The 56,533-nt window shown below is 50.8% G+C and carries 59 protein-coding genes, 11 tRNA genes, 2 rRNA genes and 3 pseudogenes (2 of these 75 cut by a window edge); 60 read left to right on the forward strand and 15 right to left on the reverse strand.

The features are described 5' to 3' along the window. The 14 genes from NNL35_RS10440 to NNL35_RS10505 all read left to right on the forward strand — a co-directional run. Positions 1-1,108 (forward strand): 23S ribosomal RNA (locus NNL35_RS10440); it begins 1,820 nt to the left of the window's first position. 60 nt (positions 1,109-1,168) lie between these two features. Next, a 5S ribosomal RNA gene (gene rrf, locus NNL35_RS10445) occupies positions 1,169-1,285 on the forward strand. Between the two features lie 49 nt (positions 1,286-1,334). After that, positions 1,335-1,410 (forward strand) — tRNA-Asn (locus tag NNL35_RS10450). 3 nt (positions 1,411-1,413) lie between these two features. Further along, positions 1,414-1,505 (forward strand) — tRNA-Ser (locus NNL35_RS10455). 4 nt (positions 1,506-1,509) lie between these two features. Next, positions 1,510-1,584 (forward strand) — tRNA-Glu (locus NNL35_RS10460). A 12-nt stretch (positions 1,585-1,596) separates the two neighbouring features. Beyond that, positions 1,597-1,672 (forward strand) — tRNA-Val (locus NNL35_RS10465). Positions 1,673-1,678: 6 nt separating this feature from the next. Then, positions 1,679-1,752: transfer RNA gene (locus NNL35_RS10470), tRNA-Met, on the forward strand. Positions 1,753-1,808: 56 nt separating this feature from the next. Next, positions 1,809-1,885 (forward strand) — tRNA-Asp (locus tag NNL35_RS10475). Between the two features lie 17 nt (positions 1,886-1,902). Next, a tRNA-Glu gene (locus NNL35_RS10480) sits at positions 1,903-1,977 on the forward strand. Between the two features lie 3 nt (positions 1,978-1,980). Beyond that, positions 1,981-2,056, forward strand: a tRNA-Lys gene (locus NNL35_RS10485). 266 nt (positions 2,057-2,322) lie between these two features. Then, positions 2,323-3,441, forward strand: a complete 1,119-nt coding sequence (locus NNL35_RS10490) for an ROK family transcriptional regulator (protein ID WP_006679440.1) — start codon at positions 2,323-2,325, stop codon at positions 3,439-3,441. A 197-nt stretch (positions 3,442-3,638) separates the two neighbouring features. Beyond that, entirely contained in the window at positions 3,639-4,748 is a 1,110-nt protein-coding gene (locus NNL35_RS10495; protein WP_006679441.1) for an erythritol/L-threitol dehydrogenase, read from the forward strand. A gap of 16 nt (positions 4,749-4,764) precedes the next feature. Next, the gene (locus tag NNL35_RS10500) at positions 4,765-6,453 is read left to right on the forward strand and encodes a ribulokinase (RefSeq protein ID WP_006679442.1); all 1,689 of its coding nucleotides are present in this window, start codon (positions 4,765-4,767) and stop codon (positions 6,451-6,453) included. A 55-nt stretch (positions 6,454-6,508) separates the two neighbouring features. Further along, a complete protein-coding gene (locus NNL35_RS10505) occupies positions 6,509-7,792 on the forward strand; it encodes an MFS transporter (RefSeq protein WP_006679443.1) in 1,284 nt (427 codons plus the stop codon). 60 nt (positions 7,793-7,852) lie between these two features. Here the strand turns inward: NNL35_RS10505 and NNL35_RS10510 are convergent, their stop codons facing one another. Further along, the gene (locus NNL35_RS10510; RefSeq protein WP_006679444.1) at positions 7,853-8,725 is read right to left on the reverse strand and encodes a helix-turn-helix domain-containing protein; all 873 of its coding nucleotides are present in this window, start codon (positions 8,723-8,725) and stop codon (positions 7,853-7,855) included. Between the two features lie 116 nt (positions 8,726-8,841). Between NNL35_RS10510 and NNL35_RS10515 the strand changes: the two genes are divergently transcribed. The 5 genes from NNL35_RS10515 to NNL35_RS10535 all read left to right on the forward strand — a co-directional run bounded on the left by NNL35_RS10515 (position 8,842) and on the right by NNL35_RS10535 (position 12,372). Further along, positions 8,842-10,824, forward strand: a complete 1,983-nt coding sequence (locus tag NNL35_RS10515) for an alpha-amylase family protein (RefSeq protein WP_006679445.1) — start codon at positions 8,842-8,844, stop codon at positions 10,822-10,824. 40 nt (positions 10,825-10,864) lie between these two features. After that, a complete protein-coding gene (locus tag NNL35_RS10520) occupies positions 10,865-11,884 on the forward strand; it encodes an asparaginase (RefSeq protein WP_006679446.1) in 1,020 nt (339 codons plus the stop codon). A 234-nt stretch (positions 11,885-12,118) separates the two neighbouring features. After that, positions 12,119-12,193 (forward strand) — tRNA-Gly (locus NNL35_RS10525). Positions 12,194-12,200: 7 nt separating this feature from the next. Then, positions 12,201-12,277: transfer RNA gene (locus tag NNL35_RS10530), tRNA-Arg, on the forward strand. Positions 12,278-12,290: 13 nt separating this feature from the next. Continuing rightward, positions 12,291-12,372, forward strand: a tRNA-Leu gene (locus NNL35_RS10535). Here the strand turns inward: NNL35_RS10535 and NNL35_RS10540 are convergent. The 6 genes from NNL35_RS10540 to NNL35_RS10565 all read right to left on the reverse strand — a co-directional run bounded on the left by NNL35_RS10540 (position 12,323) and on the right by NNL35_RS10565 (position 16,739). Next, a complete protein-coding gene (locus NNL35_RS10540; protein WP_100226465.1) occupies positions 12,323-12,682 on the reverse strand; it encodes a tyrosine-type recombinase/integrase in 360 nt (119 codons plus the stop codon). The two genes, NNL35_RS10535 and NNL35_RS10540, sit on opposite strands and share 50 nt — an antisense overlap. A 125-nt stretch (positions 12,683-12,807) precedes the next feature. Then, entirely contained in the window at positions 12,808-13,155 is a 348-nt protein-coding gene (locus NNL35_RS10545) for a tyrosine-type recombinase/integrase (protein WP_167539918.1), read from the reverse strand. Next, a complete protein-coding gene (locus NNL35_RS10550; protein ID WP_006679424.1) occupies positions 13,089-13,277 on the reverse strand; it encodes a hypothetical protein in 189 nt (62 codons plus the stop codon). Before NNL35_RS10550 ends, NNL35_RS10545 begins: the two co-directional genes overlap by 67 nt. A 664-nt stretch (positions 13,278-13,941) precedes the next feature. Beyond that, positions 13,942-14,079 (reverse strand): hypothetical protein, encoded by a 138-nt coding sequence (locus NNL35_RS10555; RefSeq protein WP_158000478.1) that lies wholly within the window; start codon positions 14,077-14,079, stop codon positions 13,942-13,944. A 603-nt stretch (positions 14,080-14,682) separates the two neighbouring features. After that, the gene (locus NNL35_RS10560; protein WP_006679422.1) at positions 14,683-15,702 is read right to left on the reverse strand and encodes a YhgE/Pip domain-containing protein; all 1,020 of its coding nucleotides are present in this window, start codon (positions 15,700-15,702) and stop codon (positions 14,683-14,685) included. A 257-nt stretch (positions 15,703-15,959) separates the two neighbouring features. Beyond that, positions 15,960-16,739, reverse strand: a complete 780-nt coding sequence (locus NNL35_RS10565) for a nuclear transport factor 2 family protein (protein WP_006679421.1) — start codon at positions 16,737-16,739, stop codon at positions 15,960-15,962. Between the two features lie 194 nt (positions 16,740-16,933). On the opposite strand from NNL35_RS10565, the gene NNL35_RS10570 reads away from it, so the two are divergent. From NNL35_RS10570 to NNL35_RS10580, 3 genes are all read left to right on the forward strand, one after another. Further along, on the forward strand, positions 16,934-17,539 hold the full coding sequence (locus tag NNL35_RS10570; RefSeq protein WP_006679420.1) for a TetR/AcrR family transcriptional regulator: 606 nt from the start codon (positions 16,934-16,936) through the stop codon (positions 17,537-17,539). Positions 17,540-18,148: 609 nt separating this feature from the next. Beyond that, the gene (locus NNL35_RS10575; RefSeq protein WP_006679419.1) at positions 18,149-18,451 is read left to right on the forward strand and encodes an ArsR/SmtB family transcription factor; all 303 of its coding nucleotides are present in this window, start codon (positions 18,149-18,151) and stop codon (positions 18,449-18,451) included. A 133-nt stretch (positions 18,452-18,584) separates the two neighbouring features. After that, entirely contained in the window at positions 18,585-19,799 is a 1,215-nt protein-coding gene (locus NNL35_RS10580) for an MFS transporter (protein WP_006679418.1), read from the forward strand. A gap of 170 nt (positions 19,800-19,969) precedes the next feature. Here NNL35_RS10580 and NNL35_RS10585 read toward each other — a convergent pair. Further along, a pseudogene (locus NNL35_RS10585) lies at positions 19,970-20,065 on the reverse strand (SDR family NAD(P)-dependent oxidoreductase); the annotation flags it as partial. Positions 20,066-20,135: 70 nt separating this feature from the next. On the opposite strand from NNL35_RS10585, the gene NNL35_RS10590 reads away from it, so the two are divergent. From NNL35_RS10590 to NNL35_RS10610, 5 genes are all read left to right on the forward strand, one after another. Beyond that, positions 20,136-20,321 carry a hypothetical protein gene (locus NNL35_RS10590; RefSeq protein ID WP_254553328.1) on the forward strand — a complete coding sequence of 62 codons (186 nt, stop codon included), beginning with the start codon at positions 20,136-20,138 and terminating at the stop codon, positions 20,319-20,321. Further along, positions 20,296-20,514, forward strand: coding sequence for a hypothetical protein (locus NNL35_RS10595; protein ID WP_006679417.1), 219 nt, complete (start codon positions 20,296-20,298; stop codon positions 20,512-20,514). Before NNL35_RS10590 ends, NNL35_RS10595 begins: the two co-directional genes overlap by 26 nt. Then, positions 20,515-20,727: a hypothetical protein gene (locus tag NNL35_RS10600; RefSeq protein WP_050979493.1), complete on the forward strand. Its 213-nt coding sequence runs from the start codon at positions 20,515-20,517 to the stop codon at positions 20,725-20,727. Positions 20,728-21,074: 347 nt separating this feature from the next. Then, entirely contained in the window at positions 21,075-22,103 is a 1,029-nt protein-coding gene (locus NNL35_RS10605; RefSeq protein WP_006679415.1) for a helix-turn-helix transcriptional regulator, read from the forward strand. A gap of 50 nt (positions 22,104-22,153) precedes the next feature. After that, on the forward strand, positions 22,154-22,948 hold the full coding sequence (locus NNL35_RS10610; RefSeq protein WP_006679414.1) for an SDR family NAD(P)-dependent oxidoreductase: 795 nt from the start codon (positions 22,154-22,156) through the stop codon (positions 22,946-22,948). Positions 22,949-23,103: 155 nt separating this feature from the next. Here NNL35_RS10610 and NNL35_RS10615 read toward each other — a convergent pair. Further along, positions 23,104-24,132 (reverse strand): annotated as a pseudogene (locus NNL35_RS10615) (transposase); the annotation flags it as partial. Positions 24,133-24,922: 790 nt separating this feature from the next. On the opposite strand from NNL35_RS10615, the gene NNL35_RS10620 reads away from it, so the two are divergent. From NNL35_RS10620 to NNL35_RS30635, 4 genes are all read left to right on the forward strand, one after another. Beyond that, on the forward strand, positions 24,923-25,186 hold the full coding sequence (locus NNL35_RS10620; RefSeq protein ID WP_050979501.1) for an acetylxylan esterase: 264 nt from the start codon (positions 24,923-24,925) through the stop codon (positions 25,184-25,186). Between the two features lie 69 nt (positions 25,187-25,255). Further along, entirely contained in the window at positions 25,256-25,543 is a 288-nt protein-coding gene (locus NNL35_RS10625) for an alpha/beta fold hydrolase (protein WP_158000481.1), read from the forward strand. Next, positions 25,540-26,667 (forward strand): PEP-utilizing enzyme, encoded by a 1,128-nt coding sequence (locus tag NNL35_RS10630; protein ID WP_006679734.1) that lies wholly within the window; start codon positions 25,540-25,542, stop codon positions 26,665-26,667. The genes NNL35_RS10625 and NNL35_RS10630 overlap by 4 nt, the downstream gene beginning before the upstream one ends. A gap of 6 nt (positions 26,668-26,673) precedes the next feature. Continuing rightward, positions 26,674-26,877 carry a PEP-utilizing enzyme gene (locus NNL35_RS30635; RefSeq protein ID WP_083835640.1) on the forward strand — a complete coding sequence of 68 codons (204 nt, stop codon included), beginning with the start codon at positions 26,674-26,676 and terminating at the stop codon, positions 26,875-26,877. A 372-nt stretch (positions 26,878-27,249) separates the two neighbouring features. Here the strand turns inward: NNL35_RS30635 and NNL35_RS10635 are convergent, their stop codons facing one another. Next, a complete protein-coding gene (locus NNL35_RS10635; RefSeq protein ID WP_040734372.1) occupies positions 27,250-28,107 on the reverse strand; it encodes a polysaccharide deacetylase family protein in 858 nt (285 codons plus the stop codon). Between the two features lie 317 nt (positions 28,108-28,424). Further along, positions 28,425-28,709 carry a CBO0543 family protein gene (locus NNL35_RS30640; RefSeq protein WP_420798555.1) on the reverse strand — a complete coding sequence of 95 codons (285 nt, stop codon included), beginning with the start codon at positions 28,707-28,709 and terminating at the stop codon, positions 28,425-28,427. Between NNL35_RS30640 and NNL35_RS10640 the strand changes: the two are divergent. After that, positions 28,603-29,712: pseudogene (locus NNL35_RS10640) on the forward strand (NtaA/DmoA family FMN-dependent monooxygenase); the annotation flags it as partial. The gene NNL35_RS30640 and the pseudogene NNL35_RS10640 sit on opposite strands and share 107 nt — an antisense overlap. A gap of 98 nt (positions 29,713-29,810) precedes the next feature. Continuing rightward, positions 29,811-30,836 (forward strand): ABC transporter substrate-binding protein, encoded by a 1,026-nt coding sequence (locus NNL35_RS10645; protein ID WP_238535470.1) that lies wholly within the window; start codon positions 29,811-29,813, stop codon positions 30,834-30,836. Positions 30,837-30,887: 51 nt separating this feature from the next. Here the strand turns inward: NNL35_RS10645 and NNL35_RS10650 are convergent, their stop codons facing one another. From NNL35_RS10650 to NNL35_RS10660, 3 genes are all read right to left on the reverse strand, one after another. Beyond that, a complete protein-coding gene (locus NNL35_RS10650; RefSeq protein WP_006679739.1) occupies positions 30,888-31,103 on the reverse strand; it encodes a helix-turn-helix domain-containing protein in 216 nt (71 codons plus the stop codon). 9 nt (positions 31,104-31,112) lie between these two features. Further along, entirely contained in the window at positions 31,113-31,589 is a 477-nt protein-coding gene (locus NNL35_RS10655; RefSeq protein ID WP_006679740.1) for a DUF2975 domain-containing protein, read from the reverse strand. Between the two features lie 90 nt (positions 31,590-31,679). Continuing rightward, complete coding sequence (locus NNL35_RS10660; protein WP_006679741.1) at positions 31,680-32,477, reverse strand: DUF817 domain-containing protein; 798 nt, start codon at positions 32,475-32,477, stop codon at positions 31,680-31,682. 261 nt (positions 32,478-32,738) lie between these two features. Here NNL35_RS10660 and NNL35_RS10665 point away from each other — a divergent pair, with 261 nt between their 5' ends. Next, positions 32,739-33,467 (forward strand): class A sortase, encoded by a 729-nt coding sequence (locus NNL35_RS10665; RefSeq protein ID WP_006679742.1) that lies wholly within the window; start codon positions 32,739-32,741, stop codon positions 33,465-33,467. 221 nt (positions 33,468-33,688) lie between these two features. Continuing rightward, complete coding sequence (locus NNL35_RS10670; protein ID WP_006679743.1) at positions 33,689-34,432, forward strand: YggS family pyridoxal phosphate-dependent enzyme; 744 nt, start codon at positions 33,689-33,691, stop codon at positions 34,430-34,432. A gap of 173 nt (positions 34,433-34,605) precedes the next feature. Here the strand turns inward: NNL35_RS10670 and NNL35_RS10675 are convergent, their stop codons facing one another. Then, positions 34,606-35,181 (reverse strand): RNA polymerase sigma factor, encoded by a 576-nt coding sequence (locus tag NNL35_RS10675; protein WP_006679744.1) that lies wholly within the window; start codon positions 35,179-35,181, stop codon positions 34,606-34,608. Positions 35,182-35,494: 313 nt separating this feature from the next. On the opposite strand from NNL35_RS10675, the gene NNL35_RS10680 reads away from it, so the two are divergent. The 25 genes from NNL35_RS10680 to tgt form a co-directional block, all read left to right on the forward strand. After that, positions 35,495-35,878: a hypothetical protein gene (locus NNL35_RS10680; RefSeq protein WP_006679745.1), complete on the forward strand. Its 384-nt coding sequence runs from the start codon at positions 35,495-35,497 to the stop codon at positions 35,876-35,878. A gap of 220 nt (positions 35,879-36,098) precedes the next feature. Continuing rightward, positions 36,099-36,476, forward strand: coding sequence for a BlaI/MecI/CopY family transcriptional regulator (locus tag NNL35_RS10685; protein ID WP_006679746.1), 378 nt, complete (start codon positions 36,099-36,101; stop codon positions 36,474-36,476). Between the two features lie 15 nt (positions 36,477-36,491). Continuing rightward, on the forward strand, positions 36,492-37,685 hold the full coding sequence (locus NNL35_RS10690; RefSeq protein ID WP_006679747.1) for a M56 family metallopeptidase: 1,194 nt from the start codon (positions 36,492-36,494) through the stop codon (positions 37,683-37,685). A gap of 82 nt (positions 37,686-37,767) precedes the next feature. Beyond that, a complete protein-coding gene (locus NNL35_RS10695; protein WP_006679748.1) occupies positions 37,768-38,835 on the forward strand; it encodes a hypothetical protein in 1,068 nt (355 codons plus the stop codon). Between the two features lie 17 nt (positions 38,836-38,852). Then, a complete protein-coding gene (locus tag NNL35_RS10700) occupies positions 38,853-40,064 on the forward strand; it encodes a hypothetical protein (protein WP_006679749.1) in 1,212 nt (403 codons plus the stop codon). Between the two features lie 67 nt (positions 40,065-40,131). Beyond that, complete coding sequence (locus NNL35_RS10705) at positions 40,132-41,004, forward strand: ABC transporter ATP-binding protein (protein WP_006679750.1); 873 nt, start codon at positions 40,132-40,134, stop codon at positions 41,002-41,004. Positions 41,005-41,219: 215 nt separating this feature from the next. Then, positions 41,220-42,233, forward strand: a complete 1,014-nt coding sequence (locus tag NNL35_RS10710) for an ABC-2 transporter permease (RefSeq protein ID WP_254553330.1) — start codon at positions 41,220-41,222, stop codon at positions 42,231-42,233. After that, on the forward strand, positions 42,214-44,259 hold the full coding sequence (locus tag NNL35_RS10715) for a DUF5050 domain-containing protein (RefSeq protein ID WP_254553331.1): 2,046 nt from the start codon (positions 42,214-42,216) through the stop codon (positions 44,257-44,259). Before NNL35_RS10710 ends, NNL35_RS10715 begins: the two co-directional genes overlap by 20 nt. A 71-nt stretch (positions 44,260-44,330) precedes the next feature. Continuing rightward, positions 44,331-44,921, forward strand: a complete 591-nt coding sequence (locus NNL35_RS10720) for a TetR/AcrR family transcriptional regulator (RefSeq protein ID WP_254553332.1) — start codon at positions 44,331-44,333, stop codon at positions 44,919-44,921. After that, positions 44,921-45,106: a hypothetical protein gene (locus NNL35_RS10725; protein WP_006679754.1), complete on the forward strand. Its 186-nt coding sequence runs from the start codon at positions 44,921-44,923 to the stop codon at positions 45,104-45,106. The genes NNL35_RS10720 and NNL35_RS10725 overlap by 1 nt, the downstream gene beginning before the upstream one ends. 55 nt (positions 45,107-45,161) lie before the next feature. Beyond that, positions 45,162-45,518 (forward strand): alpha/beta hydrolase, encoded by a 357-nt coding sequence (locus NNL35_RS10730; RefSeq protein WP_254553333.1) that lies wholly within the window; start codon positions 45,162-45,164, stop codon positions 45,516-45,518. Positions 45,519-45,640: 122 nt separating this feature from the next. Further along, on the forward strand, positions 45,641-46,183 hold the full coding sequence (sigY, locus tag NNL35_RS10735) for an RNA polymerase sigma factor SigY (protein ID WP_006679757.1): 543 nt from the start codon (positions 45,641-45,643) through the stop codon (positions 46,181-46,183). Beyond that, positions 46,167-46,577, forward strand: coding sequence for a YxlC family protein (locus NNL35_RS10740; protein ID WP_254553334.1), 411 nt, complete (start codon positions 46,167-46,169; stop codon positions 46,575-46,577). The genes sigY and NNL35_RS10740 overlap by 17 nt, the downstream gene beginning before the upstream one ends. Continuing rightward, on the forward strand, positions 46,574-46,807 hold the full coding sequence (locus NNL35_RS10745) for a sigmaY antisigma factor component (protein ID WP_254553335.1): 234 nt from the start codon (positions 46,574-46,576) through the stop codon (positions 46,805-46,807). Before NNL35_RS10740 ends, NNL35_RS10745 begins: the two co-directional genes overlap by 4 nt. A 22-nt stretch (positions 46,808-46,829) precedes the next feature. After that, complete coding sequence (locus NNL35_RS10750) at positions 46,830-47,027, forward strand: PLD nuclease N-terminal domain-containing protein (RefSeq protein WP_254553336.1); 198 nt, start codon at positions 46,830-46,832, stop codon at positions 47,025-47,027. Further along, entirely contained in the window at positions 47,024-47,947 is a 924-nt protein-coding gene (locus tag NNL35_RS10755) for an ABC transporter ATP-binding protein (protein WP_254553337.1), read from the forward strand. The genes NNL35_RS10750 and NNL35_RS10755 overlap by 4 nt, the downstream gene beginning before the upstream one ends. Beyond that, positions 47,944-48,735, forward strand: coding sequence for an ABC transporter permease (locus NNL35_RS10760; protein ID WP_254553338.1), 792 nt, complete (start codon positions 47,944-47,946; stop codon positions 48,733-48,735). The genes NNL35_RS10755 and NNL35_RS10760 overlap by 4 nt, the downstream gene beginning before the upstream one ends. 78 nt (positions 48,736-48,813) lie before the next feature. Next, positions 48,814-49,545 (forward strand): BofC C-terminal domain-containing protein, encoded by a 732-nt coding sequence (locus NNL35_RS10765; protein WP_006679763.1) that lies wholly within the window; start codon positions 48,814-48,816, stop codon positions 49,543-49,545. Positions 49,546-49,689: 144 nt separating this feature from the next. Continuing rightward, positions 49,690-50,847, forward strand: a complete 1,158-nt coding sequence (locus tag NNL35_RS10770) for a cation:proton antiporter (RefSeq protein WP_420832853.1) — start codon at positions 49,690-49,692, stop codon at positions 50,845-50,847. Positions 50,848-51,022: 175 nt separating this feature from the next. Further along, on the forward strand, positions 51,023-51,526 hold the full coding sequence (gene ruvC / locus NNL35_RS10775; RefSeq protein ID WP_006679765.1) for a crossover junction endodeoxyribonuclease RuvC: 504 nt from the start codon (positions 51,023-51,025) through the stop codon (positions 51,524-51,526). Then, positions 51,523-52,143 (forward strand): Holliday junction branch migration protein RuvA, encoded by a 621-nt coding sequence (gene ruvA / locus NNL35_RS10780; RefSeq protein ID WP_254553340.1) that lies wholly within the window; start codon positions 51,523-51,525, stop codon positions 52,141-52,143. Before ruvC ends, ruvA begins: the two co-directional genes overlap by 4 nt. A gap of 15 nt (positions 52,144-52,158) precedes the next feature. After that, the gene (gene ruvB / locus NNL35_RS10785) at positions 52,159-53,160 is read left to right on the forward strand and encodes a Holliday junction branch migration DNA helicase RuvB (RefSeq protein WP_254553341.1); all 1,002 of its coding nucleotides are present in this window, start codon (positions 52,159-52,161) and stop codon (positions 53,158-53,160) included. A 100-nt stretch (positions 53,161-53,260) separates the two neighbouring features. Beyond that, entirely contained in the window at positions 53,261-55,402 is a 2,142-nt protein-coding gene (locus NNL35_RS10790) for a SpoIID/LytB domain-containing protein (RefSeq protein WP_254553342.1), read from the forward strand. 13 nt (positions 55,403-55,415) lie between these two features. Then, a complete protein-coding gene (gene queA / locus NNL35_RS10795) occupies positions 55,416-56,453 on the forward strand; it encodes a tRNA preQ1(34) S-adenosylmethionine ribosyltransferase-isomerase QueA (protein ID WP_006679769.1) in 1,038 nt (345 codons plus the stop codon). Between the two features lie 27 nt (positions 56,454-56,480). Further along, positions 56,481-56,533 carry the start of a tRNA guanosine(34) transglycosylase Tgt gene (gene tgt, locus NNL35_RS10800; RefSeq protein WP_006679770.1) on the forward strand. Its footprint extends 1,087 nt past the window's final position, so 53 of the gene's 1,140 nt are visible here — the first part of the coding sequence; the start codon lies at positions 56,481-56,483; its stop codon lies beyond the right edge, outside the window.

The raw sequence follows: 56,533 nt of genomic DNA on the forward strand, positions 1-56,533 counted from the left end.
CACAGGTCTGTGCGAAGCCGTAAGGCGAAGTATACGGGCTGACGCCTGCCCGGTGCTGGAAGGTTAAGGGGAGTGGTTAGCCGTAAGGCGAAGCTATGAACCGAAGCCCCAGTAAACGGCGGCCGTAACTATAACGGTCCTAAGGTAGCGAAATTCCTTGTCAGGTAAATTCTGACCCGCACGAATGGCGTAACGACTTGGGCGCTGTCTCAACGAGAGATCCGGTGAAATTTTAATACCTGTGAAGATGCAGGTTACCCGCGACAAGACGGAAAGACCCCATGGAGCTTTACTGCAGCTTGATATTGGACTTTGGTACGGTCTGTACAGGATAGGTGGGAGCCTGGGAAGCCGGAGCGCCAGCTTCGGTGGAGGCGCCGTTGGGATACCACCCTGATCGTATCGGAGTTCTAACCTGGGACCGTGGAACCGGTTCGGGGACAGTGTCAGGCGGGCAGTTTGACTGGGGCGGTCGCCTCCTAAAGAGTAACGGAGGCGCCCCAAGGTTCCCTCAGAATGGTTGGAAATCATTCGAAGAGTGCAAAGGCAGAAGGGAGCTTGACTGCGAGACCTACAAGTCGAGCAGGGACGAAAGTCGGGCTTAGTGATCCGGTGGTACCGCATGGAAGGGCCATCGCTCAACGGATAAAAGCTACCCTGGGGATAACAGGCTTATCTCCCCCAAGAGTCCACATCGACGGGGAGGTTTGGCACCTCGATGTCGGCTCATCGCATCCTGGGGCTGAAGTAGGTCCCAAGGGTTGGGCTGTTCGCCCATTAAAGCGGTACGCGAGCTGGGTTCAGAACGTCGTGAGACAGTTCGGTCCCTATCTGTCGCGGGCGTAGGAAATTTGAGAGGAGCTGTCCTTAGTACGAGAGGACCGGGATGGACGTACCGCTGGTGTACCAGTTGTCTCGCCAGAGGCATAGCTGGGTAGCCAAGTGCGGAAGGGATAAGCGCTGAAAGCATCTAAGCGTGAAGCCCCCCTCAAGATGAGATTTCCCACATTGGTAAGACCCCTTGAAGACGACGAGGTAGATAGGTTGGAGGTGGAAGTGCAGCAATGCATGGAGCTGACCAATACTAATCGGTCGAGGGCTTATCCTAAGTAAGATGATTTGATGATTTGCTTTCGCATTCAGTTTTTAAGGTACAACACCTTATCTGTTTGGTGGCGATAGCGGAGGGGTTCCACGCGTACCCATCCCGAACACGACCGTTAAGCCCTCCAGCGCCGATGGTACTTGGACCGCAGGGTCCTGGGAGAGTAGGACGCTGCCAAGCAGAGGCTTTACATATCGGTCTCCGGTGAAGTCCGGGAGATTCGTTACATTCCCTGATAGCTCAGTCGGTAGAGCACTCGGCTGTTAACCGAGTTGTCACAGGTTCGAGTCCTGTTCGGGGAGCCACACGGAGAGATGTCCGAGCTGGCCGAAGGAGCACGATTGGAAATCGTGTAGGCGTCACAAGCGTCTCGAGGGTTCAAATCCCTCTCTCTCCGCCAGCGTGGCCCGTTGGTCAAGCGGTTAAGACACCGCCCTTTCACGGCGGTAACACGGGTTCGAATCCCGTACGGGTCACCATTACATTTATATGGACACTTAGCTCAGTTGGGAGAGCACCATCTTGACAGGGTGGGGGTCAGCGGTTCGAACCCGTTAGTGTCCACCATATTATCGCGGGGTGGAGCAGTTCGGTAGCTCGTCGGGCTCATAACCCGAAGGTCGCAGGTTCAAATCCTGTCCCCGCAATACTTTTTCCATCGCGCGTTGATACATAATTTCGATGCGGAAGATGAATAGCACATGGAGCTGTGGTGTAGAGGCCTAACATGCCTGCCTGTCACGCAGGAGAACGCGGGTTCGAATCCCGTCAGCTCCGCCATTATTACAAAATGCTGGGGCCCGTTGGTCAAGCGGTTAAGACACCGCCCTTTCACGGCGGTAACACGGGTTCGAATCCCGTACGGGTCACCATGCGAGCCATTAGCTCAGTTGGTAGAGCACCTGACTTTTAATCAGGGTGTCGAAGGTTCGAGTCCTTCATGGCTCACCAGTATGCATTCAACGAGTCTGCGCTGTCGTGCAGGCTTTTTTGTTATTCTGGCGTGATATTATGTCATCGAGGAGCAGCCTCAGATAGAACCCCCTCGCCCGGAAGCTTCTGAAGCTATGTTCCCCCTCATTGCCGTTACTTATTCCGGTTCTGCATACGCTCGCCAGTCCACCCTATTGATGTTTTTGCATAAAGGCATTATGATTAATGCAAATCGCTAATTAACTGCTTTTATAAAAGGGTTTCAATAAGGTGGGATCGTCGCAATGGAGGAAAAAACCGTTAATATTAAAGAGTTCAATCGAAATCGAATTTATAAGCTGCTGCGGCAAAAACAGCATTTATCGAAGCAGGATATTGTGCAGCATTTACAAATCAGTCTTCCGACCGTTACGCAAAACTTGAATTATTTGCTGAAACAAAAGTTGATTGCGAATACCGGCACCATCGGAAATACCGGGGGACGGAACGCGCAACTCTTTTCCTATATAAGCGATGCCAAGGTCGCCATTGGCTTGGACATTACGAGAAATCATATTACCACCGTGGTCGTCGACTTAAATGGGGAGATTATCAATATTAACCGCAGAAGACAGAAATTTGAGGCTTCGGATCCGTATTTTCGTCTATTAGGGGATGTCATTCAAGAGAGTATCAAGGATTTGAATATAGACGAGTCCAAAATATTGGGCGTCGGCATCGGTGTGCCTGGCTTGATCACGGAAGACCACCAGACTGTTTTTTATGGGAAAATTCTTAATTTTACCGGGGAAACGCTGGAGCGGTTCGCCCAGTACATTCCCTATCCAGCTATACTGGTGAATGATGCGAACGCAGCGGGATTTTCGGAAATATGGGCAACTCCGGACACGAAAAATGCATTCTATATTTCGTTAAGCAACAATATCGGGGGAGCTGTCTATATCCGCGACAAAGTCTTTGCGGGAGAAAATCAGAAGAGCGGCGAAATCGGGCATATTACGATTATCCCGGACGGACTGCCTTGTTATTGCGGGCAAAAAGGCTGTCTGGAAGCTTATTGTTCCGCATCCTTATTGTCCGATGCGGCGGAGGGAAGTTTAGCTCAATTTTTTGAACAGGTCAAGCAAGGGGATCCGGAGAAGCTGAAGTTGTGGGAGAAATATTTGCGGCATCTGTCGATCGCGATTAACAATATTCGCATGCTATTTGACTGTGATATTATCCTGGGCGGTTATGTTGGTGCGTACATGGAGGAGCATATCGATACATTGAAAAAGCTGGTCGCCGCAAGAAATACGTTTGAAGATCATGCTGACTTTCTGCGCATATGCAACTATAAAACGGAAGCGATCGCGGCCGGGGCGGCTCTGCCGTTTATCGATCAGTTTATCAATCAAATCTAAAATAAACGAAGCTTGCATCATGACGCATGGGGTTAGGCAGGAGGAATCATCAGTTCCTTTTCCGTCAGCTCCATGCGTTTTTTTGTACTGTATCTTTTTACATATTGACAAGGCAGCCGAGAGGGGCTATTCTTACGTTAAGTAGTTTTATAAAACACTTTAATAAAACGTATTTATTATCGAAGGGTGGATGCATAATGAATCAACTGTCCTCTAGCTTGGAAGCCTCGAAGAGAAATGTGCCGGCAACGATGAAAGCGCTTGTAGCGTATGGGAAAAATGATTATCGCTTTGAAGCGAACTACCCTACGCCCGAATGCGGTCCGGACGATATCATCATTCAAACCGAGGCATGCGGCATTTGTGCAGGGGATTTGAAATGTCTGCATGGAGCAGCCATGTTCTGGGGCGACGAGACGCAACCGGAATGGGTCAAGCCTCCCTTTATTCCCGGCCATGAATTTCTGGGAACGATTGTGGAAGTTGGAGAAAATGTAACCGATTTCGCAGTAGGCGATCGGGTCACGGCGGATCAGATTGTGCCATGCCGGGAATGCAGATTTTGCAAGCAAGGCGACTATTGGATGTGCCAGCCCCATAATATTTTCGGGTTCCAAGGGGAGAACAACGGTGGAATGGCTGAATATGTCCGCTATCCGAAGACGGCTGTCGTTCACAAAGTGCCTGCCGATATGGACCTGGCGTCTGCGTTATTGATTGAGCCTTATGCTTGCTCGAAGCATGCGGTCGATCGGGCGCAAATCGGGTGCGAGGATATCGTTGTCATTTCCGGGGCAGGTCCGCTTGGCTTAGGAATGATTACGTATGCGCGCATGAAAAATCCGAAAACATTGATTGTGCTGGACTTGATTGAAAATCGGCTTGAAAAAGCGAAGGAGTTTGGCGCCGATATCGTTTTGAATCCGAAAGAAACGGATGTTGTCCAAACGATTATGGATATGACGGACGGATATGGTTGCGACATTTATATCGAGGCGACCGGGCATCCTTCCAGCGTGACGCAAGGATTAAGCATGATAAGAAAGCTTGGCCGCTTCGTGGAGTTCAGCGTGTTCGGCGAGCCTACGACCGTCGATTGGTCCATCATTGGCGACCGCAAAGAATTGGATGTATTGGGAGCTCATTTAAGTCCATATTGCTTCCCGTTCGTCATTGAAAATATGGCAAACGGCAATCTGAAAACGAACGGCATCGTTACCCGCAAGTTTCCGATCGAGCAATGGGAAGAAGCATTCGAATACGCGTCCGGCAAGCATGGCGATTTCAAGGTGGCAATCACGTTCTGACGAAGGGTGAATTAGGATGGAAAAATATGTGGTAGGAATCGATTTCGGCACATTGAGCGCCCGCACGATACTCGTGAATGCGGCCACAGGCGAGATTCGGGCCGTTGCCGAGATGGAGTATCCCCATGGCGTGATGGAACAAACCTTGCCTGATGGGGTAACGAGGCTGGGACCGGATTGGGCGCTGCAGCATCCGTTGGACTATATCGAGTGCGCTTCCAAAACGCTGGCGGAGATTTTGACAACGACTGGCGTCGACCCGCAGCAGATTATCGGGGTGGGAACCGATTTTACGGAATGTACGATGCTGCCTGTCAAATCGGATGGAACGCCTCTATGCGTGCTGGATGCCTATAAGAGGAATCCGCATGCTTATGTGAAGCTGTGGAAGCATCATGCGGCTGCGGAGGAGGCCAACAGGCTGAATGAGATCGCAGCATCGCGGGGCGAAGCCTTTCTAGACTATTACGGCGGTAAAATATCGTCGGAGTGGATGTTTCCAAAAATATGGCAAATCTTAAATGAAGCGCCTGAAATTTACGAAGCTGCCGATCGATTTATGGAGCTGGCCGATTGGATCACGCTTCAGCTTACGGGCGAAGAAAAACGAAACAGCTGCACCGCAGGATATAAGGCAATATGGCATAAGCAGCACGGCTATCCTTCGAAAGCCTTTTTCAAAGCGCTCGATCCAAGACTGGAACATGTCGTTGATGACAAAATGGCGCGAACCATCTATCCGGTTGGCACCAAGGCAGGGACCATCACCGAGGACAGCGCTACATGGACCGGCTTGGCGCCAGGCACTGCCGTAGCTGTAGGGATAGGCGACGCTCATTCCGCCGTCATCGGCTGCGGGATTACGACTCCAGATATTTTGCTGATGGTGATGGGGACATCCGGCTGCGATATGTTGGTCAGCGAGACGGCGGTGAAGGTGCCAGGCATCAGCGGTCTTTGCGAGGACGGCATTTTGCCGGGGTTCTATGGCTATGAAGCCGGACAGTCCTGTCTGGGCGATCATTTCTCCTGGTTCGCCAACCATTGCGTGCCGGAGCGAGTGGAGCTTGAGGCGAGAGCGGCGAACAAAAAAGTGCTTGGGCTCCTGAATGAGAAAGCGGCGCAAATCAAGCCGGGAGCCAGCGGCTTACTCGCTCTCGATTGGTGGAACGGGAACCGTTCCGTGCTGGTCGATGCCGATCTGACAGGCTCCATGTTCGGAATGACGACCGCAACCACGGCGGAAGAAATGTACAAGGCGCTTGTCGAAGCTGTCGCTTTTGGCAAACGCATGATTATTGAGAACTTCGTGCAGCATGGCGTTCCGATACGGCAAATCGTGGCGACGGGCGGCATTGCGGAAAAAAGCCCGTTCATTATGCAGACCTTCGCGGATATTATCGGTATGCCGATTGATGTCGCGGCGACCCAACAAGGGACGGCGATGGGAGCGGCGATGCTGGGAGCGGTGGCGGCCGGCAGCCAAAATGGTGGCTATGACTCCATCCAGCAGGCCGGACAAGCCATGGGCGGAGGCATCAAAAAGACGTATGTGCCGAACGGCGATCATCGGGACATTTATAATCAGCTCTATGCCCAGTATGTGGAGCTGCACGACTACTTTGGCCGCAATGAAAACAGTCCAATCAAACGATTGAAAGCGATTAAATTGGAAGTCGCGAGGGGAAATGCGGGCAAGCCTTGAATATCGGAAAAAGATGCAGCACGAGCAATAAGAAAATGATAATAGGAAAGAAGTGATGCACTTGAAGGGGTCGAATTTTCTGGACAAAGTAGGCATTCCTGCATCCCTTGCCTGGGGCTATCTTGGCGTTCTTATTTTTATGATGGGGGATGGACTGGAGCAAGGCTGGTTAAGTCCTTATCTGGTGGAGCAGGGGCTTAGCGTACAGCAATCAGGCATTTTATTTACGGTATACGGGGTTACGATTGCATTGTCTTCTTTCCTGTCCGGCTTGTTCGTTGATGCGATGGGGCCGAAAAAAGCGATGCTGACCGGCTTAATCCTGTATATACTCGGCTCCGTCGGTTTTATTGGATTAGGGATTACTCAACTTTCTTTTGCGACGATGCTGCCGACGTATGCGTTTAAAGGTCTCGGTTATCCTTTGTTTGCTTACTCTTTTCTCGTGTGGATTGCTTATCAGACGCCGCAAAAAAAGCTGGGAACGGCTGTCGGCTGGTTCTGGTTCGTTTTTACCGGAGGCATGAATGTGCTTGGCGCGTATTATTCCACCTGGGCGCTGAAGCATTTGGGGCATATCAATACGTTGTGGAGCGCGCTTGTATGGGTATTGCTCGGGGCGCTATTCGCGCTTGTCATCAACCGTGGCGGCAAGATCGATAAGGCCAAAGCGGAACAGCACGGAAGTAAATTGAAAGAGATCGTCACAGGCTTGGCGATTGTCAAAAAAGAACCCAAAATTGTGTTGGTCGGCCTCGTCCGAATGATTAATACGGCAGCGCAATTCGGCTTCCCTGTGTACATGCCCCTCTACATGGAAAGCCAAGGAATCAGCATTTCGTCCTGGCTCCATCTGTGGGCGATGATTTTCATTGGCAACATTGCGTTCAACCTCATATTCGGCATTGTTGGCGACAAGTTCGGCTGGAGAAATACGGTGATGTGGTTCGGTTGCGCAGGTTCGGCGTTCTTTACGATATTGCTGTTTTATGTTCCTCAGCTTGCAGCCGGCAACGTCATGCTGACGCAAGTTATCGGAATTTTATGGGGAGGATGCCTCGCCGGCTTCGTACCATTATCGGCCATAGCGCCATCTCTCGTAAAAGGGGAAAAAGGCGCGGCGATGTCCATCTTGAACTTGGGAGCAGGTTTAAGCGCTTTCGTAGGTCCGGCTCTTGTTGCCTTGTTCATTGGAAGTCTTGGTTACGCCGGAGTCACATGGCTCTTTGCAGGCCTGTTCATCGCGGCTGGCATTATGATGATCTTTGTGACGCTTCCGGATGAGAAAAAGACGAAGACGGATCCGAACCTAAACAGCGAAATGGCAAGCGCTACGTAGTCCGGGTTGGCAATCCAAAAAAGCAGCTCTTCTCCTTTTGGAGGAGGGCTGCTTTGACGACTATGACCAGCGATCCAGCTTCTGATAACCTTTGCCCATCCGGTAGGACGACGGGCTGATTCCGTAGACGGAGGAGAATTGGTTGGAGAAATAATGTATGGAATCGTATCCGAGCATAAGCGCGATTTCGGTAATCGATTGGCGGCTTTCCATCAACAGGACGGCCGCTTTTTTCATGCGAGCCTGCAGGGCGTACTCTTTGGGAGACATGCCGGTCTCCTGCTTGAACAGCCGATAGAATTGCGACTTCTCCAATCCGCACTCGCTGCACCAGTAATCTACGGAGAACCGCTGCTCCGGATACGCCTCCATCTGCTCCAAGATGCGGGTAATCCGGTAATCTGCCGTCTGGGTCAGGCTGCCTGCTTCATGCCATTGCAATATCCAGGAATAAAAACAGGCGGAGACCGCTTGAGCCGTATATTTGCCGGAACGGTTGAACGCAGCCAGCGTCTGCTTGATCAGCTCGATCAGATGCGGGTAAGGCCGCAGCGACATGCTTGTCGGCAGCGCATCCAATTCGGGACAGGGCATTTGTTCCGTAAGCCACCGGGGATCATAGTCATCCCATTGATAAGCGAAGGTCGGCTGCTTGGGCTGGGGCACGCACCACAGGTCGCAGTAAATATTGCAGGCATCCATCGTGTCTTCCGGGGCCGGGACGAAATAATGTCCTTCTCCCGGTCGTACGAAAATCAGGCTGCCGCTCGCCACGGGGTAGACCTGTTCATTGACAATCATATGTCCATGGCCTTCCGTGAAGAGATGGAAGGCATAGCTGTAACCTCTGCGCCGCTGCTCCTCGGGAGCCCCGCGATAGTTGTACATATGCGCCGCACGGATATGGGGCTTTACCTCACTGAGCGGTTTCATCGTTCTTCCTCCATATGATCGGAATTTTGTATAAATGACAGGAACCTGTCTTAAATACGTACGCCTACGTAGATGATACAATGATCTCAAGAAAATGTCATGTATAGGAGGATATTATGCGCTACAGACAGGTTCACCTCGATTTCCATACTTCGGAGCATATTTCTGATATCGGGAGAAAATTTTCTAAAAAGAATTTTCAAGAAATGCTGCAGCTGGGACATGTGGACTCGATAACCGTGTTCGCCAAATGCCATCACGGCTGGGCTTACTTCCCTTCGGAAACGAATGAAATTCATCCAGGGCTTGATTTTGACCTGCTCGGCGCTCAGATCGAAGCGGCGCACGAAATCGGCGTCAAGGTGCCAATTTATGTGTCTGTCGGCTTCGATGAGAAGCTCGCGTGGGAGAAGCCGCAATGGCTGATGCGGGACGAGGCGGACCGGATGAACTGGGTCGACTCTTTCATGAAGCCGGGATATCATCAATTTTGTCTGAATACGCCATATCTTGATCTGGTTATTGAGCAGGTGCAGGAAGTGGTGCGCAAGTATGACGGCGACGGCATTTTCCTCGACATTGTTGGCGAGCGGACGTGCTACTGCACGACCTGTCTGAAGCAAATGGAGGCGGACGGTCTGGATCCGCATAACAAGGAAGATGTGATCGCGAACGGTCGCCGCATTTACGCGAACTACACGGCGCGCATCCGGGAAGCGATCGACGCGATCAAGCCGGGCTTGCCGGTGTTCCATAACGCGGGCCATATTCATCAGGGGCGCCGCGATCTGATGGGCATGAACTCTCATCTTGAGCTGGAGTCGCTGCCGACCGGCGGGTGGGGGTATGATCATTTCCCGCTGTCTGCCCGCTACGCGCAGCCAACCGGCTTCAACTTCCTTGGCATGACCGGGAAGTTCCATACCTTCTGGGGCGAATTCGGCGGTTACAAGCATCCGAACGCCTTGCGCTATGAGACGGCGCTGAGCCTGGCGAACGGCGCCCGCTGCTCGATCGGAGACCAGCTCCATCCTGGCGGACAGATGGACCGGGCGACATATGAGCTGATCGGGAAGGCGTACGCGGAAGTGAAGGCCAAGGAAGCATGGTGCGTGAACGCCGTCAACCATGCCGATGTCGCCCTGCTTACGGTAGAGGCCGCCGGCGTGCAGCAGGAAAGCGGAGCCATGTATTCCGGCAAAGTCGATATGGGCGCGGTCCGCATGCTGCTGGAAGGCAAAATCTTGTTCGATATCGTAGACCTCGAAAGCGACTGGAGCGGCTATAAGGTGCTCATTCTCCCGGATTCGATCGTGATGAAGGATACGATTGAGCCGAAGGTGGAAGCGTTCCTGGCTGCAGGGGGCAAAGTGCTGGCGTCCGGGCGTTCTGGCCTGAATGTCGAACTAACCCGGCAGATGCTGCCTCTCGGCTTCACCGATATCGGGCCGAATCCGTTCCGTCCGGATTATTTCCGTCCGCTCTGCGATGGAATGGCCAATCTCGGAGAAGCGGCGTATATCATGTACGGAGAAGGCCGTCGCATCGAGCTGACGGACGGCACCGAGCTCGGAAGAAGAGAGGATCCGTACTTCAACCGCCAGGCGTTCCGCTTCTGCTCCCATCAGCATGCGCCGAGTTCCGGGGAGGATGGCGGACCGGGCATGGTCGAATCCACGAAAGGGATTTATATCGCCTGGAACGTGTTTGAAGATTATGCGACGAAGGGCAGTCTCATATTGAAGGAAACGGTTCTGTTCGCGCTTCGCCGGCTGCTCGGCGATCAGGTCACGTTGAAGACGACGCTGCCTGCCCAGGGCGTGACGACGCTCCAGCACCAAGCAGCGGAGCGCCGCTATATCAATCACTTGCTGTATGCTTCCCCCGTGAAGCGCGGCGAACGGGTCGAAATCATTGAAGATATGATTCCGCTCCAACAGGTCGAGGTGCAGCTTCGGCTGCCAGTGACGGAAGTGAAGCGGGTCTATCTGGCTCCGCAAATGACCGATATCGGGTTCAAGGCATCCGGGGGCGATGTGCAATTTACTGTACCTCAATTGGAATGCCACCAAATGGTCGTCGTAGAGTATAATGAGTAGCAGCAGGACAGACATCCGGGAGTTATGAGGAGGAACCAACTTGGTAGACTTGGGTAAAGTGTTAGTAGAAGAGTATCGCGGCAATTGGTTGGAATGCGCGTACACCGGCCATATGGCCGGCGTGAACGAGCATGGGGAGACGCTGTTCACGGTGGGGGACGAGAACTATGTGAGCTTCATGCGATCGTCTTCGAAGCCGGTTCAGGCGCTGCCTGCCCTCATGGCGGGAGTGCCGGAGCATTACGGGTTGAGCGACGAGGAGATCGTGCTTATGACGGCATCTCATCGGGCGCAAAAATTCCACGTCGAAGCGCTGGAATCGTTCATGCGCAAAACCGGCATCTCGGAGACTCAGTTCGTATGCAAGCCGACGTATCCGCTGAACGGAGCGGCCCGCGACGAGCTGATCGCCCATGGCGAGCCTGCGCGCTCCATCTACCACAATTGCTCGGGCAAGCATCTCGGGGTGCTGGGGCTCTGCAAAATGAAGGGCTGGCCGACGGACAACTATGCCGAGCCGGACCATCCGGTTCAGCAGCAGGTGCTGTCTCTGATGTCCGCGCTCTCGGATGTGCCTGTCGAGAAGATCCGGCTGGGGACGGACGGCTGCGGCTTCCCGGTCTATGCGCTGCCGATTCGCAATATTGCGACGCTGTACTTGCGGCTTGCTTGTCCGGATCTGATTCCGGATGAGACGGTCCGAGCGGCCGTCATCCGCCTGACGACGTTGATGAACCGCTACCCGTTCTACGTATCCGGTACGCAGCTCATTTGCCCGACGCTTCTGCAGGACGACAACATCGTCGCCAAAGGCGGCGCCAAAGGGATCTACTGCTTCGGCTTGCGGAAAGAGCGCATGGGGATCGCCTTCAAGGTGATGGACGGATCCGAAGATCAATGGCCGCTCATCGTGGCCCATATTTTGAAGGAGATTCAATATCCGAACGCGGAGACGATCGAGCGTCTGCGGCAGCTCAGTCCGCCAGAGACGAAGAATGACAATGGCCGGGTCGTCGGCATGCGGGAAGCGAAGTTCAAATTGCAGTGGGTTACAAAATAAGAAGAAAGTATAAGTCTATACCGTCTTGCCTGAAGGGATAACCTGAAGACAAGGCGGTTTTTTCCATTCTTGTTCGTATATTGAAGTACGGAAAGCTAAGAAAAAAACATCGTTTTTCATCAAAAAAGAATTGATTTTCAATATGTGGTCTGTTATATTAATAAATGTCCTTCTTGAAGCATGCTCTCAGGGCAAGCCATGGAATGACGATGGACAGGCTGGATTAGCCGATGCGCGGACATAGCTCAGTGGTAGAGTATCGCCTTGCCAAGGCGAGGGTCGCGGGTTCGAATCCCGTTGTCCGCTCCAGAAGAATGCGCCCTTAGCTCAGCCGGATAGAGCGTTTGACTACGAATCAAAAGGTCGGGAGTTCGAATCTCTCAGGGCGCGCCAGATAACTTCATAGGCCGGTGTGGCGGAATGGCAGACGCGCGCGACTCAAAATCGTGAGGGAAACCGTGGAGGTTCGAGTCCTCTCACCGGCACCACATTAACAACCAACAGTTCATTAGATATAATTCTAATACTATGACCTAACCACTCTTGCACTTCTTTCATGCTGACGCCATTGCTCAAAAGCAGAGTGGCGCAGCTATGGCGAAGATCATGAAAACGTATGTGTTGCATGCTGTTCTTCTTTAGTACAAGGGCAAAATGTTGAGTGATATAGTTAGGCTTAATTCGATCCCCCATAACATCCACATAAATATAACCAATGTAATCTTTATAGTACGAATCCTTAAAGAGATGCTTGTTTCCTGCTGCTCCTTCATTTGCAGTATAAGTCATAAAAGGCATCTACAAGAGGCATAGTACGGAGACTTGATTTGTTCTTTGTTCGATCCTTTTCAATCGTGATCAGCTTCCCATTCAGTGAACCAGAAGTGACGGTATGTTTGATCGTGATCGTTTTATTGACCAGATTAAATGACAGACCATTTTAGACCAACCACTTCACTACGCCTTAATCCATAAAATGCTCCCAGGATTACAGCCAGTTCAATCTTGGTGCCCTTCACAATTTCTAAAAGTTGATTAACTTCTGAGGCACTGTATGAACTGCCTACAAACGCTTCCTTCTTCGGACGAATGATCTTGTCAGCAGGATTGGAAGTGATGCGCTCTGTGATATAAGCTTGTTGAAGTGCCGAACGAATATTGGCATGATAATGAATAACCGTGTTGGCACTTACACCCCAATCATTTAAGGCATGACTGTAAAAATCCTGAATGTGATGAGCTCGATCCTCTGCTTCACCGTTTCCAGCCAATCCAGCATGTAATCCGAAAATAAGGTCTGGTCAACATCCAAGTTCTCTTCTTTACTTTGTTTTTCTTGTACTTTTTCGGTTTGTTCATTTGGTTTAAATTCAAAGTTTTTGCGGGTATCCATTAGTAAGGACTCCGCTCTTTTCTTGTTTCCTTTGACGGGCAAGGCCGTAGCAATCCATTTACTCTTCCGCTTTCCCTCCTCATCCTTATAATTTAGATCAATGTAAAAATGACCTTTTTTCCTAAAGCATTACAATAAGGGGGCGGTTGATGAGTCATTATATCGTGAAGATAAGCAATAACATGCATTTTGGGAATTTTATACGCTTTGCCAATTCTGAAGTGGTTGATCTTGTTGGCCTGTAAAAGCTCATATCCCGTCTTTGTACTAATTCCTCCAAGCATTTCACACATTTGTACGACATTGACTACGTCCGGATACTTTTGAAAGATGTGTGAATAAGCGTTTAATGTGTCGGGTGCAATACCAGAGTCATACATAAACGTACACCTCTCTTCAAATACAAGGATTAGGGATATGTATAACAAAAGAATGCGTTCCAAGCTGCGGATGGTTAGCCCACACATAGCTTCTTTATCAAAGCTCCCCCCCTCATCCGAGCGGGCTGCCCCCAATGCAGTGATGCTGGCCAGGCAGAAGTATCATCATACCTCTTGCGGGTCATGGCGATCAGCCCACCACAGGCTGATTAAAAGCGGAAAAGAATCGCTCGAATCATGTCATAGATTGTCTTGGCGCATCCGCTATCGTCGCTTCCTGCTACTTAACAGGCACAAAAAGAACGTACTTTGTTCGGCTCATAATCGAGATTTTCCATTGCTTGAATAACATAACCAAGGCAGGCTCCATTTTTCCAACGCTCAACTTTCATATTCTGTAAGGCTCCTTCATTTCCATCCATTAGTAGAACCTCCGCTTCGTAAAAGGGGAAGTAGCCGCGCGGTATGGTTGGCCTGTCCTTGGACAGTAATTTCAGCGCGGCGTCTTCCCGAGTTATATTAAAACGATGACCTGAACGAGCGGCGGTTCCGCCCCCATGGGAATTTCACCCCGCCCCATGCTGATGGCGCGACGGGTCAATGCTGTGAAGCGTTCAAACCGTAAGTATCATTATCCTATGTGTGGGATCGTCGCCTGGCAGACCTACCACTGTTCTGCTTGCCGTAGATGGTGTTTGTCGATCGTTCTCAAGCAATAAATCGCTGAAAAGTTATGGCGCACCCTATGGCTTGGCTCCTCCACACATGCAACAACGGCGATGGCCTCTAATTTCATTCCTGCTTGTTCTAGTCCATCAATAAACTGGATAAATGGGGTACCGTCAGCATTTCGGAAATTTTGTACGTTGAGCGAATTTCAACCTAAAAGAGTCGAATCCCTGCCACTCCCTCTTAAGGAAACGACCGGGCTAATCTCGTGCACATGATTTCGTCCAAAAAACCTATCGAACCACACTATTCAAACCAAATACCGACAACGCAACGTTGATTGTTCTTACTTTATTTTAATCGCCTGTAACAGAAGTAGGGGCGGCATCTGTCGCTCGATCGGCCTTAAATCCGGAAGTGAGCAGCAAGACCAAAAATCCACCGGCGACGCCCCATAAAATCAAGGCGTTTGAGCCAACTGCGTCCAGTCCGCCGAAGTACATTACTTCCCGTAGCCCTCCTGCCGCGAACCGCAGCGGCGTCCACGAATAAATCCAATCTCGCGTCGTCTGCGACAAGAACTCCGGAGCCATGTTCAGCAGCGGCATGGAGAAGAACATCAGCAGTACGAGCAGCGGTATTGCCCGGAATCCGATCCAATTCAGCAAGGAAGATTGCAACAAGAAGAACGCCCATCCGGCCAACCATAAGAACAACCAGGTCTCCCCCGCGTTCGCCAGTTCCATGCCGTACCACGACGAAGCCATCCATATGGTGAAGCACGAGGCTATGCCGACGATCGCAAGTCCCCCGATAGCTTGCAGCGCGCTGACTGTCCATCTCCTTGAACCCGCGGCGACCGCCTTCTGGCTAGCCAGGAACAAGACTACTCCGGTCACCATGCTGCCGATCCATATAATCTGGGTAAACAAACCCGGCGCATTCCCCGACGCATTATTCACTCCCGGTGGATGCACGACTTCCTCCTGAACGTTCACTGGTGTCATTAAAGCTTTAGCCGTTTCAACCGTAATTTGCTCCGTTTGCTGTCCGATCTGCCCAAGCAGCTGCTGCAACAGTTCCCCGTTGATTATTTTCATCGCTTGCCCCATTGCCTGTCTTACGACCGTCGAGGCTTGGGTGTTCATACCCTCGTTGGAGATGATTTTCACATCAGGGTGAATCGGCGAGTGAGTTGCTAACGAAAGTAAACCGCTGCTCAGATCCGCCGGCTGGTCAAGGATAACGAGGGCAACAGGGAGCTCCTTTGGCTTCGATCCAAGCACCGATCCCATCATCGCTACCCCGAATACGGTCAACACGATCAGGACGAGCACCATTCCCAGCCACATCATTTTTTGTGTCAGTATTTTCATGATCCTCTACTCCTCGTCTCTTTATAATGAACATATTGTTGATTATCAACCGCAATGTTCATTTGTGAAGGTTCACGATATAATATGGCCGTACCACACGGGCACTTCATTGCAATGAACAAAAATAGCGTTGCTGCAACAACGCTTCTGTATCCATTTGATTACAAAAAATGATCACTCAAGTTGATTCGTCAAGCGAAAGACATCACCGTAAATAAATTCGGCGATGTCTTTCTTGCGATTCAGCTACACAAACATCAAAATCTACTGTTCGAATTTTTTCGTTTTTCTGCCGGCAATATGGCCTCGATTACGTCCCAATGCTCAGCGATCTTTTCATCCTCTACGCGGAACAAATCATAGAAAGCAGTATGTTGACCATCAAATAGACCTTCACTCACTGTAAGAACAAAATTGCCTTGTCCGATTATTTGATGTACATGAGTATATTGAAACTCAATATTTCTCTCCTTCAGAGCCTGCAAAGCAGCGTGAAGACCGGAAAGGCCGTCTGCAATGTGTGGACTATGCTGAATGTAGTTATCTCCATCAAAGTAAGAGGCAAGCAGGTCAGGGTTCTTCCCAAGCAAGATGTTCTCAACATAGCTTTTGACAAATACTTTGTTGGCATCCGTCTTGTTGATATCCTCAATCGTGACCGGTCCGTCAATCATCGTATGATTGCTTGGTGTCTTATCCTCCATCTCCTGCAAGTTGTCCCAATGCTCGACGATTAGTCCATTCTCAAAACGGAAGATATCAAAAACGGCTTTAGGGCCGTGAAAATCATATACAGAATGAAGAGCTACATAATCTCCGTCGACTAAAGTTCGCTTAATGCTTACCTTTGTACCAATTTCCTTTAAATGATCAAGTGCACCAAGCATGGCTTCACGACCATCTGGTAAAGCCTGGTTGTGCTGAATATATTGATCTGGATGAACGTAAGCCGTAATCGCTTCGGGGTTGCCGCTCCCAAAACTTTCCAGCACAGCGACTGCCTTACGAACAAGCTCATTTTGATGGTTGAATGTCATTGGAAAATCCTCCTTAGAGTTTTTTAGTCATTAGATAAATAATGAACAATTTGTTGTTTATTTATCTGTTGCTCATTATAATAGAGGTTAATATAACGCTCAATATTCAATATTTTTAGTTTTGAAGGATAACAGACAACTCATAAAACTTTGTCGCTTAACGACTCTAAATAAATTTAGGGGGAACGAAAACAATGAACAAGAAAACGGACCTAAGAATACTGCGCACGAAACAATCGATTCGAAAGGCGTTTTATGAGCTTATTCAGGAAAAGGGATATGAAGCGATAACGATCCAGGATATTGCCGATAGGGCTATGATCAATCGAAACACTTTTTATCTCCACTACCAAAATAAGCCTGATTTATTAGATACGTGTATGAATGAATTGTTGAGCGAATTAAAGGATGCGGTCGTTCTTTGTCCCATCAGCATGAATCCTTTCAGTATTTCTCTACTCGAAACAGTCATGCAAACTATACTGGAACATATTTCCCTAAATATAACCTTTTACCATTCCATGTTGATTGAAGAGAATAGAATCTATCAGTTTCAAGCGAAAATGGAGAATATCATTAAAGATAAATTAATTGAGGGGTGGAAACCTGCTCAGGGAAACTCCCCATTAGCGATATCCAAGGAATTGCTGCTTGAGTACCTCGGATCGTCTTTCATGGGGATTGTAATTTGGTGGATTAAAAACGATAAACCCCTTCCTGCAGATGAAGTTTCATCTCAGTTTAGTAGAATCGTTGCCCACGGGCATTTAAGAGCTGCAGGCATCACCGTTGAGGAATAAAATTAGCGAGGGTAGAAGGAGCACAGGTACTAAGCAGGTATATTATTACTGCATAGAAACATTGAAATCTCTATCTTACTATCTATCCAATTTGAGTTTCATAAAAACATCCGAAAACGGTGAGTATTCGGAACTTGTGATTTTCGAGGCTATTCCCTGAATGAAATGATTATCTATTCAGGGTGCACAAAAAAAGCAATACCAGACATATTTGCCTGAAGCTGCATTGACAGATGTATTCATGTTACTCTAAAGAGGAATGCTTTCTATACATTCATTAACGCTCTTATTACTAAGCAGAATAAACGAATCCATTCCTCTGAAGTTAGTTGGTAATATCTCACGTTTTCCATATGCAAAGCATTTCTCCAAAAAATAACGCTGTTTTCGTAAAAATTGTTGCTATTTATTTAAATGAGGTAAAATAGAATTACTGTTACTTCACTGAACTATCTGGCAGTTATTTTTAATCAAGCGGTCTTGACTATTTTGAATCACACGGAGTTTTGGATTTCAATCATATGCTTACGAGATGTTTGGAGGAAGTCTAGTTAATATCAAGAACAACATGTTATTGACATATCGAAAAATATAGATATAATAAGGGGCATGGAGCCAATTGAAGTGTTCAAGGCGTTGTCTAACGAGTCGAGGTTACAGATTTTACAGTGGCTTAAGGAGCCCGAAAAACATTTTGTGCCCCATGAAGGAGTGGATATGAGGGAAATCGGGGTGTGTGTCAGTCAAGTGACGGATAAGTTGAACATGACACAGTCGACGGCTTCGCAGTATTTGTCCATTCTACAACGGGCCGGACTGATTCGAACCGAGCGGATCGGCAAATATACGTACTACAAGCGAAACGAAGAGAAAATAAGCGAATTAGCTGCTTTCTTAAATCAGAAACTCTAATCTGAACTGAATACCTCAAACGTATTCAGTTTTTTTTCGGCCTAACAAATTGACATATCGTGATATGTAAATTTATTAAAGAATCCTCATATCGGGAACTATTAAAACAACAAAAAAAGGAGAAGTGAACGTATTGTCTAACACGTGGAGAGTCTATTTTTTGGCTTTGGTTACTTTTTTGGTGGGTACATCCGAGTACGTTATTTCCGGCATCTTGGATAAGGTATCGGATACAATGGGTATTTCCGTTACTTTTGCGGGGCAGTTGGTCACGATTTTTTCCTTCGTGTACGCCATTAGCACCCCGATCCTCATGGCGTTGACTGCTAAGGTGGAAAGACAAAAACTGCTGGTTTGGGCGCTGGGTATCTTCGTAATTGGGAATATTCTGTCTTACGTTTTGCCTGGCTATTCATCGTTTCTCGCAGCTCGCGTCATCATGGCTCTAGGCGCGGGAATGGTCGTGGTAACCGCTTTGGACATCGCCGCGAAAATCGCCGCCCCAAACAAACAAGCCAGCGCGATTGCTACCGTGGTGATGGGCTTTACGGCTTCCTTGATTATCGGCGTGCCTCTTGGACGTATCGTTGCAGCCCAATTTGGATGGAAATCCGTTTTTGGTATATTGGCACTGGCCGGTCTGGTGGCTATGTTCGTTCTGTATGCCATCATCCCTCGAGTTCAAGGGGATAAACCGATTCCGTTGTCCAAGCAACTTGCCTTCTTGAAAAACGGAAACGTAGCGCTAGGGCTTGCGATTACCTTTTTCTGGCTCGGCGGATACTCGATCGCCTATACCTACATTTCACCGTATCTACTTGATGTTGCCGGATTGAAAGAAGGAATGCTGAGCGGAGTGCTGTTGGCGTTCGGCATCGCTAGCCTGGTCGGATCCAAATTCGGCGGATTCAGCACAGATAAATGGGGGGTATTCCCGACCTTGTCCGGGGGAATGCTCTTGCACGCTACAGCGCTGCTTCTCCTCTCTATAACCGTTACCTCTACGCACTCGTGGCAGCCGATTGTCATCCTCCTGATCTTGTGGTCGTTTGCGGCTTGGTCCTCCGGTCCAACGCAACAATTCAATCTGGTTCGGATTGAACCGAATTATTCTGGAATCATGCTGAGCCTGAACCAATCCATGATGCAATTGTCCATGGCTGCGGGTGCTGGAATCGGAGGCGTCATGGTCGACCGGGTGTCCCTGTCATCGATTACATGGGTCGGGATGGTTGGAGTCGCTATTGCGATCGTGGTGGTGTCGTTCTTGAAGATGCGAATGAGTGCCGGCAGTCAAGGTGCCGGAGAGCTTCCTGGGATGAAGTCTAAAAAGGCATCCATTAAATGAATTGGAGTTGAACCGGATTGCAAACGACTAAAATGCATCATCTTCTGGATTTCGGAAGATGATGCATTACCACTAAATGACACGAGGAGACCCGAATCATAGACAAAGGTCAGGTTGTTAAACTAACGGGCAGGATAATGTAGAATCCGACCCAAGTGGCCGGCTTACGACGAAATTGCCCTAACTGCAAATTTTGTTGCGCTATAAACCGCAGTACTCGGGATTACTTTATGTCCCATTAAAGAAGATATGTTAATAATGTGCCCCACCAAATTTTATGAAAAGGGATGAGATCGTGATGAAAAAAATACATGGAAAACTGTAATCGTAAGTGCTATGGCTGTTGCTATCTTGACAGGTACTTTCAAGACTCCCTCTTTTGCAAAAAATATGATAGAAACCATTCTGGCACGTTTTCAGGTGGGAAATATGCAAATCGTCCAATACGACAAGGAGCCGACTGTAGATAATAGCGCATCTGAACAAGCAGGGGGCGATGCTTCAGTTGCAGGAACGTCCTAATCTGACTGTGGAAGAGGCTCGTGCCGTATTAGGGCTAAACTTCCCAGCCCCATCTTGGCTGGCAGATTACAAGTACGTCAACACAGTCATTCATGGCAATAACATGGCAAAAGTTCAGTTCAATAAAGGTGAGCAAACCGTTAACTTCCTAATTTCCAAGGGGGGCGAAAACGGCATCGGTACCACAGGCTAAGTGAAAAAAGAAGTGATCAAGGGAACCACGGTTTACTTCGCAAACGGGATTGTGATTTGGGAGAACAATGGATTTACGGTAGAACTGTATGCACAAGACGATTTTGATAAGGTTGGCGCACCTCTGAAGAAGGAAGAAATCGAGAAAGAAAAGGAAAAAATGCAAAACACACCTCCAACAGAAGGTGCTGGCCCAGCCCCAGCTACTAACTAAAGAGGATGTAAGTCGAACGGAGGATTTCCATCTTCCAGAAGTAGTGAGCGAGTGCCGCAATGTAGCCTTTGGCCACTTCCGTTTCCTCATAGGAACTCATCTCTATTTTTCGTTCGATCTCCCGAATACCTGGCAGCGACTTCTTAATTTCGGTTTTCAATGTACCGTATCATTTAAAATAGCCAGATCATTGCGCTCTAACGGAGAACGATAGCGCAGATGAGGCCATCGCAAATTAATTAACCGGGTGGCTCACCCCGCCTGGTTAGGCTATAATCAGAAGAATCAATGGTCCGCGGGCTCCGTGGATTAATGCAATTGGACTTTGTCATTGGAGGTCGACAGCCATGAACACTCCTTCCGCAGACCGTATCAAAATCGCGCCAGGTTTCTGGACTAGCCTGAGGGGGATAGGGGTAGAACCCATTGATGTAGCACGCCAAGCACGTCTACCGCTAACCGTCATCACCGGACCGTTAGTCACGACCGCACAATATTATTCGATCTGGCAAGCCTATTCCGAACTAGTCGGGGACATCGCTACAGGAATTGTTAAGCTTGCGACCGCGTACGAGACAGCTCAGTATCCGCCGGCTGCTTTGGCGACCTTTCACGCTCGCGACTACCGGGACGCGCTGAACCGAATGGCGCGCTATAAGCAAATGTGCCCTCCGGAAAACTTGAGGATTCAGGAAGAAGGCGAGCAATGCTCTATTGAATTGGAGTGGCAGCATGCCGAGCTACCCGGACCGCAGGTGCTTGTCGGCATTACGCTCGCCTACCTGCTGGAGTTCGGGCGCCGGGGAACCGGCCGTCATCTGAAGGCACATTCCGTCGAATTCATAAACCCCATGGGAGACGTTCAAACCCTTGAAAGTTATTTCGGTTGCCGCATTCGGATGGGGACGGGACGCAATCGGCTAATGCTGAATCGCGACGATCTGGACCGCCCCTTCACGTCGTACAACGAAGAACTTCTCGAGATTCTGACTCCCGCCTTGGATCGTACGCTGGAAGAACGACAGAGCCAGCTCACCGTGAGCGCTAAGGTGCAGTCGATCTTGACCCGATGCCTAACTCGAGGGCGAATCAACATTCAAACCGTAGCCTCTGAGTTGGGGATGAGCGAGCGCACCTTGCAGCGCAGGCTGACGGAAGAAGGCGCAAGCTTTAAGCAGTTGCTGGCGAAAACTAGGCGGGAGATGGCCGTCGCTTACTTGGCAGACCCTGCGCTGGAGATCAAAGAGGTCGCTTTTCTCGTCGGCTACAAGGACCATAATTCGTTTTATCGCGCGTTCCGCTCATGGAAAGGGGAGACTCCCGCCAATTGGCGCGTCGCGCAAGAGAATTGGCGTTCCGTGCTAGTTACCGAGTAGGCGAAACGATGTATCATGATCCCTATCCTAGACATAAGGAGTGCAGGCAGATGGATATGGGTTTGAAGAATAAGACGGCTTTAGTAACGGGATCAACTAAAGGCATAGGAAAAGCGATTGCTCTTGAACTTGCCAGGGAAGGCGTTCATGTTCTCATAAATGGTCGGAACAACGATGACGTAGAGCGCACGGTAGCTGAGATCCAGGGGGCGTTCCCGGAAACGGAACCTCGAAATGCAACGGCCGATCTCGTCGATTCGCGACAAAGAGAAGCTTTATTCGCGAATTTCCCCCACATCGATATCCTCGTCAATAGCATGGGCATCTATGAGATCATGTCCTATGACGACGTAGACGATGCCGTATGGGAGAAGTACTTCCGCACGAACTTTCTCGCCGCCAACGACTTAACCAAGTTTTATTTGCCTTCCATGCTGAGTCGCGAATACGGCCGTATTATCTTCATCGCGAGTGAGGAAGCCGTCATGCCTTCCGGACAGATGCCTCAATACGGTGTGACCAAATCCATGCTGTTGTCATTGTCCAAAAGCTTGTCCAAGTTGACCCGCGGCGCCGAAGTTACAGTGAACACGATCCTGCCGGGACCGACCCTCTCCGAGAACGTGCAGCAGATCATCGAAAGCATTTATTCGAACGAAGAGATGACCTTCGAGGCTAAAGAGAAAGACTTTATGACGAAGAATCTGCCTCAATCCGAAATCCAACGGTTTATCAGACCTGTGGAGATCGGCCGATTGACTGCTTTCATTTGCAGCCCGATGGCCTCCGCCTTCAAAGGATCACCGATCCGCATAGATGGGGGAATGGTACCGACAATATTTTAATTTTTTGCTCTAACAGGAAACGTTAGTTTCATTAAAACATCACGTGGTTGCCGCGAAATAGATCGGCACCCTCGTTAAACAATTGGGCAGTATAGCTCAATACATGTGACATTAACGTGCTGATCAGAAAAAGACAGAGAGCTCCCTCAATGTCATTAAGTTAAGCTCAAAGACAAGAGCCGAAAACATAGGAATCTGAAACGGCATGGGAAAAAATCCTCTGCCGTTTCTTTTTTGTATACAAGCAAGGAAAAAGCGTACAGCAAACAAAGCGGACGGAAGATCCGCTTAAAAAAATGTTCATATGAAACGAATGATGCTACTCTATAGACGAAGCTAACAACTGATTTGTAGCGTATTTTGCGCGTATTCTGCTGCCCTGGGCGAACGGGTCGAATCGGCAAAATGTTTTTGCGGATCAGTGCTTCAACATCCGGCGGGGGTTCATCGTGCCGTGAGCGCAGGAAATGTCTACAAACGTGAACGGCAACCGTGAAGTTGACTTGGTATGGGTGCCGTTTATCCATTTGGGAAATGACGACGTGCGAGGCCATCATTTCAGCGAAATTGTACAGGATCATTCTTGCGAAAATCTCTTGGGTGATGGACTCTCGTCTCTTTGCGTGAAAATTCGTCAGACCGACGGTGTACTTTAATGCCCGGAACGAAGTTTCAATGCCCCATCGCCTGTTATACATAGACTTGATTTCATCGGGTGAGAAATCAGCGGCAGAAAGATTCGTAATGACGGTCTCAAAAGCGCCACTCGGCAGGACGAAACGAACAACCCGAAAGGAAATCGGGTAAAACAAGTTCTCATGCAAATCCAAAAAATCAAAGGTTGACGTGGAAGGAACGAACTTGTAAATCTCGGGATTAGCCTTGACCGCTTTGGTTTGTTTTTTGGTGAGTGTCAGATGAATGTCCCCATCAAACTCTCCGTCAACGGGTAAATGCAATCCCGAAAGAATACCATTGGAAGTCAAATCCTTTACCCGTATGACATAGTTCCACCCTTTGCGTTCAAGATGCGCAAAATTGTTGTAACTTTCATAACCTCTATCGGCAATCACAATGGTTTTTCCCTTGATCGGGGAACGGTCGGCCATGGTCGCCAGCGCCCTTCCCTCATTGGATAACCTTCGTGGGTGAACAAGGGCATCCACGTACAGTCTGTTGCAGAGGTCATAGGCTGCGTTTCAAATGCAGAAATTATAACCTTTCGTGTTCGGTTGACTTTGAAAATAGGTGTCCGTATCCGCAGCGTCTGTGGCGATATGTAAATCCGAACCGTCAATGGCAAGTAATCGATAACCTCGGTAGTCCTTGATATCCGTAACCGATTGCGTAAACTCGTGAAACAAGAATTCCAAAGCAGACGGCAGAATTTTATTCTGCTGTTGGACAATAGCAGAATGGTTGCGGTGTTTACGTCATAGCCTTGTGATTCTAAAAGTTCCTTATATAGGCTGTTCCCTCCCATGGAGATAAGGAGTTGCATCACCGTTTCAAAAGAAAGCTTTTTCTTTCGGGTAAAGTCTTTGTCAGGATTTTTGACATAAGGTGCTGGTTCGGCTGACATTTCTCGTATGAGGGATGTCAGCGTTTTTTTAGTGAATTCGCATACTCATTCATGGACGTGGCCTCCTCGTGTTTCAAGGGTCTTCGCCACACATATCCATCTACCTGTTAAGTCTTGATTTTCTTTTGAAACAAAAAAAAGAGCGGGCTATCTTTTCGATAACCTGCTCTTGTGCTTGATTATGGTTTCCGCGCCTTATCTTAATGACATTGCCCATGTATCATCTTCTTTCCAGGGACCGTAGCCCATCCGTTATTTTATGCGGAGTTTTTGAGTTCCTTGGCTCAACATCAATATAATTTTATCGGCGTTCATCCGGTCTGTCATGGGAAAAGTCCGCGCGTGAAGAAATTTTCAGCTTTGAGGAGCTTGTGCAAAATGGGAAGGACGCAGTGTCCTATGCCATCCAGAACTTTAACGAACGCGTCATTGTCATGGGCTCCAGCCAAGGGGGGATTGTAGCAATAGCTCTGGCAGGCAAGGATGAGCGGATACAAGCGGCGTTTCCCCATAATATTCTCATTCCGGACGTGCCTGAATCGATCATCGTTACCCGGTTCCCGCAATTTCTGAAGCACGGGTATTCATTTGTCATTTCGGCGGTGAAATGTCTTGCTAAAGTATGGCCCGCACTGCCCATTCCGGTCAGCTTGTAACTTGATTTACATAAAGTATCGAAGAACAAAGCCATCATTCAGCAATTTTACGACGATCCCTATGGGTTCATGAGTTATCCGCTCTATTTTTTGGCCAGTCTTTTCAGCGCCGATCTGAGCTCCCTTCGGGACGGAAGCATCAAGTGCCCGGTTTATGTGCTGGCCGCCAAGGGGGATCCGTTGTTCCCGGAGGAATATACTCGAAGCATATTCCATATGATCAAGGCCCCCTATAAGGAAATGATCCTGTTCGACGAGAATGTGCATCTCATTTTAAATGAATGCTTGCCGCAAGTGGTTCAGCCTATCGTCACGAAGCTGAACGGAATACCGGGGAGCGAAAAGGTGATGTCATGAGAAAAAGATGGCTGACATTCGCAGGGATTCTGATCGGGATGAGCATTTCCGGTCAGAGCAATGCCAAGCGCCTGCGGCAGCTAATGAACGTGCAGGTAAGCGGCCTTAACGATAGGGAGCTCGCTCAGCAAATTGAGAGTATTGTAGAGATTAGTGAAAATTATGGGAAAATTCGATTCCATATCTATGTGTTTCCGATGGTACTGTTCGGATTCAAGCTGAAGCTGCTGATTCGCATGTCGCGCTTAAAACGGCCGGTAAGCGAATATGAGCTGTTATCGAATCTGGATTATAAAACGGCGGTTATCGAAAAAGCGCTCAACGCTCTGGCTGCATCCGCTGACTTGAATCCTGTACTCCGAGCCGTCTTTCTCGAATGCCCAGCGGGGGAAGTGCAGCACAGATTAGAGCTGGAGTCTGAAGGACAAGCATTTCTCAAGGAAGTCGAAGCATTTCTTCAAGAACACGGGGCTCGGACGATGAAAGCGTATATGCCATTTTCCAATGAGGCTTCCTGGTCGGAGAACGTCAGTTCCTTATATGGGACGATTGCTGCGATGCTCCGGTCAGGAAACATACATAACTTCGATAAACGCCAGGAAGACATCAATCTTCAATTTTATAATCTTACAGAGGAGATTCGAAAGGGGCTTCCCCGCTTTTTGGCGGATTCGTGTAGCCGAACGCTGGAACAATTCCGCGCTGCCTTTAAGGGAAGGGAATGGACGCTGTACGCAATTGAAGAATGTTATGTTGCCTTGCGCAAAGCGATGCGGGAAGCGGCGGATAGATTAACGCACAGAGGCTTCCTCACTGCGCCGGAAGACATTCTCTATTTGAAATTGTCCGAGGTATATCGATTGCTTGATCGTTCTAGCAGTGAAGTCGGAATGGAGGATGCAGCCGAGAAAATTAGGGAGCGCCGAATAAATCGCGAATTCTCCCTCGCCGTATGGAATGGGAATGAACATGAACTGGAGCGGCAAAATCAGGATCATATCAAGGGACTGCCGGGCAGCGGCGGGCTGGCCGAAGGTAATGTGAAGGTCATCAGCGGAGCTGCGGAATTCGGCAAGCTGGAGAAGGGAGATATACTGGTGTGCTCCTTTACGGATCCGGCCTGAACGCCTTTGTTCCTGCTTGCCAGCGCCGTTGTGTCCGATAGCGGCGGTCCTTTGTCGCACGCGGCTATTGTTGCCCGGGAATATCGGATTCCGGCCGTATTGGGAACCAAGGTAGCGACCTCTTGCTTAAAAGATGGAGACAGGGTGATTGTGGATGGCTTCAAAGGCACGGTGATGGTGCTAAAGGATCAATTGGCAGCCAGCACATGAATTGTGGTTGCATCAATAAGCCTGCAGCAATGGAGCCGCAGGCTTGTTGATATGTGGCATGGTTCGAGTCCTCTCGCCGGCGCCAGCACAAGCGATGATGTTCTTTGGGATTAAAAAAGCCTAAAGGACTTTTTATTTTTAAAGCTGTCAACATTCGCTTATTGCATGAGCGGAACTGATTTATTGCTGGATGGTAATAGTTTTATTCTTGAAGTCAATCGCATTCGGCTTGAACCCGACTACTTCGCTTCGACACAAGCGATAAAATGCAGCGAGTAGTACCGCTAATTCAATTGGATCGACTTTGTAAAGGACGAAACGATTACCAAGGCAACCTTCATCGTTCATGACGCATCCTTTCCGGTAAGCCTTTTATTTCACGTTCAGATCCAGCAATTCGGGGATGGTCACCAACTTCACCCCATCGTTTTTCAGTGTACGAATGATTTCCGGCAAAGCCACAACCGTTCCGGATAAATCTTGGCCTGTCCCCCCGGCAGAATGTTGCAAAATAATTGCCCCTGGGGACACATGAGCAAGGACATTTGTCTTCACTTCTTCAGCATCCAAACCTTTCCAATCCAAGGAATCGACGTTCCAGTTGATGACCTTTTTCTTCTGGCTTGCCAACCACTTGATTTGATTCTCGCTGATATTACCATAAGGCGGCCGGACGATATTGGGGATATATCCGGTATGCTCGCGAATCAATTGATCCGTTTTAATGATTTGTTCACGAAATTCTGCATCGCTTAATTTAGGCAAATTTGCATGGTTGTAAGAATGATTACCAAGGATATGGCCTTCCTCGACGATCCGTTTCATGATGTCAGGATGCTTCTCGATTCTGTTTCCAACAACGAAAAAAGTTGCTTTCACGCCTTCGCTTTTGAGTACATCCAACACCTTCGGGGTAAAGTTGTCATCTGGCGCATCATCGAATGAAAGGGCAATTTCCCGTTTCGTACCGGGACCGTTCAGTATAAATGTTGTTCGGTATTTCGCCCGCAAATCCGCCAAGGAAAGGGCATGCGGCTCACGCAAATGTCGCTCAGGTCCATCTGCAAGATCTGGTGTTGAAGAATTAGCGGAATTTTGCAAAATCTGTGGTTGTTGGGGAGCGCTAGAGCTGTAAGGATTGCTGCCGGGCTTTTTTTGCGCGTGATTCTGAGCACACCCCGAAAGCACACTAAGCATTGCTAGAAGTAATAACAATAAACGCAAGATCATCTTTCCTCCATTTCTTTGGAAATCATGTCCTTATAGATTTACACAATGTGAATAAATTATTCGTGGCTTCTCCCGTCTACGGAGAAAGGGGGGAAAATGAGCCGCAAGTGTAATAAATAACACTTGCGGCCCAAAACTTGCGGCTCAAAATCGTGAGGGAAACCATAAAGGTTCAAGTTTTGTTTTATCCACTTCTTTTTTTCAGCCAAGAATAAACCGCTGAAATTATCGTGAAAAACAGTAAATAACCGAAGAAGCTGTATAAATGCATCCACTTATCGGAATGGACAAACACCCCTAATCGCTCCGCTATTTTTTCAAAAATCGGCATCAACAGGCTGACAAAACAGGATAATGCCTGACTTCCCCAATCTATTCACTTGGGAAAGGCTATACAGAAAAACCATCGTCAATATAGGTAATCCGATTAAAGTGAAGACGATATGAATCGAAAAGATCTCCGGTAACAGCCTGTGAGGAAAATGATACAGCCCTTTGCTGGGCGATTCCGCTAATTTTGGCAGTCCCGACCCAACGATGATGTTCGCGGCAATCGCTCGCGAGACGGATCGGATCGGCCTCGTTACCACGGTGTCCACCACGTTCAATCCGCCGTATATTGTCGCAAGGCAGCTTCAGTCGCTGCACTGGCTCAGTAACGGACGCGCCGGCTGGAATATTGTCACTTCGATTGAAGGAGCGGAAAATTTCGGTGATTCGCCTATGCCTTCTCCGCAAGAAAGATATGCGAGAGCAAGGGAGTTTACGGATGTTGTGCGCAAGCTTTGGGCGAGTTTCCCCCAGGAAGCCATCCTGATTGACCGCGAGTCGGGCAAATTCTCGGATCCGGATCAGGTGTCCCCGATCAATCATTCAGGCGAGTTTTTCAGTGTCAAGGGTGCGCTTACTTTGCCTGCCCACCCATCGGGAGAGATTCCTTTATTTCAAGCAGGGGCATCGGATACGGGACGGAATTTTGCGGCTTCCATAGCGAATGCCATTTTTGCGGCGATGCCGGATCTGGAATCGGGAGTGGAATTGTGCAATGATCTGAGAAGAAGAGCGGAGGTGCATGGACGCCATCCGGACGCCATCAAAGTTCTGCCCGGGCTGTATTTTTTCTTGGCCGAGACTCGCGAGGAAGCGCACGCCTTATATAAGGCTGCGCACTCGCATTTGAGCGTCGAGCGCAGACTGGCATCGCTCCAATCTGTGCTGGGCCTTGATATAAGCGGCTTTGCTCTGGATCATCGCGTAACGGCCGATATGCTGCCCGACCCGAATCAGCCCGTCCGCAGCCGAACGCATGCTGAGCTGTTGCGCCGATATATTACTGCCAATCAGCCTACCGTGGCAGAGGTATTGGCAAGGCCGGAGGTTCTCGCGTCGGCTCATTGGGTATCGGTTGGAACGGTTGAGGACGTGCTGAACGATATTATGGAGCGGTTTGAAGCAGGCGCAATTGACGGATTTATCGCTCTTCCGGGCGGTTCGGAGCAATCATTGGAGCTGTTTTTTGAAAAGCTGATGCCGCAGTTGGTGGAACGAGGCGTGTTCAGAAGCGACTATACAGGCTCGACTTTGAAGGAACATTTGGGCATGTAACATCTGTTGTCATGGGAACGAACCGGGGCCGATTGATGTCTTTAGGCACGATGGCGGGCGTTCCATGATAAAGCGATTATATACGAAATACGGAGACTGTGCTGGAGGAAATCAACATGAACAGATGGATTGGCTTGATTGTTTCGCTTCTCATTCTGATAGGAGGAGTGCTGGCCGGATGTTCCGGAACGCCTGCGGACAACATGCCTTCGCCAAATGAAGCCAATGTGCATGAAAGTGAGCAGTCAGGCGGCGCAAGCAGGGCTGAAGCCGATGAGGCTAAGACGCATGAATGGCCAAGAACGATAACGGACGCCGCCGGCCATGAGGTGGTGCTGAAGGACAAGCCGGGGCGCATAGCCGTGCTTCATCCCTTGTATTTGGATTACTTTTTCGCATTGGACACGCCTCCGATCGCCTCGAGCAGCGCCATGAGCGCGATGGAGGAATTCTCTACGTTGCGGCCTTACGCGGGAACGGCGGAGATTGCGGATTTGGGCAGCGGAAGGGACCTGAATCTGGAAGCGATTATGGCGTCGAACCCTGATGTAATTGTAACCTTCAAAGGTCATGTTGACGCAAACTATGATGAGTTGAGCAAAATTGCTCCTGTCATCCAAATCGACTACAGCGATACTTGGGAAAATGCAACGATGATCTGCGCCCAAATTGTCGGCAAAGAGGAATTGGCGGAACGGGTCATCAAGGAAACAAAGGAAATGATCGAAAAAACCAAAGAGCGGCTGGGCGATCTGAAAAATAACAGTTTTGCCTTATTGCGAGTTGACGGCAAAGCCAATTTTACCGCTCAGGGAACGAAAAACACGATGTACTATAATCAAACGGCTGGCTTTGGCCTGTTGGCGCCGGATGGATACCCTGAAGACAGTGCCGTACTATCTCTGGAGGCTCTGTCGGAAATGAATCCCGATTATATCATTTTCCAGCATGATCTTGATGTTGCCAAGGCAGCAGTTCAGGAAAAGGAATCTTCCGCCGTCTGGCAAGCGTTGAAATCGGTAAAAAACAATCATGTTCTATTTTTCGATAATTCGCTGAATACGGGAAGCGTCCTGGCTATCCGGCTGGCTGCAGAGAATTTTATGGAACTAGCGGGTCAATAGGGAAGAATGAAAAACGCCCCGGCTTGGATGAAGCGCGGGGCGGGTTCACGTTCAGGACGGATCCTCACTCACATATTCCAAAATATCACCTGGCTGACAGTCCAGCACTTCGCATATTTTCTCCAAGGTGGAAAAGCGGACCGCCTTCGCTTTGCCATTTTTCAGGATGGACAGGTTCGCCATCGTAATTCCGACCTTCTCTGACAGCTCGGTAACGCTCATTTTTCGTCTTGCCAACATAACATCGAGATTGATGATGATCGCCATATGGACACCTCAGACTGTCAAATCATTTTCGGATTTGATTTCAAGTGCGTGGGTTAGCAGCTCTTGAAGCACTGCCGCAAAAATCGCTACCGTGGAAGCGGCAAAAATGATGACTCCCCCTATCACGGCGATGGAAGTAAACAGGACATCCTGCATACCAAGGAATATGCCGGCTATAACATAGACGATCGCGATCGCAACAGCGCACTGCTTGATATGCTTCAACGATGCTACCGCGCATTCGGAAAACGCATTTTTCCGTTCTATATAGTGAAGCAGCTTCAGCGAGTGGAAGAGAGCAACATAAAACGGGATTGCCGTCGTATATACAACGATGAGCGCCGGATATTTCAAAGGGACAACATCGGGATTCTCCGCTGCACGGCTTGTCACGAATCCGGGCAGCCAGAATATACACAAAATCAAAGCCGTAATCCCAATTATGGCGATCGCCAGTTTGAGAAAGGCGGTTTTTCTTTGCAGCATACAGCACCTCGCATCAAATGAATGGCAATAGCATATCACTGCATTTATCGTTTATCAATATGTTACGCATGTTTCTTGGTCAATCTCAATTTATTGCATCGAAAGCGGACATTCCTTGTTCTGGGAGCGGCCTTCCTTCACATGCTTCAACTGGGCGACGATCATGAACGACACGATGACCAGCAAGAACCATGAGCTGAATTTGCCCCACTGAACGAGATGCCAACCGTTGGCTTGATGCGGATAGCGCCACGCGCCCAGGAATGTCCCGATATTTTCCGCTACCCAAATAAAGAAACCAATCAACGCAAACGACAGCACGAGCGGCATGCGCCGCGTCACGCCCAGCACCGTATACTCGACATACGACCGAAAGAAGATGGCGAACAGCAGAATGGTCAACACCCAGCGCAGATCGTAGATGAAATGGTGGGTCATGAAATTGAGGTAAATCGCCGCCCCGAGCGGTACGGCGCACCACGGCCTCGGATACCGGTGCAGCTTTACCTGCAGGCGGCGCCACGCCTGGCATAAGTAACTGGCGACGCTCGCATACATAAATCCGCTGTAAAGCGGCACGCCGAACACTTTGGTCCATCCGTCGAGCGGGTACGCCCATGATCCCATGTGGACCTTGTAAATTTCAAGCACGAGCCCGATCAGATGGAAGACGCAAATGACCTTCAACTCGTCGACCGTTTCCAGTCCGGAACGGATCATGATGATTTGAACCGCGATACAGACAAGGAGCATGAAGTCGTAAGCGGGAATGTACGGGATGTCGATCACCCGCGTGAGCGCAAGCGCCGCGAAAATAATGGCCGGGAACAGGCAGGACAGCGCCTGCTGCCACCCGAACTCGACTAATGATTTCAGCTTGAAAGCCATGATAAGTTCCTCCTGCGTTGGAATCCGCCTGCCGGGACGCTGCGCCCCTCCGCAGCGCTACCTTCAATGAACCGCCACTGCAGCTTGATAGGTACTATCATAAGCGGCGGTTTTCTCTTGGTCAATAAAAATTTATTGTTTTTCGATAAATATATATTGTTTAATATATCCATGTACAGATTTTGTCTAGTTTTCAGGTGTCGCGGCTTGATGAAGTCGTCTATAATAAAAAGCGGAAAGAAACGCACGGGAGGATCGTGAATGGCCACAAAAAAAAGAAGCGCTGCAAGGATAATCTATCATGCCGTCTGTGCCGCCGTGTTGCTGGCTGGCATGTTCATGCTGCTTCACGAGCCTATCCAGAGCTGGTTCGTCTCCAGAGGGACGAGCTCATTGGGACTTCACAAGGTGGCTGCGGCAGGATCCGAGAAGGGGGACAACAGCCACATCCGCAAGCAAGAGCCCGTTTTTAATTTTGAAGAGGTGGCGGAGCTGGATTTCGAGACGATCCTGATGGCGAATTTGAACAAAGATGATATTCACGTTATTGGCGGGATCAGCATCCCGAGCATTGATATGAATTTGCCGATAGGAGAAGGCGTAGCCCCGTATACGCTGGCGCTCACTGCGGGAACGATGAAGCCTGACCAGGTTATGGGAGAAGGCAATTATGCGTTGGCCGGCCATCATATGAACCGCAAAGATCTGCTGTTCAGCCCGCTGCTGCGAGTCAAAACGGGCGACGCGGCTTATTTAACCGATATGAAATACATATATGAATACAAGATTGAGGAGCAAAAAACGATCGAAGCAACGGCGGTTGAAGTCATTGAGGATCAGGGCCCGGAACGATTGTTAACCTTGATCACCTGCGATGACAGCGGCAAGGCGCGGGTGTTGACGAGAGGCCGATTTGTCGGCAAGACGCCGATTCAAGAGGCGACGAAGGAAATGAAGGACGCCTTTCAACTGGAAATGAGCAATTTATAGTTAACTGCCATCCCGAGGTACAGCCACAGTCTCTTGAGATTCAGCAAGGAGCTGGAGCTTAAAAGGCTGTTTTTGTATGACAAGGGGCCGACAGAATCAGCGGCAAGCAATTATGGACCTCTTAGATCGACAACTTTGGATGTGTTCAACCTATCCCAATTCCATTAAGCTGAAACCATGAAATCGAAATCTGTACAGGAAATTAAGGAGGAGGAGACGACGTGAGCGCTATAATCGAAGAAAACCTGAAAGCGGTACGCCGTCGGATGGAACTGGCTTGTCAGGCCTCCGGCCGGCAGAAGGAAGAGGTCAAGCTGCTGCTGGCCACCAAGACGGTGCCGCTTGACAAATTGCGGAGCGCCATCCGGGCGGGAGAGACGTTGTTCGGGGAGAACAAAGCCCAGGAGCTGCGCGGCAAATATGCGGATATGCAGCAGTACAAGCAGGTGGAATGGCATTTTATCGGACATCTCCAGACGAATAAAGTGAAGGACGTCGTCAAATATGTCAAGATGATCCACTCCGTCGATCGGTTCAAGTTGGGTCAGGCTCTGCATAATCAATTGCAGAAAGAGAATAAAACGATGGATATTCTCGTTCAAATTAATACCTCCTACGAGGAAAGCAAATTTGGCGCGCGGCCGGAAGACGCGCTGGAGCTGGTTGAACAGCTCTCTCATTTCGATACGCTGCATATAAAAGGGCTGATGACCATCGGCAAGCTGAATGCCACGAGCGAAGAGACCCGGCATTGTTTTCGGCTATTGAAGCAGCTCCAGACCCAGATCATCGCCAACCATATCCCGGGTGTCGAGATGGACGTTCTCTCGATGGGAATGTCGGGTGATTTTGAGGTCGCCATTGAAGAAGGAGCCACCATCGTACGGGTAGGGACGAAAATATTCGGTGAGCGTTATTTGCCAGACAGTTATTATTGGAACGAAAAATCAGGTTCGCATGATTAAGCCATGCTTCATCCGGTAGCCGCAGCGGCCGGAGGGCTTGCGGGGCGATACTAGAGCAGGAGGTCTGCAAGCCGGTGAATGCCCTGCTGAATGGCCGCTTCTCGGGATGCAACCGGGGAGCGGCCGTCTGCTTACTTGCGCCGGGAGGCTGCCGCCGCCCTCCGCGTAAGACATCATTTTTCCTCGTGATCAACCCATCTTTTGCAAAAATAGTAACGCAATTTTTTGCGCGCTCTAACCAATAATTGCGCGGAAGCTTGCTCACTGATCCCTAACTCCCGAGCCAGCTCTCGATGTGACTTATCTTCCACATAGTACCGAAACAGCACATTGCGATATCTCGCATTCAGCTGGTCAAGAGCTTCATGAAGCATTTCATCGCGAATTTGCTCCTCCACTTGATCGGCTACGGCCGTTTCGGCTGCCGAAGCGAAGAGGTCCTCTTCCTCCATGCTCTCCAGGTTGGATAGATATTGATATTTTTTGTATACCCTTAAGTAATCGTAGGCAGTATTCCGCGAGATTTTTTTGAGCCACGCCTTTATCTTTGCAGCATCTTTCGCTTTGGGTGACGAGGCAATCACTTTCAAGAAGGATTCCTGGATAACATCTTCCGTCAGATCATGATTTTCAAGTAAGAAGTAAATGTCGTGGTAGATGAATTCACGATAGGATTGATAAGTAAATTTCTGGGATGATTGATCCAAGTGTTGGAAATTGCTATGTAAAAAAGATAACCACTGATCCATAATGCCCCCTCCACGAAATATGTTACCGGCTCGACCTTTTTCCTATATATACTAATATATACTAAAAACGTAGATTCATCCATAATAATGAGTGTAAAAGATGTTACTTTATACAATAAAAATTCATTTCGTCATATTTTGGTAGTCTTATCCGTCTACTATATAGAGAGAACCTTCATCATGGCTTTACATCTATCATCTAACGGGCAGGAGGTGTGTGTCCCCCGCAACGTCTGATGCAATGTAAAGTTCGGCAGGAAGTGTTGAAGTCGCGTCATGGTAATAATCAAAAAACAAATTGGGAGGGTTTTCTATGAAACTGGGTAAAAAGACAATTGCTGGATTGGTCGCTGTTGTAGCTTGCTTCTCCATGTCTACGGCGGCGTTTGCGAACACAAGCTCCACGTCGGCACCGGGCTATGGAACGCTGACCGGTACATTATCGGGTAAAAACTATACAACAAAGGTCTCTTATAATAATGACAATGCGTACCTGACAGTCGCAGGGACGATTCAAGACATTAACGGCAATACACTTGTTCAGCAGCAGGAAATTCGCAGTTCTAGAGGATCGACTAATTTCTCGGGCTCCTGGAACTCTTTGCCTTCCAAAGCTTATGCTATTTATGGGGCGCATGGCGTGCAGGGTGGAAACACCCATGGCGCTAAGGCTGTATACACTTACACACATGTGTAAGCTGGAGTAAGAGCAGGGTAATGGCTGTGTAGAAGAATGTTTATACCAATGCGGATAAAGTCTGCCTAGGCTTTGTTTGCTTGGTATAAACATCTTCTTTTTTATAACGGGAAATACATATTAGACAATTGCAAAAAAAATGTTCGCGAAACCTATTGACATTTATTTTTGACAAGTGTAAAACTTTATGTAAGACAATTGTCAAAAAGGAGTTAATGGGATGAGAAAGATGAAGAAGCTGCCTGATGCGGAATTTGACATTATGAGGGTCGTCTGGGCGAATGAACCGCCGATAACGACCGCCATGATTATGGAACAACTCGGTAATGAACGCCAATGGAAGGCTCCTACCGTCATTTCCCTGATGATGCGTTTGGTTGAACGGGGGTTTTTGCAGACGGAAAAGGAAGGGAAGGAACGCACGTATTATCCGCTCATACGCAAAGAAGATTATCTGGCCTTAGAAACGAAACATTTTATGAAGCAGTATCACGAAAATTCATTTTTAAGCTTTGTTAATACCTTGTACAACGGGAAGCAGCTTTCGGAAAAAGAGCTGGATGAATTGTTGAAATGGGCCAAGGAACGGAGGGAGTAGCCGGTGCAGAGATTTATGATTGCATTGTTGGAATGTTCGATTACGATGTCCGTCATTGCCCTTCTATATATGACGATTACGCCGCTGCTTGCGAAGACATTTACGGCAAAAGGATGTTACTATGCATGGCTGGTCATCATACTCGGATTCATTATTCCGTTCCGGCTTCATCCGCAAGCGGCGGCCATTCGTCTCGATACGCTGCTGCCTGCGCTGAAGATGGCGGACAGCGGCTCTGCCCGCCAAGCCGTGTCCGCAGCGGCGGCTTCATCAGCTATTCCGTGGCCGGCCGTCGCTGGCGGACTGTGGCTTGCAGGAGTTGTTGTTTTTCTGGGCTATCACGCCATTCGGCACCGGCGCTTCCTGCAAATGGTGACACGGTGGAGCACGGAGATTCGCGACCGGCAAGCGCTCCATATCCTGCATGATGTTCAAGCGAAGCTGGGAATAAGACAGCAAGTCGCTTTGCAAGCCTGTCCCGGCATTTCCAGTCCGATGCTGCTCGGCTTTGTCCGGCCAACCATTTTGCTTCCATCCGACAACATTCCTTCAGATGAGCTTCCACTGATTTTTAAGCATGAGCTGGTACATTGGAAACGGAGAGATCTATGGTTTAAAGCACTCGTGTTCGTAGCCGCCGCCTTCCACTGGTTCAATCCAGTCGTCTACGTCATGGCAAGAGAAATCGCCCTCCAATGCGAGATCTCCTGTGACGAAGAAGTGGTCAAAAACACGGATATCGCCGGTCGGCAACAATATGTGGAAGCCATTATCGGGATGCTAAAAAAACAGTCCGTAGCGCAAACGGTATTTTCCACCAATTTTTATGGCAGCAAGCAGGGCTTGAAAAACAGGGTACTTTCCATTATGGATGCCAGAAGCAAAAAATGGGGGACGCCCATTGTGGCGCTCGTTATTGCAGCGACGTTAAGCACGGGTACGGTGTTAACGCTGAGCGCGCCGTCATCCAATCCCGTCCAACTCGCGCCTCTATCCAAGGTGGAAGCGTGGCCAGGAGAGAAGCTTCCGGTGAATGATCAACCTGAATCAACGGCTCCAGTGCATCACCTCGAAGCAACTAAGGACGGACCTGCCTCTGAGCATGAGCTTCCTTCTAACAATGCCTCCCCACGATTAATCCAAGAGAATCAACAAGTGGATAAGGAGGGGCCGGCTGCTGAGGTACCCAAATTAATCAAAATCGAGTAAGGCTCCGGCAGAGCTAGGCATGCTCAGGAATTCAATTCTTTCTTAGTAAAATCGGCTGGAAATTTCGAAGGGGGATGACATTGTGAAAAAAGCATGGCTTTTCAGGTTAGTATCTTGTCTGCTCATCGTCATCGTGTTGGCAGCAGGCTGCTCCAATCCGAATCCTACACCAAATCCGGAAGCGGGTGAATCCAATGCCTCCGGCAACGCAAATCAGAATCCGTTTGAAGCGGGTAAAGAGGAAGGCGTGATATTGGGCAGTATCGGTCACGGGTTTGTCAATCCGGACTTAGATGAGAACGGGAAAATGCGTTCCTTGCGCTACGATGGCGGCGAGATACAAATTCCTTATTCCGTGAACGCTTCCGGAAAAGCCAAAAATGTCGGCTTTCTCGTATTTATAGACGGGATACCGCAGCCTTATAAGTTTAACACAACCGATGCGCCCTACGAATATATGCACATTTTTGAACTGGAGGAGGATGATAAAGACACGCCGTTCACATTCGTGTTCACCCCGGTCACAGGCAAGAAGGGGGATACCCTGGGCATCAGCATCGCCAGCATGTACAATCCGGGCTTCATCCCGGATATGAAAGAGACGAGCTCGTACGGCGGCTATCACAGTACGCTGGAAGCGGGAGGAACCCTGTATTTTAACAAAGACGCGGATGCTCTTGATCCTTCCTCCATCCCGCAATATGAGTATGCAAGCCATGTCAGCCTGTCGACAGAACCGGTGACGAAGGAGCTGCTGGAAGCGCAAAGCGGCATGGAGGCCGTAGATATGGACACATTGGAGCAGCGCGTGTTTAGCGATTTGTATATTGACGGCGAGGTCAAGCGCGACAACGTTAAGGTCAATGACAGCGGAACCCTTCACGTCAGCTTCAAAATATTCGGCCATCCCGGAGTGCGGTATCGGAACACGTTATTTATCAATCATCAGGCGGTAACAAGCAAGGACGGAAGCTCCTTTGACACGGAACTCGCCAAGGGAGATGTGGCGGTAATCGACATGGATATTGATTTGGAAAAGCTGGACGATTTCAGCACGATTTATGTGGTGTCCGTTCCCGTGAATGCGGCCGATTTCCCCGATGATGTGGTTGTTTTGCAGAAGACCTTGTCCCTCTTGCTATACAAATGATTGGAGAAAAGGGTGACATGAACATGAAACGGTTGAGCGTCATAATGGCCTTATTCGTACTGCTAACTGCAGGATGCTTGCAATTCAATTCCAGCGGCGCAAATCCAAATAAGCCGGTTCAACCCGATGATCCGGCCTCCCGGACGGAAAGCAAGGGCGGGGGCGGTGCTGCGGAGCCGAGCGTTGTGTCAGACTTGAACTTGGAGAATATAGAAGGCGGCATCAAAAATATCTATTACGCGCACGGCAATCAGGTTCTCATTTCGGCTGATCAACTCTATTTATATGATTTGGGAGCCCGGAAGATCGCAGCGTCAGCTCCGCAGCCCGCCTTCGAACGGGAAAATTATTGGGTTATTGAAAACGGCTACGCGGCAGTGAGAGAAACATTGGTCAGCGGTGATCGCGGGGGCCTCGTCATGACGAATGGCGCGAACCAGTATCATTGCATCTTGTACGATGCGAACTTGCAGCCGATCTCCGAGTTCGATCTCGATTCATTACTGGAAGGCGATGAAATGATTTTATCGTTTGAAGCGATTGCGGTGTCAGCCGATGGAAGTCAGGTTGCCTATGCCACATCTGCCGGACTGTATCTCTATGATTGGAAAGCGGAAAAAAAGACAACGATTATCGATTTGGCATCGGATGACGCGGCGCCGCGTTCCGGCATAGTTGCTTTGGAGCAAATCGGATTTACCGATCAGGACAAGCGACTTGCGTTCAAGGCGCAAAGCTTGGATATCCCGGCCGTTCCGGGCAAGCCTTCCTTCGACACCTGCGGAATCGTCAATACGGATGGATCCGGACTATCGAATCAGACATTTGACAATTACACCTGCAAGGAACTAACGGCTTACAATAAGCATCTGTTTTTGGCCGAAGATTTTACGACGGCTACCGGAAAAATGTTGGTGATGGATGCGCTAAGCGGGAAGACGAAGCTGATTACGCTGAACGAAAAAAAGGAAAGCGGAAACATTGCGGGCTCTAGCTCCGGACGCTATTTCGCGGCGCCGGTGTCGGATGGATCGGGCTGGAGAATTCGAATTTACAACACGGACACAGGCGCTGTAGAGGCGGAGCAGCTCATCTCCAGTGAAGGCGAGGAGCTGTATATGGCCAATGAACCGATCATCAAGTTGGTGGACGAGACCAGGACTTGTATCGTGTTACTGGGATCGAAGCAGGCCGAGATTGATACGAAAATGGTGGTCAGTCAGTTTTAAATGGAAAGCGGGCGCTTTCTTTGTCATCCCAAAGAAAGCTCCTTACTTCTATGGGAGGGGCCGATTTGTGAAAGTAACATTTAAAGAAATTTCAAAGCAGTATAAAGGCAAATATGCATTGAAAGATTTCACCTCAGAGCTGGAGAACGGCGTTTACGGGCTCCTCGGAACGAACGGCGCGGGGAAAACGACGCTGATTAATATTTTTGTCGGCATTTTACAAAGCGATCAAGGGCAGGTCTTGATCAATGATGTGGATGTCAGGAGCATGGGGATCAACTTTTTATCCCATATCGGATATTTGCCTCAGTACCCGCAATTCTACAAAAATTTTGAGGTGATGGAGTTTTTACGATATATGTGCGTGCTCAAAAACATCCCCAAGCAAGAAGGCGAAAAAAGAGCGAAGGAATTGCTGGATATCGTAAATTTAAGCAGCGCCTCCACCAAAAAAATCGGGGCTTTATCCGGAGGAATGCGCCAGCGCGTCGGTATCGCGCAGGCTATGCTCAATAATCCCGATATCTTAATTCTGGATGAACCGACAGCCGGCCTTGACCCGCAAGAAAGAATCCGTTTCCGGAATCTGATTACCAAATTTTCCGAGAACCGAATAGTCTTGTTGGCCACGCATATCGTGTCCGATATTGAATTTATCGCCAACCAGGTCATTCTGCTCAAGGACGGGCAGCTTTTGAAGCAGGATACGCCAGCGGCGCTTGCGGAGGGAATCGAGGGGAAGGTATGGTCGGTTACGGCCACGGATGCGACGATCGATGAGAAGCTGACACGGCTTAAGATCAGCAATATGATGCGGGAGCGTGACGAAATTCATTTACGGGTCATTGCCGATGAACAACCGGATGACCATGCCGTTAATGTACAAGCCAATTTGGAGGATGTCTTTTTGTACTATTTCGGAGAGGGCGAACAATGGTAAAATTAATTCTTTTTGAATGCCGCAAGCATTTTCTCAAAACGTCTATTATTGTGGCGGTGCTTCTCTTCTCCATACTGAGTGTGGTTAAAATATACAGCATCTATGATGCCAACTCGCTGCTGTCCCCAACGTCCGATCCGGAGTGGAAGGGTCTCTATTGGGAGATGTATAAGGACTTCGGAGGAACAATCACGAACGAAAAAATCGGGAAGCTGATGTCCATTTATCGGCCTCTTGAGAACCAAACCGCCGATCGCACCGCCAGCAAGACGACCGACAATCCCAATACGTATACGGGAAATGTGTATCGGGATTACTATTTCTTCCGCTGGTGCTTCGTCAATCCGATGGAGTATGCCTACAACTACAAAAGGTTGGCCAATGACGTCGTAACCGCCGCCAAGGATAATATGGAATTTTATAAAGAGGTCGGTAATGAATACGAGTACCGCAAAAACGCGGCCATTGTGGAACGGTTTGCAGGCCGAGCGATAACGGATTTTTCCTATACGGAAATGTATCAATACTATACTCATTATGATTTTTCCGCGTTTTTAGTGCTTTTGCTTTGCCTGTACGGCATAGTGAACGTCTTTGTATCCGAAAAGGAAACGGAGATGGACGCCCTGTTATTGACCGCCCAATCCGGCGGGACCAGAACGGTTATGGCAAAAATCTTTGCGACAGCCATCTTTGTATGCAGCGTTTGTTTCTGGTTCTGGCTGCTTGATTTTGCGGCATTTTCGGTTATTTTTGGCTCGTGGGAAGGTGCCTTCTCCCCTCTGTACGCCATTGAAAATTTCGCGAATACTCCGTTGAACGTAAGCCTCGGGCAATACGCGCTGCTATCCGGCATGGTGAAAACAGCGGGAATGCTAGTGCTTGGATTCGCGTTTTTGCTGGTCTCCTGCCTTTTTAAAAATGCGTTATTGCCTTACATGATTAGCCTGTTCGCTGCCTTTGGCTGCATCTATATGCAGGAGGCGTACATGGGCTCCGGGCATGTTCTGTTCAAAATTGTTAATCCGTTTATGCTGGTGGTGAATCGGGAATTGTTTCGCAACACGGAGTTTGTCAATCTGTTCGGCTTTCCCATGCTAAGTTTTGTTCCGGCCCTGCTGATTGCTGCAGCCTGGGGGGCGATATGTGTGGCAGGCATAGCGATTGTGGTCAGGAAGAACGCGTTCTGCAGACAAGGGGGGAGACAGCGTGTCATTATTGATCTATGAGATGAAAAAGATGTTTGTCCATCAAAAGGGCTTATTATTCATCGGCCTGTTTTTCGTCTTCAGCATTTCGTCCCTGATCGTCTTTGACACGCCCTCCAACCAGGATATCGAGATGAACTCCGGGCCGTATTCTTTCTACCTGGATCAAGTCAATGGCCCGTACTCGGAGGACACGGAACGGTTCTTCGCCAACGAATCCAAAAAAATATCCGATGCCAATATCGCGCTGCGCAAAGCATACGATAATTGGTATGACGGGAAGATATCAGAGCAAGAATTTCAGGCGGTATCCGCTCGGCTGGAGCAAATCGTGCAAAATGAACGAGGCTTTAAACTGATTTATGACCAATTTGCCTATATCCGCGAACACCCGGACAACCGGTATTTTCTATACACGAACGGCTGGGACGGGCTGTTAGCGAACGACAGTCTCGATTTATTATTTCTTGCCTTGCTGCTGGTGCTCGTGACTCCGGTATTCTGTTACGAGTTCGACAGCAAGATGGATCCCCTCATCCTCACCGTGCAAAAAGGGACAAGGACTCAGGCCATCGTCAAAATAGGTCTGGTGTCCGTGACCGTTATCATTCTATGCCTGTTGATTTCCGGCTTGCGATACTGGTTTTTCGACCTAAAATATGGCCTGGAGAACGGGAGTTATCCGCTGCAAAGCCTGTCATACTTTGGAACATCGACAAAAAACATCTCGTTACTCGGCACTTTTCTGTCGGTGACGGCATGTAAAATATTCGGCAATCTCAGTTTTTCGATGCTGATCATGTTTGTCGCGGTGTGCATTAAAAAATATGCGCTAACCCTGTTTGCCTGTACCGCCCTGATTCTGCTCCCCTATTACGGATTCAGCCTGGAATCCTCCAAATATTTTGTGCCGGGGCCGCTCGGGTTTATGGTTGCGACCGGTTATTTCCGGGGCAATGAATATCATCATAATATATTTACAGATCAGATGGACGCCGTGTTCCGGGAAGTCTCCGGCCCGTCCTGGCTTATCTTGTTCGCCGTCACGTTGTGCCTCAGCCTCGGGATGTTGATCGTAATCCTGGTCCGGCACATGAATGTATGGGGCGCAAGTCACCGGCGCCATTGGGCGAGGCCGCTTGGTCTTTTGCTTATCCTTTGCTTTGGCGTATCCGGCCTTGCCGGCTGTGTCCCGAAGGAGAACGCGGACAACTATGATATTTACAATTGGTCTTCCCGGCGAGCTTTTGAGAATGAGCATTTTCGGTTTTATGTAGATGATACGGATCTGAATGATAGCCGAATCGTATTCGAGGATAAAGAAACCGGCGAGACAAGAAACTTAATCCGCAACCCGCTGCAATCCTTAACCAAGGCCGAGGATAGTATTTATGGCAACGGTCCTCTTGTCTACTATATGAAATATGATTACGACAAGTCTCAATTTCGGGAAGCTGTTGACAGACTGTCCATTATCGAAGTTGATACCTCGACCTTCAATGAGAGAATTGTGTTTGAAAAGAATGTAAACACGGAAAAAAGCAATTTTTTGGGGCTCGTTCACGCGGATGAGAGCGATTTGCGCTTTTTTAACACGGTAAGCTCTTTCTTTCTGGATAACGATAGCATCTACTTTATTGGCCAGAACGAGATAAGGAGGGTCAATGCTTCCACAGGGCGCTCGAATGTCATCATCCGGTTTCCGGTCTTACGAAGCGCCGCTTTTGACGGCCGCAATATTTATTATGTGAATGAGAAATCCGAGGTGGCGAAGTACGACACGAAGACGGATACGGAAACGGTTCTTCCTGATATTATCACGGAACATTTCGAGTTGACCGACACAGAACTGCTTTTTTTGAATCGCAAGGATCAACAAAAAATCTATGCCATGAGTTTGAGCGATTCGGCAATCCGCAAAATAACGGATAAATCGGCGCTGGATTTTACTTGTGACGATCAATATATTTTCTATGTCAATAAGGCGGATCTGAAAAAATACCGTATAGACCGGGATGGGCGCAATGACTCGCTGCTCTTGGATTAGCTTGGACTGAACGATGTTCAGTATGCTACAATCCCCCTAACTGAACTGAATTCAGTTGGGAGGATTTTTTTATGTCAAGGACGAAAAAACCGCCGGAAGAACGGCGTCAACAACTTTTGGATATCGGGATTGAATTGTTTTTGCACAATGGAGTTGCAGGCGTATCGGTGCAAGATATTGTGCGGGAAGCCGGAGTTGCGACAGGGCTTTTCTATTACTATTTCAAGTCGAAAGAGGTTTTCCTGGATGAGGCTGTGGAAAGCTATGTCGTGGGGCAAATACAGCAATATCAAGCCCTGCTGCAATGCGAAGAATTGACGCGGCTTGGGCGGCTTCAACGGCTTGTGGACGAATTTGTCACCTCCATGGATCAAACGGCGCAGGTCATCCGTGAGAATGCGGTCACAGGCCCGCAGCATCGCATGATTGTGGAGGCTATGCTGCACAAACTATCCCCGGAGCTGGAAGCGTTCATTCGGCGAGGATGCGATGAGGGGATTTTCCATGTGTTGCATCATGCCGTCACGGCGCAATTTCTGCTTCATGGGCTAGCGGGGGTATTCCACATGGGGAGGAATGAGGATGCCCATCAGACTCGTCAAGCGGAAATGGAACGGCTGATTTCTGGGGCGTTAGGCATCAGCCAAGGGGGGAGCAGGTAATGCCGTATATTCCACTGCATCCGATGAAACAGTTTGATTTTCAAATCAACCGGATATTAACCTATGGGGAAGAAGCCTGCGACTTCAACGAGATCAAAGGCGCCGTTCCGCAGATCGTTGATCTGGACTCCTGGTATCGGGTCTGGCTCAGTCTGAGAAATCGATTCATCACTTCCGCAGCGTGATGGATCAAGATGAAAGCTTGCGGGTTGAATACGTTCCTTACCAGCACACTCATCGATGAAAACGTTTATTTTTGAAGCGGAAAACCCGCTGGGGAACATCGTTATATTTGGCGGATACGATTCCTTCATCGAAGAATTCTATTTGGCGGTAAAGGAACTTGTGAAGAGCGGGTATACTATTTACCTTTTCGAAGGGCCGGGACAAGGCGAAACGCTAAAAAAGGGACTCACCTTTGAACCGCATTGGGAAAAGCCGGTGAGCGGGATATTGGATTATTTCGAGCTGGAGGATGTATGCTTGCTTGGCGTGTCATGGGGCGGCTATTTGGCGCTTCGCGCCGCGGCTTTTGAGCGGAGAATTGCGAAAGCGGTTGCCTACGATGTGCTTTATGACGGGTTTGACTGTTCTTAAGAGTTTTTGCATGTAGCGGATTATTTTTTGCCAATGCGTGATCGCGATTGAACGATCGGACAGACTGAAACGTAATATGAGTACTTTACCTGCTGAAAAGAGAGAAGGGGGGCGGGCAACACGTGGATCAGGAGCAGGAATGGATTCGGCGAGCCGTCCGCGGCGATACCGATGCGTTGGCCCATTTATTGCATAAGCATTATTCCTTTTTACACAAATATATGCTGAAGCTGACGATGAACCCGAGCGTAGCGGAAGACGTCGTGCAGGACACGATGGTGCGCTGCCTCGAGAAAATACACACGTATAACGGGAAAATGAAATTTTCATCGTGGCTCATCATGATTGGCTCGCGGCTGTACATCGACATGCTGCGAAGGAGAAAGGTGGAACAGCGCTGGCAGGAAGCGGAGCAGAAGCAGGCGGCCCGCCAGCTTCGCTACTATATGGAATCAACCGATGTCGAATGGTCTCATCTGCTCGAACAGTTGGGAACGCTCACGGTCGAGCAGCGCGCCCCGATTGTGCTTAAGCATTATTACGGCTATTCGGTGACGGAGATCGCAAGCATGTTGAACGTGAATGAGGGTACCGTGAAGTCCCGTATCCATTACGGATTGGAAAAGCTGCGGAAGGAGTGGAACCAGGATGAACAAGCGAAATAAGAGGAAGCCGGATATCTCGGTGGCTGCTGAGCCGGCGCGGAACAAGCCGCAGCCGCCGCCCGCGGAATGGGAGGCTGACGCCGACTCGCTGCGAAGGCTGCACCAAGCGTGGGCCAGCCTGGATCAGGCAAGCGAGCGGAATACGGAGATTCCGGATGTGGAACAGCTGCAGCGCATGCTGCACACCCGCTCCCGGCGCAACCGCAGCCGTCTGTGGAAGGAATTGCTTCTGCTCTGGGGAGCGGCCTGCATTCTCGTCGGCGGGGGCTTGTCGCTGGCCATGACAGATTGGCGCGCATTTGCGGGCTTCCAGGCGGCGGCCCTGTTAGGCGGCGTCCTGTTCTGTCTCGTGAAGTCGCCTATTCGCGCTGCGGAGGAAGGTGAACGCGAATGAAACCGCATTACACAGTCGACGAAGTTCCGTGGTGGGTGTGGGTCCTCATTGCAGTCATCCTCCTTGTGCAAGGCACATGGCTGTTCCTGGATGCCCGCAAGCGGGGAAAATATCCGTGGTTCTGGGGAATCTGGGGCTTCACAGGCACGCCGACGCCCTTCTTGTGCTACTTGTTGTTCGTGGTGAAGCCTTGGCGGAAGAAGAACAAGCGGGATCATCTGGGCAGTTGATATTTGGAGAGGAGGAGCCAGTATGCCGGAAAACATACTATGGCCGCTGATTGCGCCCCTGATTGCGATCCAGCTCGTATTGATGTGCGTAGCCTTGGTTTCCCTGGCCCGATCGGAGCAGGCGAACGGCCCGAAATGGCTGTGGGCGATCATTATTGTCCTGTTGAATATCCCGGGGACAATCGCTTATTTCATCATGGGAAGGAAAGATGCGGCATGAATGCGATACAACTTCATCAGTTGACGAAGCGATACGGGGAGCATACCGCTGTCCAGGACGTGACGGTCAGCATACGCAAGCATTGCTGCACGGCTCTGCTCGGGCCGAACGGAGCCGGAAAGACGACGACGCTCCATATGCTCGCCGGGTTAATCCGGCCGACATCCGGCGAAGTGCGGCTGCTGCAAGAAGACGGGACGGCCGCGGCGGGAGATTTGCGGCAATGGGTAGGCTTTCTGTCCCAGACGCCGTCCTTCTACGGTTGGATGAGCGGAAGCGAGTGGCTCGTCTATCATGCCGAGCTGTGCGGCATGCCCCGCAAGCAAGCGCGGTCGGCGGCGTCGCAATGGCTGGACAAGGTCGGGCTCGCCGATGCGGGCCGACGCCGAATCAGCGGCTACTCGGGAGGGATGAAGCAGCGGCTCGGCATTGCCCAGGCGATGATCGGTAGCCCGAAGCTGGTCATTCTGGACGAGCCGGTATCGGCGCTGGATCCGATTGGCCGGAGAGAGGTGATGACGTTGCTTCAGGAGATAGCGGGCGAGACTACTGTGCTTTTCTCCACTCACATATTGTCCGATGCCGAGGAATTATGCGACGATCTGATCATGATGAACAAGGGCTGCATCGTCATGCAAGGGCAATGGGAGCAATTGCGAAGCGGAGCGGAACGGCCCAGGTTGACCGTCGAGGTCGAGCCGCATCCTGCCGCGCTTGATTGGCTGCGGCGCTGGGCAGGGAAGGCGGTAGTGGAGCACAGCCGTATTGCCCGGGGGCGGGCGGAATTCACGGTGCGCAGCATAGACGAGGCGCGCCGCACGATACTGACGGAGGCGGCGGACATGGATATTCCACTTCTCCGGTTGGAATGCGGCGTAACGAGTCTGGAAGACATGTTCATGGAGGCGATGATCTCATGAGGCGATGGCATGTGCTTGCACGCAAAGAATGGCTGGAAATGGTCCGCAGCTACAAATTGCTCTGGGTGCCGCTGGTCTTCGTGATGCTTGGCATCAGCCAGCCGCTCGTGATGAAGTTCCTGCCCGATATTCTGGCTTGGTCGGGAAGCATGCCGCAAGGAATGAATATGGCCTTCCCGGAGCTCCAGCCGGGAGAGATTATGGCGCAGATGCTGAACCAGTTCGGAACCGTAGGTCTTCTCGTTCTCGTATTGTCGCAGATGTCGTCCATATCGGGCGAGATCCATAGCGGCACCGCCGGTGCCGTCCTGGTCCGTCCGGTTGCTTACGGAGCTTTTGTCGCTTCGAAATGGTTGGCGGCCGCAACGCTGACCCTGGTGTCCTTCCTGTGCGGATACGGGGCGGGCTGGTACTATACTGTGCAGCTGTTCGGCCATGTGCCTGTCGCAGAGGGCATGGCAGCCGGAGGCAGCTATGCCCTGTGGATGCTCTTCGCCAGCAGCGTCACGCTCTTGATGAGCAGCTGGCTGCGCAGCGGGGCGGCGTCGGCGGGCCTGACTCTGGCGCTTGTGTTGCTCTTGTCGCTTGTCCAGAGCTGGCGCGTTCCAGGCGCCCGCTACTTGCCTTCGGCTCTGCCCGTTGATGCGGTCGCGCAGCTGGTGCCGGGCGCCCGGGCCGAATCGTTCGACGGCGCGATCGCCGTTGCCATCGTCCTCAGCATCGGGTGCGCGGTCTTGGCTGCCGTCCTGCTGCATCACCGGAACAGCCTTCTCCCGGATGGATGTTGACCCGCATCTCCGGCAAAATGGTATAACATCCCCCTCTATTGGGCCACACTATGGATAAAAAAGTAAGAGGGGATTGTCATGACTCGAGAACATCGTTCCCATTCCCGGTTCTATTTTCGAGTGAAGCAATGGAAGCAGGATATTCGCCGCATGAAAGGCCCGATCTGGTGGCTAGTCGCTATTGTATTATTTTTTGGTGCCCTGACCTTAGGTATTCGCATGTCGATGGAGATCCGGCAGCTCGTTTATGAGCGAGAGACGCCCATTTCGATGGAAACATTCGCGATGATGCAGGACGATGAATTCGCCAAGCTGCATGATTCATCCCGGCTGGTGCTGAATCAGCTGCTTCAGCAGGACGATCGGAAGCGCGAAGTCATTCACCGCCAGCAATTCATTTGCGGCGAGCGGGAAGAGACGATGGGCAAGCATGCTTCGGCTGGTATCATTCAATTGATGCTGAATCATCCGGATTGGGGCGCCACGATGGATGACGCGGGCCGGGTCATCATGGAGGAACAGATCGAGGAACTGTCCGATCGCTGCAAGGATGCCCGCATCAGTCTCGACGAGGACGGGAATCTGACGCTGTACGAAGGCCCGCCTGCGGAGAAAAAAGTGATTCGGACCTTTTTCCAAATCGATATCGAATCGATGGAGAGCGCGCTTCCGCCGAATGTGCTCCAGCAGCTGTATGACGGTATTCTGATTACGGATACCGACGAATACCACAGCGTGCTGTCCACCTTCAGCGATTATGCGGTGGAAGCCTCGCAGAAAGTGATGAAGCCGGCGGAGGAGGCCAATTGACCGCTGGACCACAATACGAATGAGGACGTCCCTTGAGGCGTCCTCATTTTTTGTCGGCTGTGGTGGAATGCTAAGTATCCGGCGCAGTGCAGGCGAGATTCGCCTTGGAATCAGAATCTATAACTACCTCTGGAAGGAAGGAGGATGCGCTTGGATATCATCCTGATGCTCCTCATTGTACTGACGGCGACCAAGCTGGCCGGCGACTTGACGGTAAGACTGGGCCAGCCCTCCGTGCTGGGGAAGCTGATCGTCGGCATCATTGTTGGCCCTGCGGTGCTCGGCTGGGTGACCAACGGGGAGATCGTGCGCGACATGGCCGAGGTCGGCGTCATTCTGCTCATGTTCATCGCCGGCCTGGAGACCGATCTCGAGCAGTTGAAGCAGAACTGGAAAGCCTCGGTCGCCGTCGCGCTCGGCGGCATTATTTTGCCCTTCATCGGCGGGTATCTGGGAGGAACCGCCCTCGGGATGGATCAAGGGCAGTCGCTGTTCATCGGGCTGCTGCTGTGCGCCACTTCCGTCAGCATTTCGGTTCAGACGCTGAAGGATCTTGGACATCTCAGCTCCAGGGAAGGAACGACGATTCTCGGAGCCGCCGTCGTCGATGATGTGCTCGTCGTCATCCTGCTGGCCTTCATGCTGAGCCTTCTCGGAGCGGGGACGGAGCAGGCTTCCCTCGGATGGATCGTCGGCAAGAAGGTGATCTTCTTCGCCGGGGCGATTGCCGCAGGCATCTATGCCGTCCCCCTCCTCATGAGATGGCTCGCTCCATTGAAGGTAAGCGAAGCGGTCATCAGCGCGGCGCTCATCATCTGCTTCGCCTTCTCTTATGCGGCGGAGCAATTGGGCGTAGCCGGCATTATCGGGGCATTCGCCGCCGGCATCGCCATCTCGCAGACCGACTTCAAGCAGGAGGTGGAGCACCGGCTGGAGCCGATCGCTTACGGAATTTTCGTGCCGGTCTTCTTCGTGAGCGTCGGATTGGAGGTCACCTTCGCCGGGCTTGGCCAGCATGTTGGATTTATGCTGCTATTTTCGCTTCTCGCGATTGCCACCAAGCTGTTCGGCTGCATGCTGGGGGCGCGCATGACGGGGTTCGGCCGCCGCAGCGCGTTCGGCATCGGGTCGGGGATGGTATCCCGCGGCGAGGTCGCCCTCATCATCGCCACCGCTGGCCTCGAGGGGGCCCTGTTCGACCCCGTCCTGTTCACGCCCCTCGTCATCGTCATCATCGTGACGACGCTCGTCACGCCCCCGATGCTCAAATTGGCCTTTCGGCAGGGCGGAAGCCGCTCCTGACGTCAGCCGCCTCGGCGGACGGTCATTCTGCCCGGCTGCGTACGCCCCCGCCGGTCCCCGTCCGGGCCTGCCAATAGCGCGGAAAGACTCATTCTCTTCCTTTCGATCTGTGTTATAATGGAGTGAACACATATGTTCGCCAGACATACACGGAATCGTTAGGGAGAGATTTTTTTTGCGAATATTAGGAATTGACCCGGGCATTGCCATTGTCGGCTTCGGATTTGTGGATAAAATCGGCAACAAGGTCATTCCCGTGCAATATGGCTGTATTCAGACCGATTCGGCCACCGCTCCGGAGATCCGGCTGCTGCAAGTGTTTGAAGCAGCGGAGGAATTGCTGGATCGCTATAAGCCGGATGCGATGGCGATTGAGAAGTTGTTCTTCAACCGCAACGTGACGAATGCCTTCAGCGTGGGACAAGCCCGCGGCGTCGTCATTCTCGCGGCCGCGAAGCGGGGCATTCCGATCGGGGAGTACACCCCGATGCAGGTGAAGCAGGCGGTTGTCGGTTACGGCAACGCCGAGAAGAGACAGGTGCAGGAGATGGTGCGGCTGCTGCTGAAGCTGAAGGCGATACCGAAGCCGGATGATGTGGCGGACGCCTTGGCCGTGGCGCTATGCCATGCGCATTCCAGCGGATTACATGACAAATTGAACGGAGTATTGCGTCCATGATTGATTTTGTTCGCGGACCGGTGGTCCATTTGGAAGCCGATTATGTCGTATTGGAAGTTCAAGGGATCGGGTATCGCATATATACGCCGAACCCGTACGCGTTTGCGAAGTCGGAAGCGGCCGTAACCGTATATACGCACCATCATGTGCGGGAAGACGCGATTCTGCTGTTCGGATTCGCGTCGCGGCAGGAGCAGAAGCTGTTCCGCCGCCTGATTGAAGTCAGCGGCGTCGGACCGAAGGTGGCGCTCGGCATTTTGAGCGCAGGGAAGCCGGATTCGGTCGTGGCGGCGATTCAGCAGGAGAACTATTCGTTCCTGACGAAGCTGCCCGGAATCGGGAAGAAGACCGCTCAGCGCATCGTGCTTGATTTGAAGGACAAGCTGGACGGCATGGGCTGGGACACGGATCCGGGATCGCTGTTCGCAGAGGTGCAGACGATCGAGGACGATCGGGAAGACGGCGCGTGGGGCGAAGCCCGCGAAGCGCTGAAGGCGCTTGGCTACAAGGATGTCGAGCTGGATCGGGTCTGGAACGGTCTGCAGCATCGCGTGCATGCGGACGAGACGGTCGACTCGCTCATGAAGAAGGCGCTGCAATTGCTGTTCACAGGGTAAGGAGAGGCGGTACAGATGGAAGAACGCATCATTTCAGCCAATTATATGATGGAGGATCAGGCGGTCGAGTTGAGCCTGCGTCCGCGTTATTTGTCTGAATACATAGGGCAGAACCAGGTGAAGGACAATCTGAAAATATTCATCGAAGCGGCCAAAATGCGCAAGGAAGCGCTCGATCACGTGCTGTTGTACGGTCCGCCCGGATTGGGAAAGACGACGCTGTCCAACATTATTGCGAACGAGATGGGTGTCAACATCCGCACGACTTCCGGTCCGGCCATCGAGCGGCCGGGCGACTTGGCGGCCTTGCTGACCAATCTGCAGGAAGGCGATGTGTTGTTCATCGATGAGATCCACCGCCTTCACCGGACGGTGGAGGAAGTGCTGTATCCGGCGATGGAGGATTTCGCGCTGGACATCATTATCGGCAAAGGCCCGAGCGCGCGCTCCGTTCGCCTCGATCTGCCCCGGTTCACTCTTATCGGGGCGACGACGCGGGCAGGCCTGCTCTCGGCGCCGCTTCGCGATCGCTTCGGCGTCGTCAGCCGGCTGGAGTATTACAACAAGGATGAGCTTAGCTTCATCGTGAGCCGCGCCGCCGATATTTTGGACGTCCAGATTACAGGCGAGGCCAGCGACGAGATCGCGATCCGCTCGCGGGGCACTCCGCGGATTGCGAACCGGCTCTTGAAGCGGGTTCGCGACTTCGCTCAAGTGCGCGGCGACGGGATTATTACGCCCGCATTGGCAGGGGAAGCGCTGCGCTTGATCCAGGTCGATGCCCTTGGCCTCGACGCGATCGATCACAAGATGCTTCAGGCAATGATCTCCCATTTCCGCGGTGGTCCGGTCGGACTGGATACGATTGCCGCGACGATTGGGGAGGAGAGCCAGACGATCGAAGATGTATATGAACCATATCTGCTGCAGATCGGATTTTTGCAGCGGACGCCCCGAGGGCGCATGGTTACCAATCAGGCTTACCACCATCTAGGATTGCCAATTCCAGAGAAATAAATTCAATCGACATCGATATTACGCAATTACGCATGTTTACAAGCGGACTTTTTGAACAACATCCACCAGACACGACGAGCAGGAAGGGGAACAGAAGAGTATGACTACCACCTACCGGAATGTGATTCGAAGAACCGTCACCGGCGCCGTCGCAGGCACGCTGCTGCTCGGGGGAGCCGCGATGCTGCCTGCAGGGGTCTTCCCTGCAGCGCCGGTTGTAGCCTTTGCAGATAACGGCCAAGCAGCCAAGGCTGGAGCCCAATCACCGGAGCAGATCGTATCCGAACCGATTCGTGTCGCATTATTTGCCGATTTGGGCAGCCGGTCACCGGGCCAGACGCCTCAGGTGACCCTGAATTCAACCGTCGGGCTTCAGATTGGAGCCCGTGGAGCCGGAACGTCCGGACCGTTGAAAGCAGAACGGACGATCCGCTTCAGTGCGGATGATTACAAAATCAAGCTGTATGAATCGAAGAACAAGGCGGCCGCTCTGGCGGTGCTGAAGCAGGCGGAGGCGAACAACACCGCCGTTATGATTGAATTCAGCCGCCGCGGCGCGACATTCTATTCGGTCTATGCGGGCAGCTACCCGACCGAGAAGGCGGCTGGACAGGCCCTTGACCGCATGAAGGACGATCAAGGCTTGATGGAGCTGGTGCAGGACTACAAGCCCACATTAGCGGGTCCGAATTACCTCCAGGCAGGAACCTATTCGTCCGAGAAGGAGGCGGCACCGGCGCTGAAGACGCTGCTGGATGCCGATATCGACGCCTATCTCGTTACGATGCTGGACAACGGGAAGAGCCGGGTAGCGGTATGGGCCGGACAAGCGGCCTCGGCAGCCGATCTGGGCGACACGAAGCAGAAAATAGCCCGCGCCTCCTTGACGGCCGAAACTGTGCAGGCGGACGGCGCGCTTATACATATGAAGGAAGCCGACGAAGGCAAGACGATTACGCATTACCGCGTGAACGGCGACGCGAAATGGATGGTGTCGACGAGCACGCCAAGCACGATCCAGGTAACGGAGCGGTACGGGCGGGCCTACCGCGGCGATATGGAGGTCAGTCTGCACAAAGATAAGCTGGCGCTCGTCAATGAAGTTCCGCTGGAGCAATATTTGGTATCTGTCGTCGGCGGCGAGGTGTATGCCGAATGGCCGGAGGATGCGCTGAAGGCTCAGGCGGTCGCTGCCCGGACGTTCGCGCTCTACCAGAACGGCAAGTTCGAGATTGCGAATGTGGTGGATACGACGTTAAGCCAGGCGTACTTCGGCGTAGAGAAGGAGCATGACAATATCCGCAAAGCCGTCGAAGCGACGGCAGGGGAAGTGCTTATGCAGGATGGGAAGCTGATCGAAGCCATCTTCCACTCCAATGCCGGAGGGAAGACCGCCGATCCGAGCGAGATCTGGGGCGGAGACTATGGCTACTTCCAGGTGGTAGACAGCCCGGACGAAGGGGTACTGGAAGGCAAAAAATCATGGTTCCAGGTGATCTTGCCGGACGGGAAGAGCGGTTATGTGCGGGAAGATGTCGTTCGTCCGGTGAACCGTAATAATGAAGCGGGATTCGAGCAGGTTACCGCGATTGAAGACGGCACGAACGTAAGACCGATTCCGGCAATTCAATCGAATGTCGCTCCCGTAGCGAAGGTGAACGAAGGGACGGAGATGACGGTGATCGACACGGTGCCGGAATCAACCGAGATGAATTGGGTCCGCGGGCCATATACCTCTGCCCAGATTACCGCCTGGCTCAAGGAGCGGACCAAGACGGAGCTGAACGGACCGGTAACGAGCTTGGAGATTACCGAGCGCGGACCTTCGGGGCGCGTGACCAAGATCGAAGCGAATGGCGTTCCTGTTGGAGTTAGCTACCCGGACAACTTCCGGAGCGCGTTCGGCGGCTTGCCGAGCACGCTGTTCGATATCGTGCCGGCCGGAACCGCCGCTGTGATCGGGGCGGACGGCAAGGTGAAGGACACGAAGCTGGCCGGTTCGGCAGCCCAAGGCTCCGGCGGCGCCAGCGGCTCGTCTTTGCCGGCGGGAACGGTGGCCGTTGACGGCAAAGGCAAGGCGGAAGTGCTGTCGAAGGAAGCGTCCTTCCTGTTCGTCGGCCGCGGCAACGGCCATGGCGTCGGCATGTCGCAATGGGGCGCGAAGGGTCTGGCCGATCAAGGGTATGACTACGAAGCAATCTTGAAATACTACTATAAAAACGTAGATTTAGTGAAACGGTAGGGCGTAAAACGATATGGATGTAAATTTATTTGATTTTCATTTGCCGGAACACCTCATTGCCCAGACCCCGCTGGCGGATCGAACGGCATCGCGTCTGCTGGCATTGAATCGGCGGACCGGAGAAGTGGAGCATCGGACTTTTCCCGATATTATTGAATACTTGAAGCCGGGCGATCTGCTGGTGCTGAACGATACCCGGGTCATCCCGGCCCGGCTGCACGGCGTCAAGCCGGATACGGGCGGGCATGTCGAGGTGCTGCTGCTGAAGCAGGAGCAGGATGATATGTGGGAAGTGTTGGTCAAGCCAGCCAAGCGGCTGAAGCAGGGGGCGAGCGTCCGCTTCGGGGACGAGCTGACCGGGACCGTCATCGAGGAGCGCGAGATGGGCGCGCGGCTCATCCGCTTCGAGTACGCGGGCATCTTCAATGAGATTCTCGATCGATTGGGGCAGATGCCGCTTCCTCCGTACATTAAGGAGCAGTTGAATGACCGGGAGCGTTATCAGACGGTATACGCGAAGCATGAAGGGTCGGCGGCGGCTCCGACAGCCGGCCTTCATTTTACGAACAGCATCCTGGAGCAGATTCGGGCCAAAGGGGTGCGCATCGCCATGATCACGCTTCATGTCGGTCTGGGCACGTTCCGGCCAATGTCGGCGGACGTGGTCGAGGAGCATGTGATGCATGCCGAATATTACGAGATGTCCGAGGAGGCGGCCGCGCTCATCAACGAGACGAGAGGCTCGGGCGGACGGATTATCGCCGTCGGCACCACTTCGTGCCGGACGCTGGAGACGGTAGCCGGCCGCTACGGGGCAGACCCGGTGGCGGCATGCTCGGGCTGGACGGATATTTTTATTTACCCGGGATATGAATTCCGTCTTGTCGACTCGCTGCTGACGAACTTCCATCTGCCCAAGTCAACCTTGGTGATGCTCGTCAGCGCCTTCGCCGGCCGGGAGCATATTATGGCGGCTTACCGGGAAGCGATAGAACAAGAATACCGGTTCTTCAGCTTCGGCGATGCGATGTTTATCTTCAAAGACGACTAACCTAATTACGACAAGGATGATGATTCGATGGCAGCAGCAGTAACGTATGAATTGATCAAAACATGCAAGCAGACCGGCGC

The organism is Paenibacillus dendritiformis, assembly GCF_945605565.1.
In the GTDB taxonomy this organism is placed as follows: domain Bacteria; phylum Bacillota; class Bacilli; order Paenibacillales; family Paenibacillaceae; genus Paenibacillus_B; species Paenibacillus_B dendritiformis_A.

What these genes read in the sequence shown, in the direction of transcription:
- NNL35_RS10750 (WP_254553336.1), top strand. Translation starts at nt 46,830, where the DNA reads ATGCCGGAAAACATACTATGGCCGCTGATTGCGCCCCTGATTGCGATC.
- NNL35_RS10610 (WP_006679414.1), top strand. Translation starts at nt 22,154, where the DNA reads ATGGATATGGGTTTGAAGAATAAGACGGCTTTAGTAACGGGATCAACT.
- NNL35_RS10550 (WP_006679424.1), bottom strand. Translation starts at nt 13,277, where the DNA reads ATGGATACCCGCAAAAACTTTGAATTTAAACCAAATGAACAAACCGAA.
- NNL35_RS10590 (WP_254553328.1), top strand. Translation starts at nt 20,136, where the DNA reads ATGGCTGTTGCTATCTTGACAGGTACTTTCAAGACTCCCTCTTTTGCA.
- queA (WP_006679769.1), top strand. Translation starts at nt 55,416, where the DNA reads ATGGATGTAAATTTATTTGATTTTCATTTGCCGGAACACCTCATTGCC.
- NNL35_RS10720 (WP_254553332.1), top strand. Translation starts at nt 44,331, where the DNA reads ATGTCAAGGACGAAAAAACCGCCGGAAGAACGGCGTCAACAACTTTTG.
- ruvB (WP_254553341.1), top strand. Translation starts at nt 52,159, where the DNA reads ATGGAAGAACGCATCATTTCAGCCAATTATATGATGGAGGATCAGGCG.
- NNL35_RS10510 (WP_006679444.1), bottom strand. Translation starts at nt 8,725, where the DNA reads ATGAAACCGCTCAGTGAGGTAAAGCCCCATATCCGTGCGGCGCATATG.
- NNL35_RS10765 (WP_006679763.1), top strand. Translation starts at nt 48,814, where the DNA reads ATGACTCGAGAACATCGTTCCCATTCCCGGTTCTATTTTCGAGTGAAG.
- NNL35_RS10665 (WP_006679742.1), top strand. Translation starts at nt 32,739, where the DNA reads ATGGCCACAAAAAAAAGAAGCGCTGCAAGGATAATCTATCATGCCGTC.
- NNL35_RS10495 (WP_006679441.1), top strand. Translation starts at nt 3,639, where the DNA reads ATGAATCAACTGTCCTCTAGCTTGGAAGCCTCGAAGAGAAATGTGCCG.
- NNL35_RS10505 (WP_006679443.1), top strand. Translation starts at nt 6,509, where the DNA reads ATGCACTTGAAGGGGTCGAATTTTCTGGACAAAGTAGGCATTCCTGCA.
- NNL35_RS10490 (WP_006679440.1), top strand. Translation starts at nt 2,323, where the DNA reads ATGGAGGAAAAAACCGTTAATATTAAAGAGTTCAATCGAAATCGAATT.
- NNL35_RS10605 (WP_006679415.1), top strand. Translation starts at nt 21,075, where the DNA reads ATGAACACTCCTTCCGCAGACCGTATCAAAATCGCGCCAGGTTTCTGG.
- NNL35_RS10710 (WP_254553330.1), top strand. Translation starts at nt 41,220, where the DNA reads ATGTCCATTTATCGGCCTCTTGAGAACCAAACCGCCGATCGCACCGCC.
- NNL35_RS10685 (WP_006679746.1), top strand. Translation starts at nt 36,099, where the DNA reads ATGAGAAAGATGAAGAAGCTGCCTGATGCGGAATTTGACATTATGAGG.
- NNL35_RS10555 (WP_158000478.1), bottom strand. Translation starts at nt 14,079, where the DNA reads ATGGATGGAAATGAAGGAGCCTTACAGAATATGAAAGTTGAGCGTTGG.
- NNL35_RS10790 (WP_254553342.1), top strand. Translation starts at nt 53,261, where the DNA reads ATGACTACCACCTACCGGAATGTGATTCGAAGAACCGTCACCGGCGCC.
- NNL35_RS10700 (WP_006679749.1), top strand. Translation starts at nt 38,853, where the DNA reads ATGAACATGAAACGGTTGAGCGTCATAATGGCCTTATTCGTACTGCTA.
- NNL35_RS10770 (WP_420832853.1), top strand. Translation starts at nt 49,690, where the DNA reads ATGCGCTTGGATATCATCCTGATGCTCCTCATTGTACTGACGGCGACC.
- NNL35_RS10675 (WP_006679744.1), bottom strand. Translation starts at nt 35,181, where the DNA reads ATGGATCAGTGGTTATCTTTTTTACATAGCAATTTCCAACACTTGGAT.
- NNL35_RS10515 (WP_006679445.1), top strand. Translation starts at nt 8,842, where the DNA reads ATGCGCTACAGACAGGTTCACCTCGATTTCCATACTTCGGAGCATATT.
- NNL35_RS10660 (WP_006679741.1), bottom strand. Translation starts at nt 32,477, where the DNA reads ATGGCTTTCAAGCTGAAATCATTAGTCGAGTTCGGGTGGCAGCAGGCG.
- NNL35_RS10740 (WP_254553334.1), top strand. Translation starts at nt 46,167, where the DNA reads ATGAACAAGCGAAATAAGAGGAAGCCGGATATCTCGGTGGCTGCTGAG.
- NNL35_RS10595 (WP_006679417.1), top strand. Translation starts at nt 20,296, where the DNA reads ATGCTTCAGTTGCAGGAACGTCCTAATCTGACTGTGGAAGAGGCTCGT.
- NNL35_RS10745 (WP_254553335.1), top strand. Translation starts at nt 46,574, where the DNA reads ATGAAACCGCATTACACAGTCGACGAAGTTCCGTGGTGGGTGTGGGTC.
- NNL35_RS10625 (WP_158000481.1), top strand. Translation starts at nt 25,256, where the DNA reads ATGAGTTATCCGCTCTATTTTTTGGCCAGTCTTTTCAGCGCCGATCTG.
- NNL35_RS10760 (WP_254553338.1), top strand. Translation starts at nt 47,944, where the DNA reads ATGAGGCGATGGCATGTGCTTGCACGCAAAGAATGGCTGGAAATGGTC.
- NNL35_RS10725 (WP_006679754.1), top strand. Translation starts at nt 44,921, where the DNA reads ATGCCGTATATTCCACTGCATCCGATGAAACAGTTTGATTTTCAAATC.
- NNL35_RS10560 (WP_006679422.1), bottom strand. Translation starts at nt 15,702, where the DNA reads ATGAAAATACTGACACAAAAAATGATGTGGCTGGGAATGGTGCTCGTC.
- NNL35_RS10650 (WP_006679739.1), bottom strand. Translation starts at nt 31,103, where the DNA reads ATGGCGATCATCATCAATCTCGATGTTATGTTGGCAAGACGAAAAATG.
- NNL35_RS10540 (WP_100226465.1), bottom strand. Translation starts at nt 12,682, where the DNA reads ATGCCTTTTATGACTTATACTGCAAATGAAGGAGCAGCAGGAAACAAG.
- NNL35_RS10690 (WP_006679747.1), top strand. Translation starts at nt 36,492, where the DNA reads ATGATTGCATTGTTGGAATGTTCGATTACGATGTCCGTCATTGCCCTT.
- NNL35_RS10755 (WP_254553337.1), top strand. Translation starts at nt 47,024, where the DNA reads ATGAATGCGATACAACTTCATCAGTTGACGAAGCGATACGGGGAGCAT.
- NNL35_RS10565 (WP_006679421.1), bottom strand. Translation starts at nt 16,739, where the DNA reads ATGACATTCAACCATCAAAATGAGCTTGTTCGTAAGGCAGTCGCTGTG.
- ruvA (WP_254553340.1), top strand. Translation starts at nt 51,523, where the DNA reads ATGATTGATTTTGTTCGCGGACCGGTGGTCCATTTGGAAGCCGATTAT.
- NNL35_RS10575 (WP_006679419.1), top strand. Translation starts at nt 18,149, where the DNA reads ATGGAGCCAATTGAAGTGTTCAAGGCGTTGTCTAACGAGTCGAGGTTA.
- NNL35_RS10635 (WP_040734372.1), bottom strand. Translation starts at nt 28,107, where the DNA reads ATGATCTTGCGTTTATTGTTATTACTTCTAGCAATGCTTAGTGTGCTT.
- NNL35_RS10570 (WP_006679420.1), top strand. Translation starts at nt 16,934, where the DNA reads ATGAACAAGAAAACGGACCTAAGAATACTGCGCACGAAACAATCGATT.
- NNL35_RS10630 (WP_006679734.1), top strand. Translation starts at nt 25,540, where the DNA reads ATGAGAAAAAGATGGCTGACATTCGCAGGGATTCTGATCGGGATGAGC.
- NNL35_RS10655 (WP_006679740.1), bottom strand. Translation starts at nt 31,589, where the DNA reads ATGCTGCAAAGAAAAACCGCCTTTCTCAAACTGGCGATCGCCATAATT.
- NNL35_RS10730 (WP_254553333.1), top strand. Translation starts at nt 45,162, where the DNA reads ATGAAAACGTTTATTTTTGAAGCGGAAAACCCGCTGGGGAACATCGTT.
- NNL35_RS10500 (WP_006679442.1), top strand. Translation starts at nt 4,765, where the DNA reads ATGGAAAAATATGTGGTAGGAATCGATTTCGGCACATTGAGCGCCCGC.
- NNL35_RS10680 (WP_006679745.1), top strand. Translation starts at nt 35,495, where the DNA reads ATGAAACTGGGTAAAAAGACAATTGCTGGATTGGTCGCTGTTGTAGCT.